The sequence below is a fragment of the Gordonia sp. (in: high G+C Gram-positive bacteria) genome, assembly GCF_047606305.1.
In the GTDB taxonomy this organism is placed as follows: domain Bacteria; phylum Actinomycetota; class Actinomycetes; order Mycobacteriales; family Mycobacteriaceae; genus Gordonia.
This window is the reverse complement of record NZ_JASGER010000101.1, coordinates 1-50,975: the sequence shown is the minus strand read 5'-3', so window position 1 is coordinate 50,975 and position 50,975 is coordinate 1. Positions and strand designations below refer to the sequence as shown.

Sequence of the window (50,975 nt, the reverse complement as noted above, 5' to 3'; positions counted from 1 at the left end):
GCGCCGCGCCGCCCGGATCCCCAGCAGCGCGAAGGCCGTCGGCCCGCGCCGCAGCACGTTCCGGGCCACCGCACCCGCCCGACCCGCACCTCCTCGGGTGAGATCCACACCCGTGAACCCGAGCCCGCCAAGCGTCGCAAGAAGGCCCGTGCCACCGCCGCTACCGCGCCTGCGCCGGCACCCGCCCCGACCAAGGCCCGGCCGAAGCCCGCACCGAAGAAGCCGGCGCCCACGAAGCAGGCACCGAAGGCCAAGGCGCCGACGGCTCCCCCGCCCGCCGATCCGCCGCCTCCGCGCGGCTCACTCGGCGGGGGCGGTCCCCGCAAGCGGATCCACCGCGCCGGCCAGGTGGCCGTGACCCTGCTGTCGGTCGCCACGCTGGTCATCGCCGGGTACTCCTGGAAGTCGGCCACCGGCGTCACCGAATCGGTCACCCAACTGGCCGGGCTGAACCTCGGCGGCGGTCAGGACGGCGCCGTCGACCTGCTGCTGGTCGGCACCGACTCGCGCACCGACGCCAAGGGCGTCCCGCTGAGCCGTCGCGAGCTGCGCTGGCTGCGCGCCGGCGACGAGACCGCCACCAACACCGACACCATCCTGCTGATCCGCATCCCCAACAACGGGTCGTCGGCGACGGCCATCTCCATTCCGCGCGACGCCTACGTCGACGTCCCCGGCCTCGGCAAGAGCAAGATCAACGCCGCCTACGGCGCGACCAAGGAGCGGGTGCGCCGCACCGCCGTCGAGCGCGGCGGCAATCCGGCAAAGGCCGAGCGGGACGGCACCGAGGCCGGCCGGCAGGCCCTCATCGGCACCGTCAACAAGCTGACCGGCGTCCAGGTCGACCACTACGCCGAGGTCGGCCTGCTCGGTTTCGCGCTGCTGACCAACGCCGTCGGCGGCGTCGACGTGTGTCTGAAGGCCCCGGTGCGCGACCGCTACTCCGGCGCCAAGTTCCGCAAGGGCATCCAGACGCTGAACGGCCCGAAGGCGTTGAGCTTCGTGCGCCAGCGCCACGGTCTGCCCCGCGGCGATCTGGACCGCATCACCCGCCAACAGGTGTTCATGGCCTCGCTCGCACAGAAGCTGCTGTCGGCGAAGACGCTGACCAACCAGCGGACGATGAACAAGTTGGAGAACGCGGTGTCGCGGTCGGTGGTCATCGACGACAACTGGGACGTCCTGTCCTTCGCCGAGAAGCTGCGCGACCTCTCCGGCGGCAAGGTCCGGTTCGCGACGATCCCGATCGTCACCGAGGAAGGGTGGAGCCCGGAGGGCCAGTCGATCGTGCAGGTCGACCCCAAGGCGGTCCACAAGTTCACCGACGAGCTGCTGACCGGGGACGAGTCGAAGAGGAAGGCCGCCGGCAAGGCCGGCTACACCGTCGACGTCGTCAACGCCGGCACCATCGACGGGCTCGCGGCGAACGTCTCCAACATCCTGACCGCCAAGGGCTTCGCCCCGGGCAAGACGGCGACCAAGCCGATGAACGAGCGCGACTCGATCATCTTCACCCGCAACGCCGACGACTCCGCGATCAAGGACCTCTCGGCGGCGCTGGGCGGAGTCGCCGTCCGCGCCGACCCGACGATGCCCCGCCACCAGGCGCGCGTGGTGCTGACCAACACCTACTTCGGTCCCGGTTCGATCATGGACACCAGCCCGCAGCCCGACGCCCAGCGAGTCGCGGCGCAGCGCCGCCAGGTCGCCGCCCGCGCCGGCTCGTCGCAGGCTCCGATCACCGCGGGCAGCAAGGGCCCGATGTGCGTCAACTGACGGCGCGCTAACCTGCCACTGTGGCTTCGATCACCGAAGCGGTGCTGGCCGCCGCGCCCGACCCCGCGCGCCCGATGCTGACGTTCTACGACGACCGCTCCGGCGAGCGCACCGAGCTTTCGGCGCTCACCCTGGGCAACTGGGCGGCCAAGATCGCCAACTTCCTGCGCGACGAGGTCGGTCTCGCCCCCGGTGACCGGGTCGTCGTCGATCTGCCCGAGCACTGGCAGACCGCGGCCGTCCTCCTCGGCGCGTGGTGGGCCGGCGCCGACGTCGTCCCCGGCGGCGACACCGACGACGCGCGCGCGGTCATCACCTCCGCCGACCGGCTCGACGCCCACCCCGACGCCGGCGAGACCGTCGTCGTGCCGCTGGACCCGTTCGCCATGAGCGCGGGCGACCTGCCACTGGGTGTCATCGACTTCGGGCCCGCCGTCCGAGTGCACGGCGATGCCTTCTCCCCGGCGGGAGGCGACGGACCGGCGCTCGCCGGCCGCCCGGTCGCCGACGTCCTCGCCCGGGCACGGGAGGCCGCGGCGGCCGCCGGTATCGCCGACGGCGATCGCGTGCTGTCCACCCGCGGTTGGCGCGGCGCCGACGAGATCGTCGCGCATCTGCTCGCCCCGCTCGTCGTGGGTGCCAGCCTCGTCGCCGTCGCCCATCCCGACGACGCCGCGCTCACGGCCCGCGCCGAATCCGAACGGGCCTCGCTCACCCTCCGCTGAGCGGCGGCCAGTGCTGTGGCACGCGCTCGTCGGTGGCGCGCAGCACCGCGGTGACGACCTCCTCGTCACGGCCACCACCACGGTCGACCCGGACCCCGGTGAACCGGAAACCGAGCCGCGCGGCCAGGCGCGCCGACGCGACGTTCTCCGGCAGCGCCGACCATTCCAGCACGCCGAGCCCCAACCCGCCCTGGTCGAACGCGTCGTCGAGGACGGCGGCGAGCGCCTCGGTGAGGTAGCCGCGGCCACGCTGCCCGGGGGCACACCAGTAGCCGAGTGAGCCGACGTCTTCCGAACGCAGCGCGACCCCGACGCATCCGACGAACCGGCCGGACGCCGTCGTGACGACCCGGGTCACCGAGTCCGGCGACGTCGCGGTGACCCGCACGAAGTGCTCGGCGTCGCTCCGCCGATACGGGACCGGCACCAGCGTGAACCGCTGGATGTCGGGGTCCTGGCAGGCGTGGAAGACCGCGTCGACATCCGATTCACAGGGAATCCGAAGAATGAGCCTCTCGGTGCGCAGCGTCGACGTCATCCGCCCAGCGTGGCAGCACGATCGCCGCCTCACAAACGCATTACGCCGACGCATCGGTTGGCAAACGCCCATGGCACGGGTGCGTGTCGCGCGGATACCTTGGGAACCGTGTTGGCCACAGTGAAGTACGGAATCGCGGCGCTCGCGGTGACCGCGACCGTCGGCGGTGCCGTGCAGGCGACCACCGCACCGGACGCCCGCGCCGACGGCGCACAGCTGTACAACGGCCTCCTCTCGACCACCGGCTGCATGATCCCCAACTACCAGGTCATCAAGACCTGTTCGGACATCGGGATCCTCACCCCCCGACCGCCGGTGATCCTCAACGTGAACCCCGCCGGCGCCCGCATTGTCGTGCTCGGTGCCCGGCTGAACAACAACGGCATGGTGCCGCGGGTCCTCATCCCCCGGCTGCAGGCGGCCCTGTCACTGTCGCGCGGCTTCCCGGCGGCCAGCATCATCACCACCGGTGGCGTGACCAATCCGCGCCCCGGCCGCAGCGAGGCCCGGGCGATGAAGGACTGGTTGGTGCGACACGGCGTCGCCGCGGGCCGCATCGCGACCGAGAATCGTTCGCGGTCGACCGCGGAGAACGCCAAGTTCGTCGCCCCCATGCTGTTCCGGGGCCGCGCTACCGGTGTCGTCGTGGTGACCAGCGCGAACCACCTGCGACGCGCGATGATCAACTTCCGCAGCGCCGTGCACGGCGCGATGCCGGTCGAGGGCGTGATCCCCGGCTGGGGCAATGGCAGCGGGTCGAGCTCGGGAGGGCTCGGCTCGATGGGCTCGAGTTAACTCTTCAGCACACAGAACGACTCGAGCACGACAACGGCCGCCCGCGGAATATCCGCAGGCGGCCGCTGTTGTTCGCGGGGCCGGCCGGTCAGCGCAGCAGCGCGCGGCTCATGACGACGCGCTGGATCTGGTTGGTGCCCTCGTAGATCTGGGTGATCTTGGCGTCGCGCATCATCCGCTCCACGGGGAAGTCGGTGGTGTAGCCGGCGCCGCCGAACAGCTGGACGGCGTCGGTGGTCACCTCCATCGCGACGTCGGAGGCCAGGCACTTGGACGCCGAGCTGATGAAGCCGAGGTTCTTCTCGCCGCGCTCGGCGCGGGCGGCGGCCGTGTAGACCATGAGGCGCGCGGCCTCGACCTTCATCGCCATGTCGGCGATCATGAACTCCACGCCCTGGAACGAGCTGATGGACTTGCCGAACTGCTTGCGGTCCTTGACGTACTCGATGGCCGCGTCCAGCGCGCCCTGCGCGACACCGACGGCCTGCGCGCCGATGGTCGGACGGGTGTGGTCGAGCGTGGCCAGCGCGGTCTTGAAGCCGGTGCCCTCGTCGCCGATGATGCGGTCCTCGGGGATCGTGCAGTCCTCGAAGTAGAGCTCGGCGGTCGGGCTGCCCTTGATGCCCAGCTTGTGCTCCAGCGGGCCGACGGTGAAGCCCGGGTCGTCCTTGTGGACGATGAACGCGGAGATGCCGTTGGCGCCCTTCTCCGGGTCGGTGACGGCCATGACGGTGTACCAGGTGGACTGGCCGCCGTTGGTGATCCAGCACTTGCTGCCGTTGAGCACCCAGTTGTTGCCGTCCTTGCGGGCGCGGGTCTTCATCGACGCGGCGTCCGAGCCGGCCTCGCGCTCGGACAGCGCGTAGGAGGCCATCGCCTCGCCGGCGGCGATCGACGGCAGCACCTTCTGCTTCAGCGCGTCGTCGCCGGACAGGATGAGTCCCATGGTGCCGAGCTTGTTCACGGCCGGGATCAGCGAGGCCGAGACGTCGACGCGCGCAACCTCCTCGATGACGATGCAGGCCGCGATCGAGTCGCCGCCCTGGCCGTCGAACTGTTCGGGCACGTGGATCGCGTTGAACCCGCTGGCGACGAGGGCCTTGCGGGCCTCCTCCGGGAAGCGGGCGTTCTCGTCGACGTCCTTCGCGTGCGGCGCGATCTCCTTCTCGGCGAGCGCGCGGATCGCCTCGCGCAGCGCCTGGTGCTCCTCGGGGAGCTGGAACAGATCGAAGTCCGGATTGCCGTAAGCCATGGTCGCTACTCCTCCTGGCACTGCGTGCCATGCGTGTTGTCGGGTCCACTATTGCACAAGGTCTTGAGCTCCTCGTCGAGACGCTGCGCCGTCGCACCCTCGTCGCCGCGCAGCATCGAGCGCAGCAGGTAGTTGTGCACGCCGGTGACGGCCGACGCGAACGCGATGATCCGCACGCGCGGCACCTCCGGCAGGCGAGCGCGCAGGTGCTCCTCGAAGAGCCGCTGGTACCGGTAGGCGGTGATCAGCTCGCGGTCGCGCAACGCCGGGGTCTGCGAGACGATCACATACCGCCGTCGGGCGAGGTCCTTGTGCGTCGCGTAGTGGGCGAACACCATCTCGGCGGCCTCGCACACCGTCCACCACGGGTCCGAGTCGGAGTCGTCGAGGAGGTCCTCGACCCGTTCGAGCAGCGATTCGTGGTCGACGAAGGCGAGGTCTTCCTTGGACCGGAAGTGTCGGAACAGGGTGCGCCGCGACGTCCCGGCGGCCGCCGCGACCTCGTCGACCGTCGTCGCGTCGTAGCCCTGCTCGGCGAACAGCCTCGTCGACGCCGCCGCCACCCGCATGCGGAAGGCGGTCGAGTCCGCCGTCTGCGGGGTGCGCGGATCCGTCACCGTCATGGCCTCAAGTATGCCCGGCCCGGATATCCGCACCGGGCCCGGATGCGATAGGCCACACTGGGGTCATGAGAATCCCGTACGCCGTTGCGCGCTTCAACAAGAAGGTGACCAACCCGATCCAGCGCCAGTGGGCCCCGTATCTGCCGCCGTGGGCCATGGTCGAGCACGTCGGGCGCAAGTCGGGCACCCGCTACACGATCCCGGTGCTGGCGTGGGTCGAGGGCGACCGGCTCTCGATCGTCCTCACCTACGGACCCGACACCGACTGGGTGAAGAACATCCAGGCGGCCGGCCGCTTCGACGTGGTCCGCAAGAACAAGAAGCTCACCGTCGTCGGCCCGGTGGTCGTCCCGTCGGACTCCCCCGACATCGCCAAGGGCGCCAAGATCCCCGCCCGCGGCTTCGACTACGTGCTCAACGGCACCATCGCCGGCGTGCGGACCGAGGACCGATGAGGCTCCCCGGTTCGCTGGCGCGCTTCAACAAGAAGGTCACCAACCGCGTCCAGGGGCTGTGGGCGCCCTACCTCGCGCCCTACGCGGTGATCGAGCACGTCGGACGCAAGTCCGGCAGCCGCTACTCGGTCCCGGTGGTCGGCTTCGTCGACGGTGACCGGTTCTCGGTCATCCTCGCCTACGGCCCGGACACCGATTGGGTCAAGAACATCACGGCCGCCGGCCGCTTCGACATCATCCGACGCGGCAAGCGCTACACCGTGACCGATCCCCGTGTCGTCCCGTCGGACTCGCCGGACATGGCCAAGGGCGCACGCCTGGGCGCACGTGGCGGCGTCGACCACGTTCTCACCGGCACGATCCTGGAGGAACCCGCATGAGCCGCGATCGGCTCGACGACTTCACCGTCGAGGAGTTCACCGCCGACGGCAAGACCCATCCGGTCTACGTCAAGGGTTCGGGCCCGGCGGTCATCGTCATCTCCGAGATCCCCGGCATCACCCCGTTGGTCGCCGACTTCGCGCGCCGCGTCGTCGACGCCGGGTGCACCGTGTTCCTGCCGTCGCTGTTCGGGATCGACGGGTTGAACCCGCGACCGTCGGTCAAGCCCGGCGACCTCGCGGACTCGGCCCGCATGGCCGGCAACCTGGTCAGGAAGGTCTGCGTGAGCCGCGAGTTCACCATCCTCGCCACCGGCCGCAGCTCACCGGTCGTCACCTGGCTGCGGGCACTGGCCCGCGAGGCGCACGAACGGTGCGGCGGACCCGGGGTCGGCGCCATCGGCATGTGTCTGACCGGCGGTTTCGCGCTGGCGATGGCCGTCGACGACACGATGATCGCACCCGTGCTGTCCCAGCCGTCGCTGCCGTTGCGGCCGCTCGGCAATGCCCGCAACATCGACATCTCCGATGCGGACCTCGCCCGCGTCAAGACTCGATGCGCCGGCGGGCTGCAGGTCATGGGGATGCGCTTCGAGGGCGACCCGATGGTGCCGCCGGAGCGGTTCGCCTTCCTGCGCGAGCAGCTCGGCGACGCGTTCATCGGCATCGAGCTGCCCGATTCGGCGGCCAACCCCGACGCGGTGCTGCCGGTGCCGCACTCGGTGGTGACCGAACACCTCATCGACGAGCCGGGCCAGCCCACCCGCGAGGCACTGGACCGGGTCATCGCCTTCTTCACCGCGAAGCTGGGTGTCCCCGCGACGCCCCCGACGACGCGCTGATGGCGGTCCACGTGCGCCCGCCGGCCGATCCGGTCGGCGAGGCCCTCCGCGGCCCGCAGGCACGCTTCGCCCAGTGGCGCGGCCGCGTCGGCCGCTACGACCCCGAGGTGTCGATCTTCTACGCCCACCCGGAGGTCCTCGAGCCGCGGGACTGGGCCGACCTGCGCGAGGTGGCGGGGCCCGGCTCCACGGTGGGCCTGCGCGGATACGCCGGGCCCCTGCCGACCGGGTGGACGCATCTGCGGACCTTCCGCCTGCTGATGTACTCGGGCGCGCATGTCCAGCCGCAGGTCGACGACGACACCGTGGTGCTCGGCGCCGCCGACGTCGACGAGATGCTCGCCGTGATCGCCGAGACGCAACCGGGTCCGTTTGCCCGGCGCACCGTCGAGCTGGGCACCTATCGGGGCCTGCGCGACACCGACGGCCGCCTGATCGCCATGGCCGGCGAGCGCATGCGACCGCCCGGCTGGGGTGAGATCAGCGCCGTCGCCACGCTGCCGCGGGCCCGCGGTCGGGGACTGGCGCAGCGGTTGATCCGCGCGGTCGCCGCCGACATCACCGCGCGCGGCGACCTGCCGTTCCTGCACACGACCGCCGACAACCCCGCCCACGCACTCTACGAGCACATGGGGTTCGAGCTGGTCGAAGAGGTGGACCTCGCCATCGTCGAGGTCCCCTGAGGTCACTCCCGCAGGGTGCGGCCCTGTGCGTCGGGCACCTTGCCCATGAAGATCATGATGGCGTCGACGAGCGGCCAGATGCCGCAGGTCGCCCACGCGAGCAGCAGCTGCGCGACGCCCAGGCCCGTGTAGCCGAGATAGAAGCGTCCGATGCCGAAGCCGCCCAGGAACAGCTGGAGCAGGCCGGCGACCATCTTGCTCTTGTCCGAGAGCGGGTTGCCGTAGGCGTCGTACGCGGGGTAGCCGGGGTAACCCGGCTGCGGGTAACCCTGCGGCTGGCCGTAACCCTGCGGCGGCTGGCCGTAGCCCGGACCGGGCTGCTGGTAGCCCGGCTGCGGCGGATACCCCGGCTGCTGCGGCGGCTGGGGCTGGTTGGGCGGGAGGAACGGGTCGGGCGAAGTCACGGCGCAACCCTATACCGACCGCCGGGTGCGGTCCATCGGAAGCCGCGGCCGATCAGAGGTCGATCACGCCGACGACCTCGGTCTCCAGGCTGCCGAGCCACACGCGCCCGGCGTGCTCGCGCACACCGGTGACCATGTGGAAGGCACCGGCATCGCCATGGACGTCGCGGCGCAGCTTCCCGTCGTCGTCGAAGGCCTGGACGCGGACCGTCTGCTTGGGCTTGGGCTGCACGAACTCGGGCATCTTCATCGACAGCTTCGCCAGGAGCGTCGGCCCGCGCTGCAACCCGGTCACGACGGGCTCGGTCGGCGAGGCGATCGTCACCCAGATGAGGCCGTCGCTGCCGCGGGCAATGTTGTCCGGATAGCCGGGCAGGCCGGTGACGAGGTAGTCGCGGCTGCCCGCCCGGGAGCCGGCCAGCCAATACCGCACGACGGTGCGGGCGGCCGTCTCGGCGACGCACACGAATGACTCGTCGGCGGCCAGCGCCACCCCGTTGGCGAAGCCCAACCCGTCCAGCACGGTGGTCACCGCACCGTCGGCGGTGCGGCGGAACAGGCGCCCGGTTCGGGTGTCCTCGACCAGGTCGTTCTTCCAGCGCTCGATCGGGTGCAGCGTCGAGGAGTCGCTGAACCAGATGTCGCCGGTGGCGGCGACGGCCGCGTTGTTGCAGAACAGCATCGGCCGGCCGTCGATCTCGGTGACCAGCGGTTCGACCGCCCCGTCGGCGGGGTCGACGGCGAGCAGGCCCAGGTGGGCGTCGGCGACGAGGAGCCGACCGTCGGGCAGGAACTCGATTCCCAGCGGCCGTCCACCGGTGTCGCCGATCTGGGCGACCGCACCGGTCGCGGGGTCGAGCGACAGCAGCCGGCCGTCTTCCAGGCCGGTGTAGACGGTGCCGTCATCGGCGACGAGGACGTCCTCGGGGCCCTTGCCGCCGACCGGGTAGACGCGGACGGGGGAAAGTGCGGTGGCCGCCATCGCTAGCCCATCAACTTCTTGCGGAGGGCCTCGTCCTTGTCGGCGACCATGGCGGCGAGGTCGTCCTGGAACGTCGCCATCTGCGCGCGCAACGCGGGGTCGGCGGCCGCCAGGATGCGCACCGCCAGCAGGCCGGCGTTGCGGGCGCCGCCGATGGAGACCGTCGCGACCGGCACGCCGGCGGGCATCTGGACGATCGACAGCAACGAGTCCATGCCGTCGAGGTGCTTGAGGGGCACCGGCACGCCGATCACCGGCAGCGGCGTCGCCGACGCGACCATCCCGGGCAGGTGCGCGGCACCGCCGGCACCGGCGATGATGACCGCGATCCCCCGTTCGGCCGCCCCCTTGGCGTAGTCGAGCATCTTCTGCGGCGTGCGGTGCGCGGAGACGACGCCGACCTCGAAGGGCACGCCGAACTCGGCGAGCGCCTCGGCCGCGGCCGTCATCGTCGGCCAGTCCGAGTCGCTGCCCATGATCAGGCCGACGCGCGGCCCCCGGGTTTCACTCACCGTGCTCATCCCATCCGTCGGTCCAGGTCGCGGTGGCCAGCCAGGTGGCCGCCCGCTCGGCGCGCTCGCGCACCTCGTCGAAGGAGGCGCCGGGCGCTCCCACGATATTGACATGTCCGATCTTGCGATCGGGGCGTTCGCCCTTGCCGTAGAGGTGGATCTTCGCCTCCGGCATCCGGGCCGCCAGGTGGTGGACCCGTTCATCCATCGACATCGCCGGCGCCTCGCCGGCACCGAGCACATTCGCCATGACGACCGGTCCGGCGAGTAGGTCGGTCGCGCCCAGCGGGTAGTCCAGGACCGCGCGCAGGTGCTGCTCGAACTGCGAGGTCACCGCGCCGTTCATCGTCCAGTGGCCGCTGTTGTGGGGCCGCATCGCCAACTCGTTGACGACGAGTTCGCCGTCGACGGTCTCGAAGAGCTCCATCGCCATCACCCCGACGACACCCAGCTCGTCGGCCAGGCGCAGCGCCATCTGCTGGGCGCGCTCGGCGACCTCCGGCGCAAGGTCGGGGGCCGGGGCGAGGACCACGGCGCACTGGCCGTTGCGCTGGATCGTCTCCACCACCGGCCACGCGGCGCCCTGTCCGAAGGGCGAGCGCGCGATCAGCGCGGACAACTCGCGGCGCATCGGCACCTTCGCCTCGGCCATCAGCTGTGTCGCGTCATCGGCGCCGTCGACGACCGCCAGCGCCTCGTCGCGGCTCTCGAGCAGCCACACTCCGCGGCCGTCGTAGCCGCCGCGGACGGCCTTGAGGACGATCTGCCAGTCGTGGGCGTCACCGAACGCGGTCAACTCGTCGCGAGCGTCGACGGGGTCGCCGGAAAGGTCGACGAAGTCCGGCACCGGCAAACCGAGCTCGCGCAGCCGCTGCCGCATCGCCAGTTTGTCCTGGGCGAAGTGCAGGGCCGCCGAGGGCGGGCGGACCGGAACCCCCTCGGACTCGAGTGCGACGAGGTGCTGCAGCGGCACGCCCTCGTGGTCGAAGGTGAGCGCGGTGGCGCCGGCGGCCGCGCGGCGCAAATCGTCCAGCTCGTCATGCGAACCGAGGACGACGTCGGCGCTGACCTGTGCGGCCGGGTCGGCGTCGGAGGCGGCGAGGACGCGCAGGCATTGGCCCAGCTCGATCGCGGCTTGATGGGTCATCCGCGCCAACTGACCGCCGCCGATCATCGTGACCACGGGCATCGTCGAAGAGCGTTCCAGCACGCGTCCATCCTGTCATGTCGCCGCGGCCGGCAGCGCAGCCCGTACACTAGATCTTCGTGCCCTCCGCCGGGCCGCGGTCCGTCCGCGCGGCAACGGGGGCGAGAAGGGACGTCATGCTCACCAATTTGTACGACCGCTATGGCAACTCATTGCGCCAGCTGGTCAAGTTCGGTGCAGTCGGCGGCTCCGGCGTGCTGGTCAACATGGTCATCACCGTGATCATGAACAAGCTCAACGGCGGATCGATCAACGCGCAGAACGTGCTGTGGAGCATTCCGGGCACCACCTTCAACGTCCGCTTCACCGCGCTGGTGTGGATCGTCGCCTTCTTCATCGCCAACCTGTACAACTTCCAGCTGAACCGCTGGTGGACCTTCCGGTCCAGCAAGCACGCCGGATGGTGGCAGGAGTTCTGGCCGTTCCTGGCCGTCGGCTCGGTGGCCGCCGCGGTCGGCCTGGTCATCAAGATCTCCCTGACCAACCCCACCAGCCCGCTGTACCTGCCGGACCCGCACTTCCACGAGTCCGCCGGGATCAACTCGCGCGAGTACTGGGCTCAGCTGATCGCCATCATGATCACGATGCCGATCAACTTCATCGTCAACAAGCTGTGGACCTTCCGCGCCGTGCGGACGCACCGCCTACAGCCGCCGACCGACGAGGAGCTGGCCGCCCTCACCGATGAGGAACTCGGTCGCGCCTGACCGGCGGACCGGTCGGCGCCGCGGCCGGCACGACGATCGAGAACACCGGCGGTCGACGAGTGGTCAGCTCCAGCCGGCCCCCGTCGGCCTCGACGAGCGCACGCGCCAGCGATAGCCCGACGCCGCTTCCCGTCGCCACCCCGCCGGTGAAGCCGCGGCGGAAGATCTTGTCGACCAGTTCGTCGGAGACGCCCGGCCCCTGATCGGCGACGCGGACCCGCAGCATCCCCGAGGACTCCAGCGCGTCGACGGTGACCGTGCACTCCCCGCCCCCGTGCATGAGTGCGTTGTCGATCAGCACCGAGAGCGCCTCGCGCAGCCGGCTCGGGTGAGAGGTCCAGGCGATCGGAGATCCGATCGGACGTGCCTGCCGGACCTCGCGGCGCACGGCGGCGAAGGCCGGCTCGAAGTCGGCGACGAGGGTGTCGACGAGGTCGGCGACGTCGACGGCGGTGGCCGGGGCGTCGGAGCTGACCCGCGAGGCGGCGACCATCTCGTCGAGTTCGCGGGTGAGGCGGTCGACCTGACCGGCGGCCGCCTCGGCCTCGGCGACGACGTTCGGATCGTCGTGCATCGCCAGTTCGTCCAGCCGCAGCTGGATCGCCGTGAGTCGACTGCGCAGCTGGTGGGAGACATCGCCGACGATCCCCGCCTCACGGTCCAGGCGGGTGGCGATCTCGGTGTTGGCCGAACCCAGTGCCCGCGACACCCGGTCGAGTTCGGGGATCCCGTACTCGGGCCACTCCGAGCGGAAGTCGCCCTGGGCCATCGCCGAGGCCCGGTCGGCGACCTTGGTGAGCGGCTGCGCCAATCGGCGGGCGGTCCACGTCGCGACCACGACCCCCGCGCCGACCGACGCCACCACCACGATCACCACGATCGCCACGCCCGCCCATTGATCGCGCCGCACCTCCGACATCGGGATGGCGAGTTCCACGTTCCCGGCGTCGCCGAGGTCGATCGAGTCGGCGAACTCGCGGCCGTCGATCGGCTCGCCCAGCGTCGTCGTGACGAGCGTTCCCGACCCCGCCCCGGGCGTGTGGTGGACGACCCGCAGCTGACCGTGCTCGGGGATGAACACGCCCAGGCGCGAGGAGGTGAGCATCGCGGGATCGATCTCACCGCCGGGCCCCTCCATCCGGATCAGCTCGCTGGCCAGGTGTTTGAGGCGCAGGTCGAGGTCCTGGTGCGCGGTGTCGTCGGTCCACCACCACGCGATGACCGACAGCGGCAGGCCCAGCAGGATCCCGACGATCAGCACCATGCCGATCATCGAGGTGCGGATCCGGCGGCGCATCAGGCCCCGCTAGGCATCGAACCGGAATCCCATCCCGCGGACGGTGACGATGTGGCGGCGGCCGTCGGCGGTGTCGTCGCCGATCTTGCGGCGCAGCCAGGAGACGTGCATGTCGAGCGTCTTCGACGACCGCAGGTCGGCCGACCCCCACACCTCGGTCACCAACTCCTCACGGCTGACGACCTGCCCGGGCCGCTCCATGAGGAACTGCAGGAGGTCGAATTCGCGGTTGGCCAGGACCACGTCCTGACCGTCGACCAGCACGCGGCGCGCGCGGGTGTCCAGCACGATCGACCCGCCGACGAGGACCTCCTCGGCGAGCACCGGCTTGCGCCGCAGCAGCGCCCGCACGCGGGCCAGCAGCTCGGCCAGTCGGAACGGCTTGCCGACGTAGTCGTCGGCACCGGCGTCGAGGCCGACGACGAAGTCCACCTCGTCGGTGCGCGCGGTCAGCATCAGCACGGGCAGGTCGGGCCGGCGCTCGCGCAGCTGGCGGCACACCTCCAGACCGTCCATCTTCGGCAGCCCCAGGTCCAGGACGAGCAACTCGTAGCGCGGATCGACGGCCTGCTCGAGGGCGCTCACCCCGTCGTCGACGACCACGCAGCCGTAGCCCTCGCGCGTCAGCGCCCGCGCCAACGGCTCGGCGATGGCCGCGTCGTCCTCGGCCAGCAACACCTCGGTCATCGCAACTCCGCCTCGTCGGGGACGCCGTGGTCCTCGAGGACCTCTTCGTAGAGGAGCGCGTGGACGCGTTCGACGTCGGGGATGTTGTGGAAGGTCAGCGGGTCATCGGAAGCCGATTCGACGACCAGGGTGCCGGTGCGCAGCATCCGATCGGCCAGCCCGTGCCGGAACTCGACGGTGTTGATCCGCGACAGCGGGATGTCGATGCCCGAGCGGGTGGCGATCCCGTTGCGGTACATGACCCGGCGGTCGGTCACGACGAAGTGGGTCGTGGCCCACGAGACGAGCGGCCGCACGACGCACCAGAACAGGGCCAGGCCCCACAGCACCGCGACCGCGGTGAACGCGGCGGTGCGACCCCCGCCGGTCAACGTCGAACCGGTGATGATCCCGGCGAGGATGCCCGCGAGCAGCGTGACGATCGCGAACAGCAGGAACGGCCCCACCATCAGCTTCCAATGCGGATGGCGGTGCAGCACGACGGCCTCGCCGGGCGCCAGGTTCTGCTCGGGGTAACCCATGTCGACGAGCATAGGTCGTGCCTAGACTGGGGCACATGGCATACCAAGACCCGCAGGACCAGTTCCCCAGGACCCGGGCCTACGACTACCCCGGCCAGCAGCCGCCGTCGCAGCCGCAGCAGTACGTCGGCGGCACCGGCCAGTGGGAGCAGGCCCCGCGAACGCCGATGGTGAGCGCGCCCGCGGTCAACCCGGTCCTGTTCGTCGGCGGGGTGCTCATGACCGGCGTCGTGGTGGGGCTCGCCGTGGGTCTGGTGGCCTGGATCCTGGAGAAGGCCACCGCGAACATCGACGCGGTGCACCTGGGCGATTCGATCGTCCTGAACTACGTGATCACCGGCTTCGTCATCGCGATCTTCGCCGCCGCCTTCTGGTACGTCCTGCAGCTCATCACGCCCGCGCCGGGCAGCTTCTTCGCGTGGATCGGCGCACTGCTGCTGATCGCCGCGGTGGTCGCGCCGATGTTGATCGACACCGGTGATCTGGCGACGGCCGCCTGCAGGTCGCTGCTGCACCTGGTCATCGGCGTGCCGATCCTCGGCCTGATCCCGATGGTCGGGTCGCAGTCCAAGCGGCGCTGACCCCGCTCAGGACTGCGGGTGCGCCCGCAGGTGGGTGACGTCACCGGCCGCGACGGCCGTCGTCGACCCGCCGTCCGCGGTCACCAACAAGCGACCCTGCTCGTCGACGTCGACGGCCGTGCCGATCAACTCCCGGTCGCCGGGCAGCACCAACCGGACGCGCTGGCCGAGCGTCAGGCACTTGCGCCGGTACTCCTGCGCCAGCTCGTCGAGCCGATCCGGCCACAGCGCCAGTTCGGCGTCCAGCTCGCGCAGGATCCCGACGGCCAACTCGTCGTCGTCGACCGACCGGCCCGTCGCCACGAACACCGAGGTCGCCTCGGGAACGGGCAGCTGGTCGGGCGTCATCGAGGTGTTCACGCCCATCCCGATCACCGCCTGGCCGTTCGAGTACTCCGACAGCACCCCGGCGACCTTGCGGTCGCCGATCAGCACGTCGTTGGGCCATTTCACGCCGGGGGCCGCGTCGAACATCATGCTTCGGGCCAGGGCGTCGGCGACGGCGACGCCGGCCAGCAACGACAACCAGCCCATCGCCTCGGTCGGCTCGCCGACCGCCACGCCCGCCGAGAAGGTGAGCGCCCCGGAGGGCCCGGTCGTCCACCGGCGGTCGTGCCGGCCGCGGCCGGCGGTCTGGTGGCGGGCGATCAGCACGCGGCCGTCGATGTCCTCCGTCGCCGCGGCGGCGGCCAGGTCCGCATTGGTGGACCCGGTCGACTCGACGACGTCGACGCGGCGCCACCGCGTCCCGGCTAGGTGCTCGATGTGTCCCGACATGCCCTCAGCCTATGCGCGGGGGTGGTGGCGCGGGCGGCGCGCGGCTCGATAGCATCAGTCCCCATGACCACCGCATCCGAGGACGCGTCGACCATCGACATCCACACGACCGCCGGCAAGCTCGCCGATCTGCGGAATCGGCTCGACGAGGCCGCGCACCCGGTCGGCGAGGACGCGATCGAGAAGGTCCACGCGCAGGGTCGGCTGACCGCCCGCGAGCGCGTCGCCCTGCTCCTGGATGACGACTCCTTCGTGGAGATCGACGCGCTGGCCCGGCACCGCTCCAACAGCTTCGGCATGGGCGCGTCCCGCCCGCTCGGCGACGGCGTCGTCGCCGGCTACGGGACGGTCGACGGCCGCGAGGTGTGCGTCTACTCGCAGGACGCCACCGTCTACGACGGCGCGCTCGGCGAGGTCTACGGCGAGAAGATCATCAAGGTGATGGACCTGGCGCTCAAGACCGGTCGGCCGGTCGTCGGCATCATCGACGGCGCCGGGGCCCGCCTGCAGGAGGGCGTCGTGGCGCTCGCCAAGTACGGCGAGATCTTCCAGCGCAACATCCGCAGCTCCGGCGTCATCCCGCAGATCTCCGTGGTCATGGGCGCCGCGACCGGCACGCACGTCTACTCCCCCGCCCTGAGCGACTTCGTCGTGATGGTCGACGAGGACGCCACGATGTACGCGGCCGACCCCGAGGTCATCGAGATCGTGACCGGCGCGAAGGTCACCGAGCAGGAGCTCGGCGGTGCCCGTGCCCACATGGCCAAGTCGGGCACCGTCCACTACGTGGCGAAGGACGAGAAGGACGCCCTCGAGCAGGTGAGCGCCCTGCTGTCCTACCTGCCGAGCAACAACCGCGCCGAGTCGCCGCGCCTGCCGGGCACCGCGACCGAGGGCGCCATCGCCGACAACCTCACCCCCGAGGACCTCGAGTTGAACTCGATCGTCCCCGACTCGCCCAACCAGCCCTACGACATCCGCGAGGTCATCACCCGCGTCCTCGACGAGGGCGAGTTCCTGGAGGTCCAGGCCGGGCGCGCGGAGAACATCGTCATCGGCTTCGGCCGGATCGACGGGATCAGCGTCGGCGTCGTCGCCAACCAGCCCACGCACCTCGCCGGCTGCCTGGACATCGACGCGTCAGACAAGGCGGCCCGCTTCATCCGCACCTGCGACGCCTTCAACGTGCCGATCGTCACCTTCGTCGACGTCCCCGGTTTCCTCCCGGGGACCGACCAGGAGCACGACGGGGCCATCCGGCACGGCGCCAAACTGCTCTACGCCTACGGCGAGGCGACGGTCGGCAAGATCACCGTCGTCACCCGCAAGGCCGTCGGCGGCGCCTACGACGTCATGGGCTCCAAGCACCTCGGCGGCGATGTGAACCTCGCCTGGCCGACCGCCCAGATCGCCGTGGACACGGCGTCGGGCGCGGTCGGCACGGTCTACCGCAAGGAGATCCAGGAGGCCAAGGACAAGGGCGAGGACGTCGACGCGCTGATGCTCCGCCTGCAGGAGGAGTACGAGGACTCCCTCATCACCCCGTACGTGGCCGCCGAGCGCGGCTACCTCGACGCGGTGATCCCGCCGAGCCACACCCGCGGCCAGCTGGTGACGGCGCTGCGCCTGCTCGAGCGCAAGATGGTCGTCGTGCCGCCGCGCAAGCACGGGAACATCCCGCTGTGAGCGGCGCGAAGGACGCCCGCGGCGCCGAGCCGCTGGTGACGATCGTCAAGGGCAACCCCACCCCGGCAGAGGTTGCGGCGCTGACCGCGGTCCTCTCCGCGAAGCTCGACGCCGTCGAATCCGCGTCGAACACAACCCGTGACGAGTGGGGCAACCGGGACGAGCGGCTGCGCCCCAACTGGGCCGCCCCGACGAGCTTCTACACCCGGCTCTGGTGACCGAGGTCGTCCTCGGCTCCGCCTCGCCCGCGCGGCTGCGCGTGCTGCGGCAGGCCGGGCTCGACCCGCGGGTCCTGGTCGCCGACATCGACGAGGATGCCATCGCGGACGAGTTGACCGGCGCCCCGCCCGCGGAGATCGTGACCCGCCTGGCCGTCGCCAAGGCCGACGCACTGGTGCCCCGGGTCGACGCCGACGACGCGGTGCTCCTCACCTGCGACTCGATGCTGCACATCCGCGGCGAGCTCGTCGGCAAGCCACACACCGCCGAGGTCGCACGGGAGCGGTGGGCGCACATGTCCGGGCACTCGGGTGATCTGTTGACCGGCCACTGCGTGACCCGGATCCGCGGCGGTGAGCCGGTCGCGCGCGCCACCGACTCCGAGTCCACCGAGATTCGCTTCGCCCGGGTCGACGACGCCACCGTCGAGGCCTACGTCGCCACCGGCGAACCGCTGGCCGTCGCCGGCTCGTTCACCCTCGACGGACTGGGCGGCTGGTTCGTCGACGGCATCGACGGCGACCCGTCGTCGGTCCTGGGCATCGGCCTGCCGTTGACGCGCCGGCTGCTCGCCCGCGTCGACGTGGACGTCACCACGCTCTGGTCGGCGCGCTAGCGGTACTCTCGCTACCGCAGCCCCTTCGCGACGAAAGGCCCCTCCCATGGGTGTTGAGTTCGACCCGAATCCGGCGTTCGCCGACTACGCGCACCCGGAGCGGCTGGTCAGCACCGCCTGGCTCGCCTCGCGCCTGGGCATGCCCGGCCTCAAGGTCGTCGAATCCGACGAGGACGTGCTGCTCTACGACATCGGGCACATCCCCACCGCGCAGAAGATCGACTGGCACCTGCACCTCAACGACCCGGTCACCCGCGACTACATCGACGGCGAGAAGTTCGCCGAGCTGATGCGGTCCAAGGGCATCAGCCGCGACGACACCGTCGTCATCTACGGCGACAAGAGCAACTGGTGGGCGGCCTACGCGATGTGGGTCTTCACGCTGTTCGGCCACCCCGACGTTCGACTGCTCGACGGCGGGCGCGACGCCTGGTTCGCCGAGGATCGCGACGCGTCCTTCGACATCCCCGAGTACCCGCGCTCGGACTACCCCGTCGTCGAGCGGGACGATTCGAAGATCCGCGCGTACGCCGACCAGGTGATCGCGTCGCTGGGCACCGAACCGCTGATCGACGTCCGCTCGCCGCAGGAGTACACCGGCGAGCGCACCCACATGCCCGACTACCCGGAGGAGGGCGCCCTTCGCGGCGGCCACATCCCGACCGCGGTGTCGATCCCGTGGGCCAAGGCCGCCGCCGCCGACGGCCGGTTCCGCACCCGTGCCGAGCTGGACGAGATCTACGGCGGCTTCGACCCCCACTCCCCGACCATCGCGTATTGCCGCATCGGCGAACGGTCCAGCCACACGTGGTTCGTGCTGACGCACCTGCTGGGCTTCGACAAGGTCCGCAACTACGACGGTTCGTGGACCGAGTGGGGCAACCGCGTGCGCGTCCCGATCACGGTCGGGGAGGAGCCGGGCACCGCGCCCGGAACCGCCGGATGAGCGGGCTGCCGGCCCCGCTGGCCGAAATCGTCGACGATTTCGCCGCGCTGTCGGACTCGGACAAGACGACGCTGCTACTCGAGCTCGCCGACGAGCTGCCGCCGCTGCCCGAGCACCTCGAGCCCGCGGCGATGGAACCGGTGCCCGAGTGCCAGTCGCCGATCTTCCTGTCCGTCGACGCGTCGAACCCCGAGGCGGTCCGCCTCTACTTCAGCGCGCCGCGCGAGGCTCCCACCACCCGCGGGTTCGCCGCGATCCTGCACCAGGGCCTGGACGGGCAACCGGCGTCGGCGATCGCCGCGGTGCCCGCCGATTTCGGCCACGAACTGGGCCTCTCGTCGGTGGTGTCGCCGCTGCGACTGCGCGGATTGGCCGGCATGCTCGCCCGCATCAAGGCCGCGATCGCGCGAAGCGGGTAGATGGATTTCCTCCAGATCCTCGACCTCCCCGTGGAGCCGGGCGGGCTCGTCGAGTGGACGCCGGTGCTCGGCGGCGCCGCGGCGCTGCGGGCCGACCCGCGCCTGACGTCCTACAACCACGAGCAGCACCTGTCCGACGCGCTGGCCTACCAGCGGCAGACCGGGCACACCGGCGGTCGCGAATCGTGGTTGGGCGTGTCCATCGACTTCGACGAGCCGCTGTCGATCCCGGCGATCCGTGCGGCGCTGACCGCGTGGATCGACCGCCACGAGGTCCTGCGCAGCCACGTGATCCTCGATGCCGACGGCGGCGGCTTCCGGCGACTGTCGGTGGCGCCGGGCGCGGTGTCGCTGAAGATGAGCCGCATCGGCTGGTACCACGAGTCGTCGGTGCTGATCGACCAGATCGCCGGCTGGTTCGATCGCAGCACCGCGCCGGTGCGCTGGCCGGCGTACCGGTTCGCCACCGTCGGGCGGGAGCACTCCTTCACCCTGCTGTTCGCCGGTGACCACTCCTTGCTCGACGGGTATTCGCTGATCGCGGCGGTGCCCGAACTGCGGGCGCTGTACCGCTCCGCGGTCACCGCCCGCGGGCGCACCGCCCGCGACTCGGCGGCGCCGCCGCTGCTCCCCGACGAGGCCGTCGGCAGCTACGTGGACTACAGCACGGCGGAGCGGACCTCCGCCGATGCGGCCGACCGCTCGCACCCGGCGGTCGACGAGTGGGCGGCCTTCCTCGCCGAGGGCATGCCCCGCTACCCGACGCTGCCGGCCGCCGCGCCGGACCCAGCGACCCCCGAGCGCCCCGAACACGCACACGGTTTCGCCGTCGGCGGCTACGAGGAGGGCTCGTCGGCGGCCGCCGACGCCCTACCGCAGCAGTCCTACTACGCGCTGCTCGCCGACGATCAGACGACGGGCGAGTTCACCGCGGTGTGCTCGGCGGCCGGCACCACCCTGTTCGCCGGCGTGATGGCCGCCCTCGCCTACGCCTCCTACGAGCGGACCGGGTCCACCCGGTTCCGCGCGGTGCTGCCGCGGCACACCCGCCACGAGCTGCAGTGGCAGTCCTCGCTGGGGTGGTTCGTGTCCCTCTCCCCCTTCGACCTCGACCTCACCGAGGTCGGCACCTTCCCACAGCTCGCCGTCCGGGCCTCGGCGGAACTGCGACGCGGCCGGGTGGCGGCCTCGCTGCCGTTGCTGCGCGTCGCGCAGATCCTCGGCACCACCGACACCCCGCAGTTCGTCGTGTCCTTCCTCGACACGCGCACGGCTCCCGGTGCGGCCGCCGAGGACGCCGGCGGCGCCCGGGTCGTCCGCAGCCACCGGTACGCCGACGACGAGGTCTACCTGTGGATCAACCGCACCCCCGGTGGACTGCGCCTCTCCGCGCGCTTTCCCGCCGAACTCGCCGACGACGTCCGCGGATACGCCGACGCCGTCGCCGCACTGATCACCGACGTCGCCGAGCACAGCTCGTGGCACGCCCGGGGGTTAGTGTGAGGTGACGCCCCTCGACCTCTAGAATCCGATGAGCGCCATTTCCCGCGTCCGCAGCCTCAGGAGACTCCGTGCCCCGTAAAGCCACGATCAGCAAAGTCCTCATCGCAAACCGCGGCGAGATCGCTGTCCGCGTGATCCGAGCGGCGCGCGATGCCGGCATCACCAGCGTGGCCGTGTACGCCGAGCCCGATGCCGATGCGCTGTTCGTCCAACTCGCCGACGAGGCCTTCGCCCTCGGGGGCCAGACCTCGGCCGAGTCCTACCTGGTCTTCGACAAGATCCTCGACGCCGCCAAGAAGTCCGGCGCCGACGCGATCCACCCGGGCTACGGCTTCCTCTCGGAGAACGCCGACTTCGCCCAGGCGGTCATCGACGCCGGGATCACCTGGATCGGACCGTCCCCGCAGGCCATCCGCGACCTCGGCGACAAGGTCACCGCCCGCCACATCGCCAAGAAGGCGAAGGCGCCCATGGCCGCCGGCACCAAGGACCCGGTCAAGGACGCCGGCGAGGTCGTGGCCTTCGCCAAGAAGCACGGCGTCCCAGTGGCGATCAAGGCGGCGTTCGGCGGTGGTGGTCGCGGCATGAAGGTCGCGCAGACCATCGACGAGATCCCCGAGCTGTTCGAGTCGGCGACCCGCGAGGCGATCGCCGCCTTCGGCCGCGGCGAGTGCTTCGTCGAGCAGTACCTGGACAAGGCCCGCCACGTCGAGGCCCAGGTGATCGCCGACCAGCACGGCAACGTCGTCGTCGCCGGTACCCGCGACTGCTCGCTGCAGCGCCGCTTCCAGAAGCTGGTCGAGGAGGCGCCCGCGCCGTTCCTGACCGACGAGCAGCGCAAGAAGATCCACTCCTCGGCCAAGGCCATCTGCAAGGAGGCCGGCTACTACGGTGCCGGCACCGTCGAATACCTCGTGCAGGGCGACACGGTGTCCTTCCTCGAGGTCAACACCCGACTGCAGGTCGAGCACCCGGTCACCGAGGAGACCGCCGGCATCGACCTGGTGCGCGAGCAGTTCCGCATCGCCCAGGGTGAGAAGTTGGCCCTCACCAAGGACCCCGAGCCGCGCGGCCACGCATTCGAGTTCCGCATCAACGGCGAGGACGCCGGCCGCGGCTTCCTGCCCGCACCCGGTCCGATCACCGTCTACCGCGAGCCGGCCGGCCCCGGCGTGCGCGTCGACTCCGGTGTCCGCCAGGGCGACGTCATCGGCGGCCAGTTCGACTCGATGCTGGCCAAGCTGATCGTCACCGGCGCCACGCGCACCGAGGCCCTCGAGCGCGCCCGCCGCGCCCTCGCCGAGTTCGAGGTCGACGGCCTCGCGACCGTCATCCCCTTCCACCGCCACGTCGTGGAGAACCCCGCGTTCGTCGGCGACGGCAAGAGGTTCGACGTCTACACCAAGTGGATCGAGACCGATTGGGACAACCCGATCGAGCCCTTCGGCGGTGCCGACGCACCCGACGAGGAGTACACGCCGCCGCGCGAGACCGTCGTCGTCGAGATCGACGGCCGACGGGTCGAGGTGTCGCTGCCCGGCGACCTCGCCCTCGGTGAGGGCGGGGCGCGCGCCGGTGTGGTCCGCCGCAAGCCGAAGCCGCGCACCCGCACCAAGGGCGCCGGCATCGCGGCGTCGGGCGACTCGGTCACCGCTCCCATGCAGGGCACCGTGGTCAAGGTCGCCGTCGAGGACGGGCAGGAGGTCGCCGAGGGCGACCTGGTCCTGGTCCTGGAGGCGATGAAGATGGAGAACCCGGTGACCGCGCACAAGGCGGGCACCGTGACCGGCCTGGCGGCCGCCGCCGGCGATGCCGTCACCGCCGGCACCGTCCTCCTCGAGATCAAGTAGCCCCCGGGCGCTTCTCGCCGTGGAACCCGTCGAGATCAATGCGGGCGCCTGGTACCTGCGTGCGCTGCGCGCCGACGAGCGGGTCAGCGATGTCCCGGCGCTGACCGATCTGGGCATCACCGACCCGGTCGCCTTCGTCGACGCCGCCGACGCCGGCTGGGCCGAGGAGAGCCGCTACACCTGGGCGGTGTGCGAGCCGACCACCGGGGAGTTGTTGTCATTGATCACCGCCGACGCGGGCGGCCCCCCTACCGGGTCGGCGCGCGACGGCGGGCAGCGGAGTCTGGACGACGCGCTCCCGGTGGTGCAGCGCTTCCTCGATTCGCTCTAGGTCAAACGGTCCAGCCACAGGCGGCACGTCAGGGCCACGTCCTTGCGCTCGAGATCGGTCCACGTCCACCGCAGGACCCGCACCCCTCGCGTGCGCAGCTCGTCGTCGCGGGCGATGGCCCGCCACGCGGCCGACAGGTTCGAGTCGCCCTTGACGCGGATGCGCTGGTATCGCGCCGTCCCGTCGAACTCGCCGAGCACCCGGTGGCGCCAATTCATGTCGGGCTCGGCCAGCACCTCGCCGTCGACGTCGAGAACGGGGTGCTTGAGGCGCGGCCGCGGCAACCGCGCCGCGATGAGCTGGGCGCGGCACCACGATTCCCCCACGCCGTCGGCCAGTGGGGTCGCCCGACGCAGGGCCGGCCACACCGGCACCGGGAGGATCCGCTGCCGCATCACCTCGGCCAGCGCCGCCCGGCGCACCCCCTTCCGGAGCGCGGCGTCGAAGACCGCGAGCGCTCCGGCAAAGCCCATCGGCGAGGTGGCGGCGACGTCCACGGCCGTGCGCGCCAACGAGGTGACGCACCGTCCGCCGAGCTCGGTCACCTCTGACGGGGCGAGTTCGGCGACGTGGGTGCGGCGGAAGTCCGCGCGCACCCGGGTCGTGGTCGACGGCACGGTCACGTCGACCTCGCGCAGGTCCGGTTTGAGCATCGGCAGCCCGTGCAGGACCGCCGCCGAAACGTGGCTGAGCACCACCTGCGGCGAGGTTGCGACCTCGCCGATCATCAGCCGGTGCCGCGCCTCCGGATCGACACCGCCGACCGGCACATACAGCCCCGAACCGATGCGCTGGAGGGCACCCGCCTCGACTGCCCGGTACAGCACCGTCGCACTCATCCCCGCGGCCACCACCGTGCGCCGGCGCACCGCCCCGTCCGTGTCTGTCGGAATAGTCGTCATAGTCATTGGACGCACGCCGGCCCCGAACGGTTGCAACCCCCCACCCGCACTGAGTAGTCACCCCCATCCGATCGGGCGCCGGGCACAGCAGGATCGATACCCATGAGCCTTTCGATGTTTCCCTCCGCCGCCCGCGTCGCCGCGGGTACCCCCGCCGCCCGCGACCGGGCCGTCGACGTCGCCCGGATCGCCAGCCTTCTGGTCGTCATGTTCGGGCACTGCACCTTCGTCCTCGCGACCCTCACGCCCTCGGGCCTGTCCGTCGGCAACCTCCTCGCACAGCTGCCCGCCCTGCAGCCGCTCACCTGGGTGTTGCAGATCATGCCGCTGTTCTTCCTGGCCGGCGCCGCGTCGGCGGCGTACGGACTCGACCGCGTCGACGACCACGACCGCCAGCCCTGGGGCGTGTGGCTGATGCGCCGCACTCAACGGCTGGCCCGACCGGTGTTCTGGTACCTCGCGGTGTGGTCGGTCGCCCTGATCGCCACCCGGCTGCTGGCCGGTCCGACCGTCGGTGCTCGGCTCGGCCAGCAGTGCGTCGCGCTGCTGTGGTTCATCGGCGTCTACCTGGTCATCCTCGCCTTCGTCCCCGTGCTGGTGCGCCTGACCTCGCGTCGGGCGTTCGCGGCCGCGGTCGGCGTCCTGTTGGTCGTCGCCGCCGGCTGTGACGCCGCGCGCATCCACTTCGACTCGATGGCCTTCGGACTGCCCAACTTCCTCGCCGTGTGGCTGATCCCGGCGGCGATCGGCGTCGCCTATGCCCGGCGCCTCATCGCCCCGAGCGCCGCGCTGGCCATCGGTGCCGCCGCCCTCGCACTGGGCGTGCTCCTGGTCGTCGTCGGCCCCTACGAACCCTCCCTGGTCGTCACCGGTGACGAGAAGCTCTCGAACGTGACGCCGCCGACCGTCGTCCTGGGCCTGCACTGCGTCTGGATGAGCCTGGCGTTCGTCGCCGCCGCGCGGTCCGTCGGCCGGTGGGCCCGGCGACCGCGGGTGTGGCGGTGGGTCGCCATCGGCAACGGCGGCGCCATGACCCTGTACCTGTGGCACATCCCGGCCATCGTCGCGACCATCGGTCTGCTGCACCTGGGCGGGTTGGACGCCTACGACCCGGCCCAGCCGCACTTCTGGCTGCTGATGCTGCTGCGCGCCGCCGTCTTCGCCGTCGTCATGTCGGTCCTGTTCACCGTGTTGCTGCCCGCCGAGCACCGCAGTCTGCCGTGGTGGGACGGGCCGGTTCGCGCCGGCCGGGCCCGCACCACCGCGATGGGGCTGCTCGTCTGCGCGGGCGGCGTCTCGATCCTGGTGATGGCCAAGATGAGCCTGGGCACCCCGCTCGGCTGGGCCGCGATGATCGGCTTCGTCGGCGCCCTGGTGCTCGCACGAGCGCTGGGTTCGGCCCCGGCCGACGCGTCCGATAAGATGGACGGGCAATCGGTACCGGTGACCGGCGGGTATGAGGAGCCCCTGGCCCACGCGTCATCGGCCGAGGCGTAGGCGGACTACCGCCGCGCAAACAAGGCCGATTGTGCGACGGGCACGCCGTGCCCCGCGAGGCGGCATCGACCGCCCACCCACCGCATGCGAAAAACCAGGAGCGCTACACACATGTCACAGGCACCGGACTTCACCGCGACGGTCGACGGGACCCCCCGCATCGGCCCGAACCGCGAGCTCAAGCGGGCCATCGAGAGCTATTGGAAGGGCCAGACCGACCGCGCGTCGCTGGAGAAGGTCGCCGCCGGTCTGCGCGCCGACACCACCAAGCAGCTGCGCGACGCCGGCTTCGACTCCATCCCGGTCAACACGTTCTCGTACTACGACCAGATGCTCGACACCGCGATCATGGTCGGCGCGCTGGCGCCCCGCTTCGCGTCGGTCTCCGACGATCTGGACCGCTACTTCGCAGCGGCCCGCGGCACCGCCGATCTCACGCCGCTGGAAATGACCAAGTGGTTCGACACGAACTACCACTACCTGGTGCCCGAGCTGTCGGCCGACACCGCCTACTCGCTGGACGCCACCAAGGTCCTCGCCGAGCTGGCCGAGGCCGGCGGCGCCGACGCCCGCCCGGTCGTGATCGGCCCGATCACCTTCCTGGCGCTGGCCAAGTCGACCGACGACACCAGTCGGTTCGAGAAGATCGACGAGCTCGTCGAGGTCTACGACCAGCTGCTGGGCAAGCTGGCCGAGGCCGGCGCCACCTGGGTGCAGATCGATGAGCCCGCGCTCGTCACCGACATCGTCGACAACGCCGACGAGGTCGCCACCGCGGCCGAGGTCGCCGGCTCGGTCTACGCCCGCCTGTCCGGCGTCGCGAACCGGCCCGCGATCTTCGTCAACACCTACTTCGGCGATCCCGGTGCCACCGTCCTGGAGGCGCTGGCCGGCACCGGTGTCGAGGCCATCGGCGTCGACCTGGTCTACGGCAGCGCCGACACCCTGAAGAAGGTGCCGTCGCTCTCGTCGAAGCTGCTGGTCGCCGGTGTGGTCAACGGCCGCAACATCTGGCGCACCGACCTCGACAAGGCGCTGGCCACCCTGGAGTCGGTGAAGGGCCTGGCGCGCGCCGTCGCGGTCTCGACCTCGTGCTCGACGCTGCACGTGCCGTACTCGCTGGAGCCGGAGACCGAGCTGGACGACAACCTGCGCGGCTGGCTCGCGTTCGCCGCCGAGAAGTTCGGCGAGGTCGCCACGCTGGCCACCGCTCTGAACAAGGGCCGCGACGCGGTCAAGAAGGAGTTCGACGCGTCGGCCGCCGCCCTGGCGACCCGTGCCACCGATCCGCGCGTGAAGGTCGCCGCGGTGCGCGAGCGCCTGGCCGCCGTCTCCGAGGACCAGCTGGCCCGCGGTGAGAGCCAGGCCCGTCTGGCCGCCCAGCAGGAGCGCCTCGGCCTCCCGCTGCTGCCGACCACGACCATCGGCTCGTACCCGCAGACGTCGGCGATCCGCAACGCCCGCGCCGCGCTGCGCAAGGGTGAGATCGACGAGGCCGAGTACAACAACCGCATGCGCTCGGAGATCGACGACGTCATCGAGCTGCAGGAGCAGCTGGGCCTGGACGTGCTGGTGCACGGCGAGCCCGAGCGCAACGACATGGTGCAGTACTTCGCCGAGCAGCTCGACGGGTTCTTCGCCACGCAGAACGGCTGGGTGCAGTCCTACGGCACCCGGTGCGTGCGCCCGCCGATCCTCTTCGGCGACGTCGTCCGGCAGCAGCCGATGACCGTCGACTGGATCACCTACGCGCAGTCGAAGACCAAGAAGCCGGTCAAGGGCATGCTGACCGGCCCGGTCACCATCCTCGCGTGGTCGTTCGTCCGCGACGACCAGCCCGAGAAGGACTCGGCCAACCAGATCGCGCTGGCGATCCGCGACGAGTGCGTGGACCTGGAGAAGGCCGGCATCGGCGTCATCCAGGTCGACGAGCCGGCGCTGCGCGAGCTGCTGCCGCTGCGCGACGCCGACAAGCCGGAGTACCTGAAGTGGGCCGTGGACTCCTTCCGCCTGTCGACGGCGGGCGTGGAGGACACCACGCAGATCCACACGCACCTGTGCTACTCGGAGTTCGGCGAGGTCATCGGCGCGATCGCCGACCTGGACGCCGACGTCACCTCGATCGAGGCGGCCCGCTCGGCCATGGAGGTCCTCGACGACCTCAACGCCGTCGGGTTCAAGAACGGTGTGGGCCCGGGTGTCTACGACATCCACTCCCCGCGCGTCCCCTCGACCGAGGAGATGACCAAGTCGCTGCAGGCCGCGCTCAAGGCCGTGCCGGCCAACCGCCTGTGGGTCAACCCGGACTGCGGTCTGAAGACCCGCGGCAACGAAGAGGTCACCGCCTCGCTGCGCAACCTGGTCGACGCCGCCAAGGCCGTCCGCCCGGCCGCCAAGGCGTAAACCACACGCACGACCACGCGCCCCGCACAGCACCGCTGTGCGGGGCGCTGTCGTGTCCCGGTCCCCGCGTGCACAGCGACGAACGGGGGGAAATCGAGTAGTCACCTACTCTATGGACCACGCCGACCCGCGCCTACCGTCAGCAGGGCAATGCCACCCGGCACATCCCGACGACAGGAATCAGTCATGCCCCCGACAACCAAGCAGACCGCGATCGGCACATCGGCCCTCGTAGCCACGATCTCTGCCGCAGCAGCCACCTTCATCGCCACGCCAACCGCCCTGGCAACGGTCGACAACCTCAGTGTGCAGGCACCGCCGCTCGGCGCCTACGGCACCGGCTGCATGTACAAGATCACGATCAACGCGACGCAAAAATCCACCGTTGCCGTCGACGACCGCGACGCCGCCAACCCGTACAGCGGTCCGTCGACCTACCTCGGCGCATCGCCGGTCCCCTACAACCAGACCGTTGTCATGAATTGGACACCCAAGTTCGCCGGAGTCCGGATTCTGCACGTCAGCGAGGTCAACTCGAACTCCCACAAGGATGTGACGGTGACCGTCAAGAAGGGCTTCGGCACCGGCTCGCTGTGTATGGGGTTGTGACCGTCAACGTCGGTCCACCCGGTGTCGTGCGACCACTCGGGCGATATCCTTCGCCTCATGAGACTGCGACGCCGCTCGGGCGCCCCCGCCGACACCACCGATACCGCCACTGACGCCGCCGCCGTGGGCGACCTGGTCACCGCCGCCGTCGACGATCCGTCGACGTGGGACAAGGCGGTCGACCGATTCACCAAGACGGCGCTGTTCACAGCCAAGGGCATGCGGTGGCTCATCATCGGCATCGTGGCCGCCGCCGCCCTCCTCGGGCTCACCGCCCTCGTCGTGGGAATCATCGCCTGGCATGGTTACGACCACTGGCACCTGCCCGTGGGGATCCTCGTCGTCATCCTGGCGTGCCTGCCGGCGATCCTGCTGCCCTTCTGGGTGCACAAGCGCACGCTGCCGCTCACCGATGCCATCCAGAACCCGAAGGACCTCCTCGCACAGGCCCACCTGTATGCCGCGAACTTCACGACCCGGGCCGATCTCTCGGCGTTCACCTCCGTCGCCAAGAAGAAGGGACGGTTCCGTCCGACTCATCTGTGGAAGATGACGAAGGCGCTGGCGGTCACCACCGAACGCGTGCAGCCCAGCATGCAGACCGAGCCACTGCTGGCCGCGTTCATGCCCGTCTACCTCAAGACCCTGTGGGTGATCGTGCTGATCACCGGTTGGGCACTGGTGGCCGCGATCGCGGTGCTGGTGATCTCGGTGATCGCCCTCGTCGCGGGCTGGACTCCGTAGTCGTCGGGTGCTCCCGCGTCCGGTTGTGAACCTCGGCGCGAGTCGACCGGAGCGGGCCCCGTAGAATTAGTTGCGGCCCGAAACCATCGGGCGATCTCCTTCGCCCGATGGGAAGAAAGCTGTGCCGACCACCCCGACCCGCACGGTCCACCCGACCGCGATCGTGGCCGCGCTGTCCGCCGCCGGCATCGCCGTCTCGCTCATGCAGACGATCATCGTGCCGTTGGTGCCCCGCCTGCCGGAGTACCTGCACACCTCCAACGACAACGCCGCGTGGGCGCTGACCGCGACGCTGCTGACCGGCGCCGTCGCAACGCCGATCGCCGGTCGCCTCGGCGACATGTACGGCAAGCGACTCATCCTCGCCCTGAGCCTGTTGTCGGTGGCCCTCGGTTCCGTGGTGTGCGCCCTGAGCGACCAGCTGCCGCCGTTCCTCGTCGGGCGGGCCCTGCAGGGCGTCGGCATGGGTGCCATCGCCCTGGGCATCAGCATGATGCGCGACAGCCTGCCGCCCGAACGCCTGGGCAGCGGCATCGCCGCGATGAGCGCCTCCCTCGGCGTCGGCGGTGCACTCGGCCTGCCGATCGCCGCGCTGGTCGCGCAGTACGACTGGCACGCGCTGTTCTGGGGTGCCGCGGTGATCACGCTCGTCTGCCTGGTCGCGGTGCTGATCGTCGTACCGGCCTCGCCCGCGCATCGGACCGCCGGCTTCGACTACGTCGGTGCCGTCGGACTCGCCACCGCGCTGACGCTGCTGCTGCTGCCGCTCAGCAAGGGCGCGACGTGGGGCTGGGCGACGCCGCTGACGCTCGGCCTGTTCGCAGGCGCGATCATCGTGTTCGCACTGTGGATCGCGTACGAGCTGCGCCGCGACCATCCGCTGGTCGACCTGCGGACCACCGCCGAACGCACCGTCGCACTCACCAACGGGGCGTCGATGGCCGCGGGTTTCGCCCTCTTCTCGATGTCCCTCATCCCGGTGCAGCTGCTGATGGCACCGGCCGTGACGGGCAACGGCAACGGCCTGTCCATGGTCAAGGCGGGCCTGTTCCTCGCCCCCGGCGGACTGGTGATGTTCGCTTGCTCCAACATCGGCGCACGCGTCTCCCGCGCGTTCGGCCCCCGGTCGTCGCTGGCACTCGGTGCGGCAGTGATGGCCGTGGGCTATCTGATCCAGCTCGTGCTGCTGGTCGCCGACTGGCACATCGGCCCCTGGCACCTGGTCCTGATCACGTGCACGATCTCCGCGGGCATCGGCATCGCCTATGCGGCCATGCCGGCACTGATCATGGGTGCGGTGCCACTGCGCCAGACCGGTGAGGCGAACGGCGTGAACGCGCTGATGCGCTCACTCGGCATGTCGGTGGCGTCGGCGATCGTCGGCATGGTGCTCGCCCACAACGTGGTCACCGTGAAGCTGCCGACGCAGGCGGGCGTGCGCGCACTGGCCTTCCCGTCGAACACCGGCTACCTGATCGCGACGATCGTCTCGCTGGTGGCGTGTGCGGTGTCGGTCGTGTGCGCGTTGGCGCTGCGCCCGGCCCGCTAGGACCAGGACAGCAGGCAGAGCGGACCGACGCGCAGCGCGGCGGAGACCGTCACCGGCGTGGGCGCCGACCACGTCTTCTGCTGGTAGGCGCGAATCGTGCTGAATCCGGCCTTCGTCGGCGTCCAGGCGACGGCGGCGATGCCGTCCTTGGTGGGCTTGGCCCGGCCGATCCGCCGGCTGCCCTTGGCGCCCGGTCGACCGGAGCCGGGGATCTCCCAGAAGACCACCGGCTCGGTCGCGGCGGTGCGACGCGCCTTGTCCGTCGCCGGGTCGGTCGGCGAGGTGTTCGCGGCACGGTTGGCGGGGACGCCGACACGGATCCCGACCTGGTAGGTGCACCCTGTGCCGAGGGTGCCGGAGGAGACGACCTCCGGTGCCCCGAGCGGTTTCGCCGAAGCCTCGGACGTGGTCGACGACGCGGCGAGGACCGCACCGGCAACGCCGACGGAGACGAGGGTGAGACGACTGATCGCTGCCATGGTTCCCGACCCTACCGCTCCCCCGGCACCCGCGCGACCTGCACGGATGCGGGGGACGACCAGGGCTAACTCAGTTCGACGATGAGATCGCCGCCGTGTGCTGCGGCGTGCGATCCGAGCGGCAGCGCGGCCACGGTGCCCGCGCGCGGCGCGGTGATGGTGGACTCCATCTTCATCGCCTCGATGGTGCCGATCGGATCACCGGCGGCGACGCTGTCGCCGACCGAGACCTTGATGGCGACCGCACCGTCGAACGGCGCACCGATGTGACGCGGGTTCTGCGGATCGGCCTTCGCCGCGGCCGTCGGCGCGTCGGCGACCGACTTGTCGCGCACGACGACCGAGCGCAGCTGCCCGTTGACGGTGCACATGACCGTGCGCTCGCCGTTCTCGTCGACGTCGCTGACCGCGGCCAGTCCGATGGTGCGCTCCACGCCGGGTTCCAGCTCGACGCGCTCCTCCACACCGGCCCGCAGGCCGTAGAGGAAGGCGTTGGCCGACAGTCCCGAGGTGTCGCCGTACTTCTCGCGGTGCTCCGCCAGGTCCTTGGTGGGGCCCGGGAACAGCAGCCGGTTGAGCGTCTCGCGACGCGCCGTTCCGGGCTGCGCCAGCACCTTGCGGTCCGCCGCGCTCACCTCCTCGGTGGGCGGCGCGTCACCGCGGCCCTTGAGGACCTCGCTGCGCAGCGGCTCGACCCATCCGGCGGCGGGGGTGCCCAGCTCGCCGCGGAAGAAGCCGATCACCGAGTCGGGGATGTCGTAGGCCTGCGGGTTCGCCGCGAACTCATCGGCGGTGACGCCCTTGGCGACGAGCGTCAAAGCGAGATCGCCCACGACCTTCGACGACGGCGTGACCTTGACCAGGCGGCCGAGCATCCGATCGGCGCCCGCGTAGGCGTCCTCGATGAGCTCGAACTGGTCGGCCAGGCCCAAGGCCGCGGCCTGCTGGTACAGGTTCGACAGCTGCCCGCCGGGGATCTCGTGCTGGTACACGCGCCCGGTCGGCGGGTGCTGGCCGACGTCGAAGGGGGCGTACACCTTGCGCAGCGCCTCCCAGTACGGCTCAAGTGCCAGCACGTTGCCCAGGTCCAGGCCGGTGGCGCGCTCGGTGCCGTCAAAAGCGGCGACGATCGCCGACAGCGACGGCTGGCTCGTCGATCCGGAGAGCGGGGCGCTCGCGCCGTCGATGGCGTCGGCACCGGCCTGCACCGCGGCCAGATAGGTGGCGAGCTGCCCGCCGGCGGTGTCGTGGGTGTGCACGTGCACCGGCAGGTCGAAGTTCTCGCGCAGCGCCGCGACCAGGGTCGTGGCGGCCGGCGGCCGGAGCAGGCCGGCCATGTCCTTGATCGCGATGATGTGGGCGCCGGCCTTGACGATCTCCTCGGCCAGGCGCAGGTAGTAGTCGAGGGTGTAGAGGTCCTCGTCCGGGTTGGAGAGGTCGCCGGTGTAGCAGAGCGCGACCTCGGCGACGGTCTTCCCCTGCTCCAGGACGGCGTCGATCGCCGGACGCATGGCGTCGACGCTGTTGAGCGCGTCGAAGATGCGGAAGATGTCGATGCCGGTGCGCGCGGCCTCCTCGACGAAGGAGGTGGTGACGATCGTCGGGTACGGCGTGTAACCGACCGTGTTCTTGCCGCGCAGCAGCATCTGCAGGCAGATGTTCGGCATCGCGGCGCGCAGCTTCTCCAGCCGCTCCCACGGGTCTTCCTTGCAAAAGCGCAGCGCCGTGTCATAGGTGGCGCCGCCCCAGCACTCGACCGAGAACAGCTGCGGGGTGAGGGAGGCGACGTACGGCGCCACGCGGACCAGTCCGCTGGTCCGCAAACGGGTCGCCAGCAGGGACTGGTGGGCGTCGCGGAAGGTCGTCTCGGTGACGCCGACCGCGTCCTGGTTGCGCAGCACGGAGGCGAACCCGGCCGGCCCGAGGTCGCGCAGGCGATCGGCACTGCCGGGTGCCGGCTCGGTGAGGGTGAGCCCGGCGAGCTTCTCGCGCGGCCGGATCACCGTCGCGGGGCGCTCGTACTCGCGGTTGATCGTGATGTCGGCCAGCAACTCGAGCAGGTTCGCCCACTTGGCGTCCGAAGGGTGGCTGACCAGCAGCTCGGGGTGGTCGGCAATGAAGCCGGTGGTCACCGCGCCGGCGACGAACTCCTCGTTGGACAGCAACGACAGCAGGAACTCGATGTTCGTCGAGACACCACCGATGCGGAACTCGCCCAGCGCGCGGCGGGCGCGGGTCAGGGCCGCCGCGCGAGTCTTGCCGCGACAGGTCACCTTCACCAGCATCGAGTCGAAATAGCCGGAGATCTCCGCACCCAGGTAGGTGCCGCCGTCGATGCGGACGCCCGCACCGCCCGGCGACCGGTAGGTGGTGATCGTGCCGGTGTCCGGCCGGAAGTCGTTGGCCGGGTCCTCGGTGGTGATGCGGCACTGCACGGCGAATCCGTGCGTCTCGATCTGGTCCTGCGTGATGCCGAGCTCGGGCAGGGTCGCGCCCGCGGCGATCTGCAGCTGCGCGGCGACCAGGTCGACGTCGGTGATCTCCTCGGTGACCGTGTGCTCGACCTGGATGCGCGGGTTCATCTCGATGAACACGTAATGCCCGTCGGGGGCCAGGAGGAACTCGACGGTGCCGGCGCCGCAGTATCCGATCGCCTTGGCGAAGGCGACGGCGTCGTTGCAGATCGCGGCGCGCAGCTCCGGGTCGAGATCCGGCGCGGGAGCCTGCTCGACGACCTTCTGATGGCGGCGCTGGACGCTGCAGTCGCGCTCGTAGAGGTGCACGACGTTGCCGGCCGAATCACCGAGGATCTGCACCTCGATGTGCCGCGGCGACGGGACCGCCTGCTCGATGAACACCGTGCCGTCGCCGAAGGCCGACTCGGCCTCGCGGGACGCCGCGGCCAGTGCCTCGGGCAGCTCCTCGGCGGTGTCGACGTGGCGCATGCCGCGCCCGCCGCCGCCGGCGACGGCCTTGACGAAGAGCGGGAACCGCATCTTCTTGCCGGCCTCGGCGAGTGCTTCCAGATCGGTGCTCGGGTCGGTGGACTCGAGCACCGGCACGCCCGCCTTGCGGGCGGTCGCGACGGCCGTGGCCTTGTTGCCGGTCCAATCCAGGACGTCGGCGGGCGGGCCGACGAAGGTCAGCCCCGCCTCGTCGCACGCGCGCGCCAACCCGGGGTTCTCCGAGAGGAACCCGTATCCGGGGTAGATCGCGTCGGCACCGCACTCGCGGGCCACCTCGATGATCGCGTCGATGTCCAGGTAGGCGCGGACCGGATGGCCCGGCTCCCCGATCTGGTACGACTCGTCGGCGGCGTTGCGGTGCAGTGAGTTGCGATCCTCATACGGATAGATGGCAACGGTCTGCAGGCCGAGCTCGCGGCACGCGCGAATGGCGCGTACCGCGATCTCGGACCTGTTGGCGACAAGGACCTTGTGCACGATGGATCAGGCCTTCTTGGGCACTTCGCGCTGGGGTTCCCCGTTGTACGCGCTCAACGGCCGGATCAGCGCGTTGGACGCGGTCTGCTCGATGATGTGCGCGGTCCAGCCGGTCACGCGGGCCATCACGAAGATCGGCGTGAACACACCGATGTCGAAACCCATCAGGTGGTAGGCCGGTCCGGTCGGGAAGTCCAGGTTCGGCTTGATCCCGGTGCGGTCGTCCATCTGCTTGGCCAGCTCGTCGTAGATGCCCAGCCACTTGGTCTCGCCGAGGTGCTCGGAAACGCGGACCAGCGCCTCGTGCATCGTCGGGACGCGCGAATCGCCGTTCTTGTAGACACGGTGGCCGAAGCCCATGATCTTCTCTTTGTTCGCCCGCTTGGCGTCGAGCCACTCGGTGACCCGCTCGGGGCGGTCGATGTCGATCATGTCGTGCATGACGGCCTCGTTGGCACCGCCGTGCAGCGCACCCTTGAGGGCGCCGACGCCGGCGGTGACGGCGCTGTAGATGTCCGACGTCGTCGAGGTGACCACCCGCGAAGCGAAGGTCGAGGCGTTGAAGCTGTGCTCGGCGTACAGGATGCAGGACTGGTTGAACGCGTCGACGATGACCTTGTCGGGCACCTTGCCGAAGCTCATGTAGAGGAAGTTCTCGGCGTAACCGAGCTTCTCGTCGGGGGCGATGGGCTTCTCCCCGCGGCGACGTCGCATGTCGGCGGCCACGATGGTCGGCAGCACCGCGAACATGCGCTCGGCCTTGTCCAGGTTGGCCTCCTGCGAGGGGTCGTCCTCCTTGGGGTCCTGGGTGCCCAGGAAGCTGATCATCGTGCGGCAGACGTCCATCGGGTGGCAGTTGTCCGGGATCCGGTCGAGGACCTCCTGCGCCGTCTTGTCCAGCTTGCGGTGGGCGCGCTCGTTCTTCTCGAACTCGGCCAGCTGCTTGGCGTTCGGCAGCTCACCGTGCCAGAGCAGGTACGCGACCTCCTCAAAGCTGCAGTTCTTCGCCAGGTCCTGCACCGCGTAGCCGCGGTAGGTCAGCGAGTTAGTCTCCGGGACGACCTTGGAGATGGCGGTGTAGTCGACGACGACGCCGGCCAGGCCCTTGTAGATCTTCGGTTCTTCACTCATGGTCATGCTCCTGGGATCTGGAAGTTGAAGGTGGCTGAATCGAACTCGTTGTACTCCGGGTAGCGGAGCAGCTCGTAGAGGCGCGAACGGTGCTGCATCCCGTCGAGCAGACCCTCCTGGGTGCCCTTCTCGGAGATCTCGCGCAGCCCGGCCTCGACCGCGCCCATCGCGATCCGCAGCGTCGTCACCGGGTAGATGACGGCGTTGTACCCCAGATCCTGCAGCTGCTGGGCGGTGATGAGGTCGGATTTGCCGAACTCGGTCATGTTCGCCAGCAGCGGGATGTCGACCGCCTTGCGGAACTTCTCGAACTCGCCGGCGTCGGCCAGCGCCTCGGTGAAGATCAGGTCGGCACCGGCGTCGACGTAGGCCTTGGCCCGGTCGATCGCCGAGTCGATGCCCTCGATGGCGCGGGCGTCGGTGCGGGCGCAGATGACGAAGTTCTCGTCGCGGCGGCCCTCGACGGCGGCGCGCAGCCGCTTGACCATCTCGCCGGTCTCCACCACGGCCTTGCCGTCGAGGTGGCCGCAGCGCTTCGGGTTGACCTGGTCCTCCAGGTGGCAGCCCGACAGGCCGGCGTCCTCGAGCTGGGCGATGGTGCGCGCGGCGCTCATCGGCTCACCGAAGCCGGTGTCGGCGTCGATCAGTGACGGCAGATTGGTCGCCCGGGCGATCTGACCGCCACGGCCGGCCACCTCGGTGAGGGTGGTCAGGCCGATGTCGGGCAGGCCCAGGTCGGCCGAGAGCACGGCGCCGGAGACGTAGACGCCCTCGAAACCGATGTCCTCGATCAGCTTGGCGACCAGCGGGGAGAAGGCTCCCGGCCAGCGCTGGAGCTTGCCCGAGTTGAGTCCGGCCCGCAGGGCCTTGCGCTTGTCGGTGTCGGTGACCGCAGAGGAGAAGAGGTCCATCAGAAGATTCCCTCGCCGACCTTGGGAGCGCGGTCGAGGACCGCCTTCTCGACGACGACGTTCAGCGCGCTCACGCCGCCGGCGGCGATGCCGTCGAGGCCCTCGGCCGCCTCCAGGAAGCGCTTCTGCTCGGCCGGGGCGATGACCCCGCTGGCCAGCTTGGTGAACTTCTGCTTGTACTGCTCCCGGGCGAAGGGGCGGGCGCCCAGCGGGTGGGCGTCGGCGACGGCGAGCTCGTCCTCGATGACGCTGCCGTCCTTCATGGTGATGACCGCACGGGCTCCGAAGGCCTTCTCGTTGGGGTCCTCGCTGTGGTAGCGGCGGGTCCACTCAGGGTCCTCGACCGTGGAGATCTTGTTCCACAGTGCGACGGTGTCGGGGCGGGCGGCGCGCTCGGGGGCGTAGGAGTCCTTGAAGTCCCAGGTGCCGTCCTGCAGGGCCACCGCGAAGATGTACATCACCGAGTGGTCCAGCGTCTCGCGGCTGGCGGTCGGGTCGAACTTCTGTGGGTCGTTCGAACCGGTGCCGATGACCACGTGGGTGTGGTTCGAGGTGTGCAGCACGATCGACTCGATGTCGTCGATGTTGCTGATCTTCTCGCGCATGCGGCGGGCCAGGTCGATCGGAGCCTGGCTCTGGTACTCGGCCGAGTGCTCCTTGGTGTAGCTGTCCAGGATGGCGCGCTTGGGCTCGCCGGCGCCGGGCAGCGGCACGGTGTACTCCGCGTCGGGTCCGTCGAGCAGCCAGGCGATGACGCCGTCCTCGCCCTCCCAGATCGGCGACGGGGCGCCCTCGCCGCGCATCGCACGGTCGACGGCCTCGATGGCGACCTTGCCGGCCAGCGCGGGGGCGTAGGCCTTCCAGCTGGAGATCTCGCCCTTGCGGGACTGGCGGGTGGCGGTCGTCAGGTGCAGGGCCTGGCCGATGGCCTGGTAAATGGTGTCGACGTCGAGGCCGAGCATCGTGCCGATGCCGGCGGCGGCCGACGGGCCGAGGTGGGCGACGTGGTCGATCTTGTGCTTGTGCAGCGAGATGCCGCGCACCAGGTCGATCTGGACCTCGTAGGCCGTGGCGAGGCCGCGGATCAGGTCGTGGCCCGAGCAGCCCTTGTGCTGGGCGACGGCGACCAGCGGCGGGATGTTGTCACCGGGGTGGCTGTACTCGGCGGCCAGGAAGGTGTCATGGAAGTCGAGCTCGCGGACGGCGACGCCGTTGGCCCACGCGGCCCACTCCGGCGAGTAGCCGCCGTTGACGCCGAAGACCTGGGCGCCGGGCTTGGCCGGGTGCTTGAGTGCCTGCTCGCGCGCCGTCGTCGGCGGGCGGCGGTCGACCGAAGCGGCGCTGACCGAGGCGTTGTCGATCACGCGGTTGATGATCATCTCGCGGGTGTCGTCCGGGACCTCCACCGGATCGACGGCCATCTTGGCGATCTTGTAGGCGAGGTGCTCTTCCTTCGGGAAGTCTTCGGCGCTGCGGTGGGTGCGAACCTTGTGATTGATCATGATTCGCACAGTACGCAATGACATATGCCTGGTGAAAGCCCTAGAAGGTGTGTAATTTGCGTATTTCTGGACCACCGGTTGTGATGCTTGTGAACGGTTTCCGGAGTATTGTCTGGTCACATGCCCAAAGCCTTCGCCGGAGCCCGTTTGCGGCGCCTGCGGGAGGAGCAGCGCATCTCCCAGGCCGCGCTCGCCCGCCGCCTCGATCTGTCCACCAGCTACGTCAACCAGCTGGAGAACGGGCACCGCCCGCTGACCATCCCGGTACTCCTGGCCCTGAGCCGGGAGTTCAACCTCGACGCGGAGTACTTCGCCACCGATTCGGACGCCCGACTCGTCGGCGACCTCTCCGAAGCGGCCCAGCACACCGAGTTCGACGGCATCAGCCAACACGAGATCGAGGAGCTCGTCGCGCGCATGCCGCGCGTCGGCAAGGCGATGGTCGGCATGCACCGCCGCCTCGTGGCGGCCACCACCGAGCTGGAGACCTACCGCGCGACCGTCGCGCGCGACGAGGTCGAGGCACCCCGGGCGTCGACCCCGTTCGAGGAAGTCCGCGACTTCTTCTACGACCGCAACAACTACATCCACTCGCTCGACGTGGCGGCCGAGGAGATGTTCACCAACCTCGGCCTGCGCGTCGGCGGGCTCGACGAGCAGCTGGCCGCCGTCCTCGAGCGCGACCACCGCATCACCGTCGCGCTCGCGGATCCGGCCGTGCACGAGACCCCCAAGCGCGTCTACGACCCCGAATCGCGGGTCATCACGCTGGCCCGCCACCTGCGACCGGGCCAGCGCGCCTTCCAACTCGCCACCCAACTGGCCTTCCTCACCCAGGGCGAGGCGATCGATGCGATCGCGACCGGGTCGGACAACATCAGCCCGGAGTCGATCCAGGTGGCCCGTGTCGGCCTGGCCAACTACTTCGCCGGCGCCCTGGTCCTGCCGTACACGCTGTTCGCCACGGCCGCAGAAGAGGCGCGCTACGACATCGAGCTGCTGGGACTGCGGTTCGAGGTCGGTTTCGAGACCGTGTGCCATCGACTGTCGTCACTCCAGCGGCCGAACCAACGCGGGGTGCCGTTCATCTTCGTGCGCACCGATCGTGCCGGGAACATCTCCAAGCGGCAGTCGGCGACGGCGTTCCACTTCTCCCGCGTCGGCGGCAGTTGCCCGCTGTGGGTCGTGCACGACGCGTTCACCACGCCCGGTCGGATCGTGACCCAGGTGTCGGCGATGCCCGACGGGCGCTCCTACTTCTGGCTGGCCCGCACCACCGACGTGCCCATGCAGGGCTATCTGGGATCGCGCAGCGGATTCGCCGTCGGCCTGGGCTGCGACCTGTCCTATGCCGACCGACTCGTCTACTCCACCGGCGTCGACCTCGCCGACCCGCGCACGATGGTGCCGATCGGCGCCGGCTGCAAGGTGTGCGACCGCACGGACTGCGCCCAGCGCGCCTTCCCCCAGCTGGGCAAGCCGATCATCGTCGACGACAACGTCGCCGAGTCGGCGCCCTACCGCTCGCCGAGCGTGCCCTAGATCTCGCCGAGCGTGCCCTAAATCTCGCCGAGCGTGCCCAGAATCTCGTCCAGTGGGCGGTGAATCCCGCCAATCGCGGCAAGCGGTTGTGTAAACACAGACTTTACATACCACCGTTGTAAATGCTACCTTTACGTCATGAGTGATTTGGAACGTGCCGTCGAGGCGGTGGAGCGGCGGGCGCGTGGCCTACGCGCCGCAACCCCTCCGCTCTCCCGCGACAAGGCCATCTCCTTTCTGCACGACGCACACGACCTCGTCGGCGAGGCCGACCGCCTTCTCGGCGACGCTGCGCGGGCCGCCCGCGCGGCCGGATGCACCTGGCAGGACGTCGGCGACGTCGTCGGCACCACCCGCCAAGCAGCCTTTCAGCGTTTCGGCAAACCCATCGACCCCCGAACAGGAGATCCCATGTCCATCACCGCACTCCCCGACGCCGCAGCCAAGGCCGTCGAGCAGATTCGACTGTGGCCCGCTCACGAGTGGGGCTCGATCGTTGCCACTTTCGGCCCCCAGATGGCCGCCGCCTTCCCGGTCGAGGAGGTACCGAATGCCTGGGCCCAGATCGTCGCCCAGGTCGGCGAGCTCGAATCGATCGGCGACGACGCCTACGTCCGCGTCCAGGGCGTCTTCACCGTCGTCGACGTGCCCCTCCAGTTCGAGGCCGGCGAGCTGGTCGGCCGCGTCAGCTACGACGAACAGGGGCGCGTTGCCGGCTTGTACTTCCTCAATCCCGACGCGGTGGCGGCGGAGCAGGAGAAGCCCTGACCGTGGCCCGGCTTGGCGAACTGACGAACTCGACGATCGGCGAGGTGATCCGCAGCCAAGAGCCGGTGCTCGTCGACTTCTGGGCATCGTGGTGCGGGCGCTGCACGGCTTTCGCGCCCGTGCTCGCCGAGTTCGCCGCCGAGCACGACCTGCAGATTCGAACGGTCAACGCCGACCACGAGTCGGGCCTTGTCGCCACGTACGGCGTCACCGGCCTGCCCACGCTCCTGCTGTTCGACGGCGGCAAGGTCGTCAAGACCCTGCGCAATGTGGCGACAAAGCAGGAACTCGAAGACGCGCTCGCCGAGTACCTCTAGTCGACCGCCCACTCGGCGAGATTTACTCGCCCACTCGGCGAGATTCATCGCCCACTCGGCGAGAAACTGCGCCCACTCGGCGAAGTCAGTCCTGCCAGTGCCGGATCTCGAGCGCGGCCGCCACGGCGATCGCATTGCGCGACAGCCCGCCCGGCAACAGCTCCTCGGCGCGGGCCAGGCGTCGCACGACCGTGTTGCGGTGCGTGAAGAGCCGGGCGGCCGTCGCCGTCGAATTGCACTGCTCGTCGAACCAGACCCGCATGCATTCGCGCAGGTCGGGGTCGGCGGCGGCCAGCTCGCCGAGCGTCTGTTGCACGAAGTCGTCGACGATTTGCCGGTCGTCGCTCAGTGCGCCGATCAGCGCGAGCTCGTCATAGCGCACGACTCGGCGCGCCGATCCGAGCCCGACGAGCGTCTGGTCGGCCGACAGTGCCTGGAAGTGACTGCGCCGGAAGCCCTCCCGACCGACGCCGGGGAGGCCGATGGCCACGCGGATGCCCTCGGGCACCTGCGCCTCGTCGACGTCGAGCCGATCGCCCGGGAACCACACCCACAGCCGATCGACCCCGGCGAGCACGGTCAGTCTGCGGTCGAGGCCACTGGCGGCCATGATCGCATCGCACACCGCCTCCAGTCGCCGCATCGGCATCCCGGTCCCGCTGAGGACCACGGCGGTCTGCGGACCGGTCAGCCGGTAGTTCAGCTGCGACTCGGCGCGGGCGTCGTCGATCGGCGCGCCCTCCAGGACCAGCGCCACGGCCGCACGACGCTCGGCGTGGGTGTCGCCGATCAATTGGGCCCGCGCGACCGCGATCTGCTCGGCCAGGGCGGTCACCGTGTCGTCGAGGAAGGTGCCGATGGACTGCGATGTCACGTCGAGCACCTCGCGAAGCACGTCGAGGTCGTCGGTCAGCATGAAGCAGACCTCCATCCAACGCCGCCACGCGACGGACTGGGCGGTCCGGAAGGCGTCGAGCATGCCCGAGTCCAGTCCGCGCCGGACCATCTCGCGCACCATCGCGGCGCCGTCGTCGATCACGCGGATGGGCACGCGCGCGCCCGGGGACTCGACGTTGTGCTGCGCCCACTGCGCGAGGTTGGCCATGTTGGTGCCGACCAGCGCGTCCACCAGGGTCCGGTCCCCGGCGATCTCGTCGAGCCGCACGCCGCGCAGCGCCGCGGAGTTGAAGTCGTCGATCCACTCCTTCGGCGGGTCGAGCACGAGTCGCGCGCCGGCCACGATCACCTCGGCCGCCGCCGGCGACGGAGCAGGCCAGTCCTCATCCATCCGCCCATTATGCACCTTGAGATACCACTATCTGGTGCAGATCGACCTTGTGCCCGACGGCGCCCACCGACGACCATTGATGTCAACGATCATTGACACGATCACCCAGCCCCAGGAGAACCACATGACCACCGCAGCCACCCGCACCGACGTCGACTACGACGTCGTCATCATCGGCGCCGGCATCTCCGGCATCGGCGCCGCGCACTACCTGCGCACCGAGCACCCGGAGAAGTCCTTCGCCATCCTCGAGTCACGCGACCAGATCGGCGGCACCTGGTCGCTGTTCAAGTACCCGGGCCTGCGGTCCGACAGCGACCTGCACACCTTCGGCTACGAGTTCAAGCCGTGGACCGACAACCAGGCCATCGCCGACGCGCCGCGCATCCTCGACTACCTGCACGAGGCCGTCGCCGACGACGACCTCCAGGACACGATCGTGTTCAACCGCCGCGTGACCGCGGCGAACTGGTCCGAGGCGAAGCAGGCGTGGGAGCTGACCGTCGCCCCCACCGATTCGAAGAAGAAGCCGCAGACCATGACCGCGCGGTGGATCTTCTCGGGCACCGGCTACTACAACTACGACCAGGGTTACCGCCCCGAGTTCCCCGGCGAGAAGTCCTTCAAGGGCACCATCGTCCACCCGCAACACTGGCCCGAGGACCTGGACTACAAGGGCAAGAAGGTCGTGGTCATCGGCAGCGGCGCGACCGCCGTCACCCTCATCCCGTCGATGTCCCACGACACCGAGCACATCACGATGCTGCAGCGCACGCCGAGCTACATCATCCCGCTGCCGCGCGAGGACGTCGTGGCCAACGCGCTGAAGAAGACCCTCGGTGACAAGCGCGGCTACAAGGTCAGCCGGCAGAAGAACATCCTGCAGCAGAAGGTCATGTACCAGTTCTGCCAGCGCTTCCCGAAGACCGCTCGCAAGGTGATCCGCCAGGTCAACGCGAGCCAGCTGCCCAAGGACTTCGACGTCGACACGCACTTCAACCCGCCGTACAACCCGTGGGACCAGCGACTGTGCGTGGTGCCCGACGCCGACCTGTACAAGGAGGTCCGGGCGGGTCGGGCGACGATCGTGACCGCGAACATCAAGACCTTCGACGCGACCGGCATCGAACTGACCGACGGCTCGCACCTGGACGCGGACATCATCGTCACCGCGACCGGTCTGAACCTGCAGCTGTTCGGCGGCATGCAGCTGTCGATCGACGGCACGCCGGTCGACCCGTCGGAGAAGGTCGCCTACCGCGGCGCCATGCTCTCGGACGTGCCGAACTTCATGCTCGCGATCGGCTACACCAACTCGTCGTGGACCCTGAAAATCGGGCTGCTCTGCGAGTGGTTCTGCCGCACGCTGTCCCACATGGACGCCGCCGGGTACACCTCGGTGCGCCCGGTCGCACCGAAGGGCATGGACACCCGGCCGCTGCTGGACTTCGACGCCGGCTACGTCAAGCGCGCCATCGACATGCTGCCCAAGCAGGGCACGGTCGACCCGTGGAAGACCACGATGGCCGTCTCCCACGACGTGAAGAACCTGCGCAAGGGCCCCGTCGACGACGGCTTCCTGCTCTACGAGAAGCCGAAGGTCCCCGCCGGGGTCTGATCCCCGCCGATCCCCCGACGAAGGGGATGCCGCGCGCTCAGTCGCGCAGCAGGCCCTTCGCCACATGGGTCACCTGGATCTCGTTGGACCCGGCGTAGATCATCAGCGACTTCGCGTCGCGGGCGAGCTGCTCGACGCGGTACTCGGCCATGTAACCGTTGCCGCCGAACAGCTGGACGGCCTCCATGGCGACGTCAGTGGCCGCGCGCGAGGAGTACAGCTTCATCGCCGACGCCTGGGCGAGCGTAGGCGGCTTGCCCGCCTTCATCGCCTCCATCGCGACGAAGAGCATGTTCTGCACGTTGATGCGCGCGACCTCCATCTCGGCCAGCTTGAGCTGGATGAGCTGGAACTGGGCGATCTCCTGGCCCCACAGCTTGCGGTTCTTGGCGTAGTCGACCGACAGGCGCAGGCACTCGTTGATGATGCCCAGCGACAGGGCCGCGATGCCGATCCGCTCGACGGTGAAGCCGGCCTTGGCGCTGTCGCCGCCGCGCTTGTCGCCGCCGGTGTCCTCGGTCTCGCCGAGCAGGCGGTCGGCCGAGAGCTTCACGTTGTCGAAGAACAGCTCGCCGGTCGGCGAGCTCATCATGCCCATCTTCTTGAACGCCTTGCCCTGGGTGAGGCCCTCCATGCCCTTGTCGAGCACGAAGGTGAGGACCTTGCGGTCGCGCATCGGGGTGTTGTCACCCTCGTCGAGCTTGGCGAAGACGACGATGGTGTCGGCGTACGGGCCGTTGGTGATGAAGGTCTTCTGCCCGTTGAGGACGTACCCGCCGTCGCCGTCGCGGCGCACGTAGGTCTTCATGCCGCCCAGGGCGTCCGAGCCGCTGTCGGGCTCGGTGATCGCCCACGCGCCGACCTTCTCCATGGTGACCAGCTCGGGGAGCCAGCGCTTCTTCTGGGCGAGCGTGCCGCGCGAGCGGATGGTCGAGACGGTCAGACCCATGCTGACGCCCATCGACCCGATCAGGCCCAGGCACACGCCGGCGAGCTCCATGTTGAGGATCATCATCATCGACGACGCCAGCGTCGACGAGCCGCCGCCCTTCTTCTTGGTCTCCCCGGATTCCTCGGCGGCGAGCTCCTTCTCGAGCTGGTCGGCGTTCATCTGGTCGACGCCGAAGGTCTTGAGCAGCTTGCGCGTGATGTCGTACGGCGGGAGCTGGCCGGTCTCCAGCTCGTCGATGTGCGGGCGGATCTCCTTGTCGATGAACGAGCGCAGCGCGTCGCGCACCATGAGATCTTCGTCGGACCATTCGAACATTGCGCCTCCAGGCTGTCGATCAGTAGAACGTGTTCTAGTTGTCAGGCATTGTGCCAGGCGTCACTACTGTTGGTGGGCATGGATGACCTTTCCGCCCTCACCGACGTCGGCGACGAGGAGGCCGCACGCGGCGAACTCGGCGCCGTCGAGGCGATCTGGAACGCGGCGCTGGACTGGTATCGCGCCGGCCAGCAGCCCGCCCTTCAGGTCTGCGTGCGACGCGGCGGACGGACGGTGCTGAACCGTGCCGTCGGCCACGCGTGGGGCGCCGGCCCGTCGGACCCGCCCGACGCCGAGCAGATCCCCGTGTCGGTGGACACGCCGTTCTGCTGCTACTCGACCGGCAAGGCCCTGGCCGCGACGATCGCGCACCTGCTCGTCGAGCGGGGCGTGTGGAGTCTGAGCGACCGGGTCACCGACTACCTGCCCGAGTACGGCGCTCACGGCAAGGGCCGCACGACGATCGACCACGTCCTCACCCACCGCGCCGGCGTGCCGGTGGTGAACGGCTCCTCCCCCGACCCCCGCCGGATGCGCGAGAGCGAGTACGCGCGGTCGATGCTGCGCGAGCTGCGGCCGGTCTACCCGCCGGGCACCGTGCACCTCTACCACGCACTGACCTGGGGCCCGTTGATGCGCGAGCTGGTGCTCGCCGCCACCGGCCGCAGCATTCGCGACATCGCCGCCGACGAGATCCTCGACCCGCTCGGCTTCGGCTGGACCAATTTCGGCGTCAAGGACTGGCAGGTGCCGCAGGTCGCGCCCAGTCACGCCACCGGGGCGTCGAGCTCGGCGTTCATGGACTCGGTCTTCGCCAAGGCCGTCGGCGGGACGATGTACGACATCATCCCCATCTCCAACAGTCCCGAGTACCTCACCGACGTCATCCCGTCGTCGAATCTGGTCTCCACCGCCGACGAGCTGTCCCGCTTCGCCGAGTTCCTGCGCCGCGGCGGCGAGCTGAACCACCTGAGGGTGCTGGACCCCGGCACGATCGAGCGCGCCACCCGGCAGCGCCGCCGACTGCGGCCGGATGCGGCCACCGGCGGGGTGCCGCTGCGATGGGGCACCGGCTACATGCTCGGTTCCAAGCGCTTCGGGCCCTTCGGAGCCGGCTCGGAGCACGCCTTCGGGCACACCGGCCTGACGCAGGTGGCGATGTGGGCCGACCCGTCGCGCGACCTCGCGGTGGGCATCGTGAGCTCGGGCAAGCCCGTCAGCGGCAACGACCCGAAGCTCTATGCCGATCTCGCGTCGACGATCAACCGCGCGCTGGACTGAGCCGCGGTCGGCCAGGGCCCAAAGTCCCTGCACCCTTCGGTCGCCGCGGTGGCCGGTGGCACGATGACGCCATGGCAGCCCCCCGGCCGGACGACAGCGCCGTCGCCCGCTCCCTCGAGTTGTACGAGGACAAGCTCGGCAACCCCACCGAGGCGATCTACCGGCGCCTCTACGCCGTCCACCCCGACGCGCAGGAGATCTTCGCCGGTGACACCTACATCCCCAAGCGCATGATGGCGGGCATCTTCGAGACCGTCATCGACCTCGCCGAGGGCACCATCGACCCGGCCTACACCGCGACCTGGGTGCCCGACCACGTCGCCGCCGAGGTGAGCCGCCCCATGATCGCGACCATGTTCGACGCCGTCGTCGACGAGATCCGCGAGGGCCTCGGCGACGACTGGGACGCCGACATGCAGGCCGATTGGGACCGGGTGATGGCGACCTGGCAGCCGGTCGTCTGGGCCAAGCTCGACGAGCTGGGCGAATAGACCTGGCCCACCCTCGCAGCCAGGGATCCTTGTCGTAGCAGATTGCCCTGTCCGACCTTTCGGGAACAATGGAGCGGTGTCCGCCACCGATGTGCTCGACCGGTTCTCGGCGCCCACCCGGGCCTGGTTCACCGGTTCCTTCGCGGCGCCCACACCCGCGCAGGTCGGCGCGTGGAACTCCATCGCCGACGGCGAGCACACCCTGGTCATCGCACCGACCGGTTCCGGCAAGACGCTGTCGGCCTTCCTGTGGGCGATCGACCGGCTGGCGACCACACCGACCGCGTCGCCGCGGCGCACCAAGGTCCTGTACATCTCCCCGCTCAAAGCCCTCGCCGTCGACGTCGAGCGGAACCTGCGCGCCCCGCTGGCGGGCATCGCCGCGGCAGCGACCTCGATCGGGTCGCCCGCGCCCGAGATCACCGTCGGCATCCGGTCCGGCGACACCTCGACCGCCGATCGCCGCCAGTTGGTGCGCAACCCGCCCGACATCCTGATCACCACGCCCGAGTCGCTGTACCTGATGCTGACCTCGTCGGCCCGCGAGACGCTGACCGGCGTCGACACCGTGATCGTCGACGAGGTGCACGCGGTCGCCGGCACCAAGCGCGGCACGCACCTCGCGCTGTCCCTCGAGCGCCTCGACGCCCACCTCGCCCGACCCGCACAGCGCATCGGGCTGTCGGCGACGGTCCGCCCGCCCGAGGCGGTCGCCGGATTCCTCGGCGGCGCCGGGACCTGTCGGATCGTCGCTCCCCCGGCTGCGAAGACCTTCGAGATGCGCATCGACGTGCCGGTGCCGGACATGGCCAACATCCCCCTCGTCAACGACGTCGACCAGGGCGATGACGCCACGTCGCCCACCGCCGGCTCGATCTGGCCCGCCATCGAACGGTCGATCGCCGACCAGATCCTGGCGAACCGCGCCACCATCGTCTTCGCCAACTCGCGCCGACTAGCCGAGCGGCTGACCGCGGCGCTCAACGAGATCCATGCGCGTGACCTCGGCTTCGGCGGCGACGACCAGCTGCGCAACGACCAGAACCCCGGCGGGAAGCCGTCGGCGATCAGCACCCTCGACACCCCGGTCGTCCCCGTCGACGCACCGGTGTTGGCGCGCGCCCACCACGGCTCGGTTAGCAAGGAGCAGCGCGCCCAAATCGAGGACGACCTGAAGTCCGGCCGACTGCGCTGCGTCGTCGCGACCAGCTCCCTCGAGCTGGGCATCGACATGGGCGCGGTCGACCTGGTCATCCAGGTCGAGTCGCCGCCGTCGGTGGCCAGCGGCCTACAGCGCATCGGCCGCGCCGGGCACCAGGTCGGCGAGATCAGCCGCGGTGTCCTCTACCCCAAGCACCGCACCGATCTCATCCACACGACGGTCGCCGCCGCCCGGATGCGCGACGGGCTGATCGAGGAGCTGTCGATTCCCGCCAACCCGCTCGACGTGCTCGCCCAGCAGACGATCGCCGCGGCCGCCGTCGACGACCTCGACGTCGACGACTGGTTCGACACCGTCCGCCGCGCCGCGCCGTATCGGGAGCTCGGCCGCGACGTCTACGAGGCGACCCTCGATCTGATCTCCGGGCGCTTTCCGTCCGAGGAGTTCGCCGAGCTGCGCCCGCGCGTCACGTGGGACCGGGTGGCGGGCACGCTGACCGGTCGGCGCGGCGCGCTGCGCCTGGCGGTCACCTCCGGCGGCACCATCCCCGACCGCGGGCTGTTCGGCGTCTTCCTCGCCGGCGACGACGAGGGGCCGCGGCGCGTCGGCGAACTCGACGAGGAGATGGTCTACGAGTCCCGCGTCGGCGACGTGTTCGCGCTGGGCGCCTCCAGCTGGCGCATCGCGGAGATCACCCACGACCGCGTGCTCGTCACCCCCGCGCCGGGCATGCCCGGCCGCCTGCCGTTCTGGATCGGCGACGCCGTCGGCCGCCCCGCCGAGCTGGGTGAGGCCATCGGCGAGTTCACCGGCCGGGTCGCGAACGCGACGTCGACCGCGGAGGCCGTCGCCGAGGTCGCCGCCTCCCCCGACCTCACTCTGACCGACTTCGCCCGGGCGAACCTCACAACGCTGATCGACGAGCAGCGCGCGGCGACCGGCACGGTGCCCACCGACCGCACGCTCGTCGTCGAACGGTTCCGCGACGAACTCGGCGACTGGCGGGTCATCCTGCACTCGCCCTACGGCCTGCGCGTCCACGCCCCCTGGGCCAGCGCGATCTCCAACCGGCTGAAGACGACTCTCGGCCTGGAGGGCGCGGTCAGCGCCGCCGACGACGGGATCGTCGTGCGCCTGCCGGACACCGACGACACCCCGCCGGGACCCGAGGTGTTTCTGATCGACCCCGACGACATCGAGTCGATGGTCACCGACGCGCTCGGCGACTCGCCGCTGTTCGCCGCCCGCTTCCGCGAGTGCGCGGCCCGCGCGCTCCTGTTGCCGCGGCGCGACCCGGGCAAGCGGTCGCCACTGTGGCAGCAACGCCAGCGCAGCGCGCAACTGCTCGGGATCGCCTCCCGCTACCCGGACTTCCCGATCGTGCTCGAGGCGGTGCGCGAGTGCCTGCAGGACGTCTACGACCTGCCCGCCCTGCAGGACCTCCTGACCCGCATCGCCCGTCGCCAGGTCCGCTTGGCCGCGGTCGAGACGCCGAGCGCGTCACCGTTCGCCGCGTCGCTGCTGTTCGACTACATCGGCGCCTATATGTATGCGGACGACGTGCCCGTCGCCGAGCGGCGGGCCGCGGCCCTGTCCCTGGACACCGCGCTGCTCGCCCAGCTCCTGGGTCGCCTGGACCTGCGCGAACTGCTCGACGACGACGTCATCGCGGAGGTCGTGGCCCGGCTACAACGGCTCGACCCGACGCGCCGGGCCCGCGACGGGCAGGACGTCGCCGACCTGCTGCGCTGGTTGGGCCCGTTGTCCGAGGAGGAGATCGCGCAGCGGTACCGCGGTGACGAACCGATCGCGGACATCCTGGACGCTCTGCGCGGACAGATCATCCCGGTCACGCATCGGGGGCGGTTTCTGTGGGCGGCGGTCGAGGACGCCGGCCGCCTGCGCGACGGACTCGGCATTGCGCTGCCGCCGGGCGTGCCGGTGGCCTTCGCCGAGCCCACCGACGATCCGGTCGGCGACCTCGTCGGTCGCTACGCCCGCACGCACGGCCCGTTCACGAGTGTCGAGGCCGCCACCGCCCTCGGGCTGCCGCCCGCCGTCGTCACCGACACCCTCTCGCGCCTGGCCGGGTCGCGGCGCGTCATCGAGGGCGAGTTCGTCCCCGGCGGCGAGTCGTCGCAGTGGTGCCATCCCGATGTGCTCGGACAGATCCGGCGCGGCTCGCTCGCGGCCACCCGCGACGCCATCGCCCCCGTCGACCACCCGAGCTTCGCCCGCTTCCTGCTCGACTGGCAGCACGTCGGCGCCGACCGCCGGTTGCGCGGAGTCGACGGCGTGGCCACCGTCGTCGACCAGTTGGCCGGCGTGCCGATCCCCGCGTCGGCGTGGGAGTCGCTCGTCCTGCCCGGCCGGGTCGCCGACTACGCACCGGCGATGCTCGACGAGCTGCTGTCGGCCGGCGAGGTCGTGTGGTCGGGGCACGGCGCGATCGGCGCGGCCGACGGCTGGGTCGCCCTGCACCCCGCCGACCTCACCGCCGCCACTCTCGCACCTCCGGACGACGTCGAGATGACGAGCACGATGGGCAGTCTCGTCGACGCGTTGACGAAAGGTGGCGCGCAACGGCTTCCGGAGTTGCTGACCGACCTCGACGCTCCCGGCGACGTCACCGATTCGATGTGGGCCCTGGTCTGGGCCGGGCGGGTCGGCAACGACAGCTTCGCGCCGGTGCGCGCGCTGCTGGCCCATCGCGGCACGACTGCCAAGCGCGCCGCCCCCAGCCACCGGTCGCGGCGC

General features: G+C 70.3%; 48 protein-coding genes. 29 read left to right on the top strand and 19 right to left on the bottom strand.

The window, feature by feature from the left end:
• Both QM634_RS13940 and QM634_RS13935 read left to right on the top strand, forming a co-directional pair.
• Window positions 1-1,776 (top strand): LCP family protein (locus QM634_RS13940; protein WP_415043378.1); only part of this gene is annotated, 1,776 nt, incomplete at its 5' end.
• A 20-nt stretch (window positions 1,777-1,796) separates the two neighbouring features.
• Window positions 1,797-2,501, top strand: coding sequence for a TIGR03089 family protein (locus QM634_RS13935; protein ID WP_415043377.1), 705 nt, complete (start codon window positions 1,797-1,799; stop codon window positions 2,499-2,501).
• On the opposite strand, the gene QM634_RS13930 is transcribed toward QM634_RS13935, so the two are convergent.
• Window positions 2,488-3,039: a GNAT family N-acetyltransferase gene (locus tag QM634_RS13930; protein ID WP_415043376.1), complete on the bottom strand. Its 552-nt coding sequence runs from the start codon at window positions 3,037-3,039 to the stop codon at window positions 2,488-2,490. The two genes, QM634_RS13935 and QM634_RS13930, sit on opposite strands and share 14 nt — an antisense overlap.
• A 108-nt stretch (window positions 3,040-3,147) precedes the next feature.
• Between QM634_RS13930 and QM634_RS13925 the strand changes: the two genes are divergently transcribed.
• Window positions 3,148-3,834, top strand: a complete 687-nt coding sequence (locus QM634_RS13925) for a YdcF family protein (RefSeq protein WP_415043375.1) — start codon at window positions 3,148-3,150, stop codon at window positions 3,832-3,834.
• A gap of 88 nt (window positions 3,835-3,922) precedes the next feature.
• Here the strand turns inward: QM634_RS13925 and QM634_RS13920 are convergent, their stop codons facing one another.
• Both QM634_RS13920 and QM634_RS13915 read right to left on the bottom strand, forming a co-directional pair.
• A complete protein-coding gene (locus QM634_RS13920; RefSeq protein ID WP_415043374.1) occupies window positions 3,923-5,086 on the bottom strand; it encodes an acyl-CoA dehydrogenase in 1,164 nt (387 codons plus the stop codon).
• A 5-nt stretch (window positions 5,087-5,091) separates the two neighbouring features.
• On the bottom strand, window positions 5,092-5,709 hold the full coding sequence (locus QM634_RS13915) for a TetR/AcrR family transcriptional regulator (protein ID WP_415043373.1): 618 nt from the start codon (window positions 5,707-5,709) through the stop codon (window positions 5,092-5,094).
• Between the two features lie 65 nt (window positions 5,710-5,774).
• Between QM634_RS13915 and QM634_RS13910 the strand changes: the two genes are divergently transcribed.
• Genes QM634_RS13910 through QM634_RS13895 form a run of 4 tightly spaced genes read left to right on the top strand, consistent with a single transcriptional unit; the run spans window position 5,775 to window position 8,069 of the window.
• Window positions 5,775-6,164, top strand: a complete 390-nt coding sequence (locus QM634_RS13910; protein WP_415043372.1) for a nitroreductase family deazaflavin-dependent oxidoreductase — start codon at window positions 5,775-5,777, stop codon at window positions 6,162-6,164.
• Window positions 6,161-6,544: a nitroreductase family deazaflavin-dependent oxidoreductase gene (locus tag QM634_RS13905; protein ID WP_415043371.1), complete on the top strand. Its 384-nt coding sequence runs from the start codon at window positions 6,161-6,163 to the stop codon at window positions 6,542-6,544. Before QM634_RS13910 ends, QM634_RS13905 begins: the two co-directional genes overlap by 4 nt.
• A complete protein-coding gene (locus QM634_RS13900) occupies window positions 6,541-7,386 on the top strand; it encodes a dienelactone hydrolase family protein (RefSeq protein ID WP_415043370.1) in 846 nt (281 codons plus the stop codon). Before QM634_RS13905 ends, QM634_RS13900 begins: the two co-directional genes overlap by 4 nt.
• A complete protein-coding gene (locus QM634_RS13895) occupies window positions 7,386-8,069 on the top strand; it encodes a GNAT family N-acetyltransferase (RefSeq protein ID WP_415043369.1) in 684 nt (227 codons plus the stop codon). Before QM634_RS13900 ends, QM634_RS13895 begins: the two co-directional genes overlap by 1 nt.
• A gap of 2 nt (window positions 8,070-8,071) precedes the next feature.
• Here the strand turns inward: QM634_RS13895 and QM634_RS13890 are convergent, their stop codons facing one another.
• Genes QM634_RS13890 through QM634_RS13875 form a run of 4 tightly spaced genes read right to left on the bottom strand, consistent with a single transcriptional unit; the run spans window position 8,072 to window position 11,156 of the window.
• Window positions 8,072-8,473, bottom strand: coding sequence for a TM2 domain-containing protein (locus QM634_RS13890; RefSeq protein ID WP_415043368.1), 402 nt, complete (start codon window positions 8,471-8,473; stop codon window positions 8,072-8,074).
• A gap of 52 nt (window positions 8,474-8,525) precedes the next feature.
• The gene (locus QM634_RS13885; RefSeq protein WP_415043367.1) at window positions 8,526-9,455 is read right to left on the bottom strand and encodes an SMP-30/gluconolactonase/LRE family protein; all 930 of its coding nucleotides are present in this window, start codon (window positions 9,453-9,455) and stop codon (window positions 8,526-8,528) included.
• A gap of 2 nt (window positions 9,456-9,457) precedes the next feature.
• Window positions 9,458-9,976, bottom strand: a complete 519-nt coding sequence (gene purE, locus QM634_RS13880) for a 5-(carboxyamino)imidazole ribonucleotide mutase (protein ID WP_415043366.1) — start codon at window positions 9,974-9,976, stop codon at window positions 9,458-9,460.
• Window positions 9,960-11,156, bottom strand: coding sequence for a 5-(carboxyamino)imidazole ribonucleotide synthase (locus tag QM634_RS13875; RefSeq protein ID WP_415043380.1), 1,197 nt, complete (start codon window positions 11,154-11,156; stop codon window positions 9,960-9,962). The genes purE and QM634_RS13875 overlap by 17 nt, the downstream gene beginning before the upstream one ends.
• A gap of 134 nt (window positions 11,157-11,290) precedes the next feature.
• Here QM634_RS13875 and QM634_RS13870 point away from each other — a divergent pair, with 134 nt between their 5' ends.
• Window positions 11,291-11,881, top strand: a complete 591-nt coding sequence (locus QM634_RS13870) for a GtrA family protein (RefSeq protein WP_415043365.1) — start codon at window positions 11,291-11,293, stop codon at window positions 11,879-11,881.
• On the opposite strand, the gene QM634_RS13865 is transcribed toward QM634_RS13870, so the two are convergent.
• Genes QM634_RS13865 through QM634_RS13855 form a run of 3 tightly spaced genes read right to left on the bottom strand, consistent with a single transcriptional unit; the run spans window position 11,853 to window position 14,398 of the window.
• Window positions 11,853-13,178, bottom strand: a complete 1,326-nt coding sequence (locus QM634_RS13865) for an ATP-binding protein (RefSeq protein WP_415043364.1) — start codon at window positions 13,176-13,178, stop codon at window positions 11,853-11,855. The genes QM634_RS13870 and QM634_RS13865 overlap by 29 nt on opposite strands.
• Before the next feature lie 9 nt (window positions 13,179-13,187).
• Window positions 13,188-13,865: a response regulator transcription factor gene (locus QM634_RS13860; RefSeq protein ID WP_415043363.1), complete on the bottom strand. Its 678-nt coding sequence runs from the start codon at window positions 13,863-13,865 to the stop codon at window positions 13,188-13,190.
• Window positions 13,862-14,398: a PH domain-containing protein gene (locus tag QM634_RS13855; protein WP_415043362.1), complete on the bottom strand. Its 537-nt coding sequence runs from the start codon at window positions 14,396-14,398 to the stop codon at window positions 13,862-13,864. Before QM634_RS13855 ends, QM634_RS13860 begins: the two co-directional genes overlap by 4 nt.
• Before the next feature lie 23 nt (window positions 14,399-14,421).
• Here QM634_RS13855 and QM634_RS13850 point away from each other — a divergent pair, with 23 nt between their 5' ends.
• A complete protein-coding gene (locus QM634_RS13850) occupies window positions 14,422-14,967 on the top strand; it encodes a hypothetical protein (RefSeq protein ID WP_415043361.1) in 546 nt (181 codons plus the stop codon).
• Window positions 14,968-14,973: 6 nt separating this feature from the next.
• Here QM634_RS13850 and QM634_RS13845 read toward each other — a convergent pair whose 3' ends face one another.
• Entirely contained in the window at window positions 14,974-15,744 is a 771-nt protein-coding gene (locus tag QM634_RS13845; protein ID WP_415043360.1) for a biotin--[acetyl-CoA-carboxylase] ligase, read from the bottom strand.
• Window positions 15,745-15,807: 63 nt separating this feature from the next.
• On the opposite strand from QM634_RS13845, the gene QM634_RS13840 reads away from it, so the two are divergent.
• The 8 genes from QM634_RS13840 to QM634_RS13805 all read left to right on the top strand — a co-directional run bounded on the left by QM634_RS13840 (window position 15,808) and on the right by QM634_RS13805 (window position 23,314).
• Window positions 15,808-17,430, top strand: a complete 1,623-nt coding sequence (locus QM634_RS13840; protein WP_415043359.1) for an acyl-CoA carboxylase subunit beta — start codon at window positions 15,808-15,810, stop codon at window positions 17,428-17,430.
• Window positions 17,427-17,648 (top strand): acyl-CoA carboxylase subunit epsilon, encoded by a 222-nt coding sequence (locus QM634_RS13835; RefSeq protein WP_415043358.1) that lies wholly within the window; start codon window positions 17,427-17,429, stop codon window positions 17,646-17,648. The genes QM634_RS13840 and QM634_RS13835 overlap by 4 nt, the downstream gene beginning before the upstream one ends.
• Window positions 17,645-18,265 (top strand): Maf family protein, encoded by a 621-nt coding sequence (locus QM634_RS13830; RefSeq protein ID WP_415043357.1) that lies wholly within the window; start codon window positions 17,645-17,647, stop codon window positions 18,263-18,265. The genes QM634_RS13835 and QM634_RS13830 overlap by 4 nt, the downstream gene beginning before the upstream one ends.
• A gap of 46 nt (window positions 18,266-18,311) precedes the next feature.
• Window positions 18,312-19,211, top strand: coding sequence for a sulfurtransferase (locus QM634_RS13825; protein ID WP_415043356.1), 900 nt, complete (start codon window positions 18,312-18,314; stop codon window positions 19,209-19,211).
• A complete protein-coding gene (locus tag QM634_RS13820; RefSeq protein ID WP_415043355.1) occupies window positions 19,208-19,630 on the top strand; it encodes a SufE family protein in 423 nt (140 codons plus the stop codon). The genes QM634_RS13825 and QM634_RS13820 overlap by 4 nt, the downstream gene beginning before the upstream one ends.
• Entirely contained in the window at window positions 19,631-21,133 is a 1,503-nt protein-coding gene (locus tag QM634_RS13815; RefSeq protein ID WP_415043354.1) for a condensation domain-containing protein, read from the top strand.
• 68 nt (window positions 21,134-21,201) lie between these two features.
• Window positions 21,202-22,983, top strand: a complete 1,782-nt coding sequence (locus tag QM634_RS13810) for a biotin carboxylase N-terminal domain-containing protein (RefSeq protein WP_415043353.1) — start codon at window positions 21,202-21,204, stop codon at window positions 22,981-22,983.
• 19 nt (window positions 22,984-23,002) lie between these two features.
• Window positions 23,003-23,314: a hypothetical protein gene (locus QM634_RS13805; RefSeq protein WP_415043352.1), complete on the top strand. Its 312-nt coding sequence runs from the start codon at window positions 23,003-23,005 to the stop codon at window positions 23,312-23,314.
• On the opposite strand, the gene QM634_RS13800 is transcribed toward QM634_RS13805, so the two are convergent.
• Window positions 23,311-24,183: a type IV toxin-antitoxin system AbiEi family antitoxin domain-containing protein gene (locus QM634_RS13800; RefSeq protein WP_415043351.1), complete on the bottom strand. Its 873-nt coding sequence runs from the start codon at window positions 24,181-24,183 to the stop codon at window positions 23,311-23,313. The two genes, QM634_RS13805 and QM634_RS13800, sit on opposite strands and share 4 nt — an antisense overlap.
• 135 nt (window positions 24,184-24,318) lie before the next feature.
• Between QM634_RS13800 and QM634_RS13795 the strand changes: the two genes are divergently transcribed.
• The 5 genes from QM634_RS13795 to QM634_RS13775 all read left to right on the top strand — a co-directional run bounded on the left by QM634_RS13795 (window position 24,319) and on the right by QM634_RS13775 (window position 31,018).
• Window positions 24,319-25,713 (top strand): acyltransferase family protein, encoded by a 1,395-nt coding sequence (locus tag QM634_RS13795; protein WP_415043350.1) that lies wholly within the window; start codon window positions 24,319-24,321, stop codon window positions 25,711-25,713.
• A gap of 111 nt (window positions 25,714-25,824) precedes the next feature.
• Entirely contained in the window at window positions 25,825-28,116 is a 2,292-nt protein-coding gene (gene metE / locus QM634_RS13790; RefSeq protein ID WP_415043349.1) for a 5-methyltetrahydropteroyltriglutamate--homocysteine S-methyltransferase, read from the top strand.
• A gap of 186 nt (window positions 28,117-28,302) precedes the next feature.
• Entirely contained in the window at window positions 28,303-28,725 is a 423-nt protein-coding gene (locus QM634_RS13785; RefSeq protein ID WP_415043348.1) for a hypothetical protein, read from the top strand.
• A 57-nt stretch (window positions 28,726-28,782) separates the two neighbouring features.
• Window positions 28,783-29,469: a hypothetical protein gene (locus QM634_RS13780; protein WP_415043347.1), complete on the top strand. Its 687-nt coding sequence runs from the start codon at window positions 28,783-28,785 to the stop codon at window positions 29,467-29,469.
• 121 nt (window positions 29,470-29,590) lie between these two features.
• A complete protein-coding gene (locus tag QM634_RS13775; RefSeq protein WP_415043346.1) occupies window positions 29,591-31,018 on the top strand; it encodes an MFS transporter in 1,428 nt (475 codons plus the stop codon).
• On the opposite strand, the gene QM634_RS13770 is transcribed toward QM634_RS13775, so the two are convergent.
• From QM634_RS13770 to prpD, 5 genes are all read right to left on the bottom strand, one after another.
• Window positions 31,015-31,497 (bottom strand): hypothetical protein, encoded by a 483-nt coding sequence (locus QM634_RS13770; protein ID WP_415043345.1) that lies wholly within the window; start codon window positions 31,495-31,497, stop codon window positions 31,015-31,017. The genes QM634_RS13775 and QM634_RS13770 overlap by 4 nt on opposite strands.
• Window positions 31,498-31,562: 65 nt before the next feature.
• Window positions 31,563-34,943 carry a pyruvate carboxylase gene (locus QM634_RS13765; protein WP_415043379.1) on the bottom strand — a complete coding sequence of 1,127 codons (3,381 nt, stop codon included), beginning with the start codon at window positions 34,941-34,943 and terminating at the stop codon, window positions 31,563-31,565.
• A 3-nt stretch (window positions 34,944-34,946) separates the two neighbouring features.
• Window positions 34,947-36,071, bottom strand: coding sequence for a bifunctional 2-methylcitrate synthase/citrate synthase (locus QM634_RS13760; RefSeq protein ID WP_415043344.1), 1,125 nt, complete (start codon window positions 36,069-36,071; stop codon window positions 34,947-34,949).
• Window positions 36,072-36,073: 2 nt separating this feature from the next.
• Window positions 36,074-36,982, bottom strand: a complete 909-nt coding sequence (gene prpB, locus QM634_RS13755) for a methylisocitrate lyase (protein ID WP_415043343.1) — start codon at window positions 36,980-36,982, stop codon at window positions 36,074-36,076.
• On the bottom strand, window positions 36,982-38,484 hold the full coding sequence (gene prpD / locus QM634_RS13750) for a 2-methylcitrate dehydratase PrpD (RefSeq protein WP_415043342.1): 1,503 nt from the start codon (window positions 38,482-38,484) through the stop codon (window positions 36,982-36,984). Before prpD ends, prpB begins: the two co-directional genes overlap by 1 nt.
• Before the next feature lie 120 nt (window positions 38,485-38,604).
• Here prpD and QM634_RS13745 point away from each other — a divergent pair, with 120 nt between their 5' ends.
• The 3 genes from QM634_RS13745 (at window position 38,605) to QM634_RS13735 (ending at window position 41,111) form a co-directional block, all read left to right on the top strand.
• A complete protein-coding gene (locus tag QM634_RS13745) occupies window positions 38,605-40,026 on the top strand; it encodes a short-chain fatty acyl-CoA regulator family protein (protein WP_415043341.1) in 1,422 nt (473 codons plus the stop codon).
• Between the two features lie 138 nt (window positions 40,027-40,164).
• Window positions 40,165-40,794 (top strand): DUF3887 domain-containing protein, encoded by a 630-nt coding sequence (locus tag QM634_RS13740; RefSeq protein WP_415043340.1) that lies wholly within the window; start codon window positions 40,165-40,167, stop codon window positions 40,792-40,794.
• Between the two features lie 2 nt (window positions 40,795-40,796).
• Window positions 40,797-41,111, top strand: coding sequence for a thioredoxin family protein (locus QM634_RS13735; protein ID WP_415043339.1), 315 nt, complete (start codon window positions 40,797-40,799; stop codon window positions 41,109-41,111).
• An 85-nt stretch (window positions 41,112-41,196) separates the two neighbouring features.
• On the opposite strand, the gene QM634_RS13730 is transcribed toward QM634_RS13735, so the two are convergent.
• The gene (locus QM634_RS13730) at window positions 41,197-42,399 is read right to left on the bottom strand and encodes a PucR family transcriptional regulator (protein ID WP_415043338.1); all 1,203 of its coding nucleotides are present in this window, start codon (window positions 42,397-42,399) and stop codon (window positions 41,197-41,199) included.
• A gap of 124 nt (window positions 42,400-42,523) precedes the next feature.
• Here QM634_RS13730 and QM634_RS13725 point away from each other — a divergent pair, with 124 nt between their 5' ends.
• A complete protein-coding gene (locus QM634_RS13725) occupies window positions 42,524-44,017 on the top strand; it encodes a flavin-containing monooxygenase (RefSeq protein ID WP_415043337.1) in 1,494 nt (497 codons plus the stop codon).
• Window positions 44,018-44,054: 37 nt separating this feature from the next.
• Here the strand turns inward: QM634_RS13725 and QM634_RS13720 are convergent, their stop codons facing one another.
• A complete protein-coding gene (locus tag QM634_RS13720; RefSeq protein ID WP_415043336.1) occupies window positions 44,055-45,284 on the bottom strand; it encodes an acyl-CoA dehydrogenase family protein in 1,230 nt (409 codons plus the stop codon).
• 78 nt (window positions 45,285-45,362) lie between these two features.
• Between QM634_RS13720 and QM634_RS13715 the strand changes: the two genes are divergently transcribed.
• From QM634_RS13715 to QM634_RS13705, 3 genes are all read left to right on the top strand, one after another.
• On the top strand, window positions 45,363-46,565 hold the full coding sequence (locus tag QM634_RS13715; RefSeq protein WP_415043335.1) for a serine hydrolase domain-containing protein: 1,203 nt from the start codon (window positions 45,363-45,365) through the stop codon (window positions 46,563-46,565).
• Between the two features lie 71 nt (window positions 46,566-46,636).
• Window positions 46,637-47,056, top strand: coding sequence for a globin (locus QM634_RS13710; RefSeq protein ID WP_415043334.1), 420 nt, complete (start codon window positions 46,637-46,639; stop codon window positions 47,054-47,056).
• A gap of 76 nt (window positions 47,057-47,132) precedes the next feature.
• The coding region (locus tag QM634_RS13705) for an ATP-dependent helicase (protein WP_415043333.1) at window positions 47,133-50,975 on the top strand (3,843 nt) is incomplete at its 3' end.

Bases quoted from the DNA above. Each gene is read 5' to 3' on its own strand.
- QM634_RS13930 (WP_415043376.1), bottom strand. From the start codon at position 3,039: ATGACGTCGACGCTGCGCACCGAGAGGCTCATTCTTCGGATTCCCTGT.
- QM634_RS13920 (WP_415043374.1), bottom strand. From the start codon at position 5,086: ATGGCTTACGGCAATCCGGACTTCGATCTGTTCCAGCTCCCCGAGGAG.
- QM634_RS13915 (WP_415043373.1), bottom strand. From the start codon at position 5,709: ATGACGGTGACGGATCCGCGCACCCCGCAGACGGCGGACTCGACCGCC.
- QM634_RS13910 (WP_415043372.1), top strand. From the start codon at position 5,775: ATGAGAATCCCGTACGCCGTTGCGCGCTTCAACAAGAAGGTGACCAAC.
- QM634_RS13905 (WP_415043371.1), top strand. From the start codon at position 6,161: ATGAGGCTCCCCGGTTCGCTGGCGCGCTTCAACAAGAAGGTCACCAAC.
- QM634_RS13900 (WP_415043370.1), top strand. From the start codon at position 6,541: ATGAGCCGCGATCGGCTCGACGACTTCACCGTCGAGGAGTTCACCGCC.
- QM634_RS13895 (WP_415043369.1), top strand. From the start codon at position 7,386: ATGGCGGTCCACGTGCGCCCGCCGGCCGATCCGGTCGGCGAGGCCCTC.
- QM634_RS13885 (WP_415043367.1), bottom strand. From the start codon at position 9,455: ATGGCGGCCACCGCACTTTCCCCCGTCCGCGTCTACCCGGTCGGCGGC.
- purE (WP_415043366.1), bottom strand. From the start codon at position 9,976: ATGAGCACGGTGAGTGAAACCCGGGGGCCGCGCGTCGGCCTGATCATG.
- QM634_RS13875 (WP_415043380.1), bottom strand. From the start codon at position 11,156: ATGCCCGTGGTCACGATGATCGGCGGCGGTCAGTTGGCGCGGATGACC.
- QM634_RS13870 (WP_415043365.1), top strand. From the start codon at position 11,291: ATGCTCACCAATTTGTACGACCGCTATGGCAACTCATTGCGCCAGCTG.
- QM634_RS13865 (WP_415043364.1), bottom strand. From the start codon at position 13,178: ATGCGCCGCCGGATCCGCACCTCGATGATCGGCATGGTGCTGATCGTC.
- QM634_RS13860 (WP_415043363.1), bottom strand. From the start codon at position 13,865: ATGACCGAGGTGTTGCTGGCCGAGGACGACGCGGCCATCGCCGAGCCG.
- QM634_RS13855 (WP_415043362.1), bottom strand. From the start codon at position 14,398: ATGCTCGTCGACATGGGTTACCCCGAGCAGAACCTGGCGCCCGGCGAG.
- QM634_RS13850 (WP_415043361.1), top strand. From the start codon at position 14,422: ATGGCATACCAAGACCCGCAGGACCAGTTCCCCAGGACCCGGGCCTAC.
- QM634_RS13845 (WP_415043360.1), bottom strand. From the start codon at position 15,744: ATGTCGGGACACATCGAGCACCTAGCCGGGACGCGGTGGCGCCGCGTC.
- QM634_RS13840 (WP_415043359.1), top strand. From the start codon at position 15,808: ATGACCACCGCATCCGAGGACGCGTCGACCATCGACATCCACACGACC.
- QM634_RS13825 (WP_415043356.1), top strand. From the start codon at position 18,312: ATGGGTGTTGAGTTCGACCCGAATCCGGCGTTCGCCGACTACGCGCAC.
- QM634_RS13820 (WP_415043355.1), top strand. From the start codon at position 19,208: ATGAGCGGGCTGCCGGCCCCGCTGGCCGAAATCGTCGACGATTTCGCC.
- QM634_RS13815 (WP_415043354.1), top strand. From the start codon at position 19,631: ATGGATTTCCTCCAGATCCTCGACCTCCCCGTGGAGCCGGGCGGGCTC.
- QM634_RS13795 (WP_415043350.1), top strand. From the start codon at position 24,319: ATGAGCCTTTCGATGTTTCCCTCCGCCGCCCGCGTCGCCGCGGGTACC.
- metE (WP_415043349.1), top strand. From the start codon at position 25,825: ATGTCACAGGCACCGGACTTCACCGCGACGGTCGACGGGACCCCCCGC.
- QM634_RS13785 (WP_415043348.1), top strand. From the start codon at position 28,303: ATGCCCCCGACAACCAAGCAGACCGCGATCGGCACATCGGCCCTCGTA.
- QM634_RS13780 (WP_415043347.1), top strand. From the start codon at position 28,783: ATGAGACTGCGACGCCGCTCGGGCGCCCCCGCCGACACCACCGATACC.
- QM634_RS13770 (WP_415043345.1), bottom strand. From the start codon at position 31,497: ATGGCAGCGATCAGTCGTCTCACCCTCGTCTCCGTCGGCGTTGCCGGT.
- QM634_RS13760 (WP_415043344.1), bottom strand. From the start codon at position 36,071: ATGAGTGAAGAACCGAAGATCTACAAGGGCCTGGCCGGCGTCGTCGTC.
- prpB (WP_415043343.1), bottom strand. From the start codon at position 36,982: ATGGACCTCTTCTCCTCTGCGGTCACCGACACCGACAAGCGCAAGGCC.
- prpD (WP_415043342.1), bottom strand. From the start codon at position 38,484: ATGATCAATCACAAGGTTCGCACCCACCGCAGCGCCGAAGACTTCCCG.
- QM634_RS13745 (WP_415043341.1), top strand. From the start codon at position 38,605: ATGCCCAAAGCCTTCGCCGGAGCCCGTTTGCGGCGCCTGCGGGAGGAG.
- QM634_RS13740 (WP_415043340.1), top strand. From the start codon at position 40,165: ATGAGTGATTTGGAACGTGCCGTCGAGGCGGTGGAGCGGCGGGCGCGT.
- QM634_RS13730 (WP_415043338.1), bottom strand. From the start codon at position 42,399: ATGGATGAGGACTGGCCTGCTCCGTCGCCGGCGGCGGCCGAGGTGATC.
- QM634_RS13725 (WP_415043337.1), top strand. From the start codon at position 42,524: ATGACCACCGCAGCCACCCGCACCGACGTCGACTACGACGTCGTCATC.
- QM634_RS13720 (WP_415043336.1), bottom strand. From the start codon at position 45,284: ATGTTCGAATGGTCCGACGAAGATCTCATGGTGCGCGACGCGCTGCGC.
- QM634_RS13715 (WP_415043335.1), top strand. From the start codon at position 45,363: ATGGATGACCTTTCCGCCCTCACCGACGTCGGCGACGAGGAGGCCGCA.
- QM634_RS13710 (WP_415043334.1), top strand. From the start codon at position 46,637: ATGGCAGCCCCCCGGCCGGACGACAGCGCCGTCGCCCGCTCCCTCGAG.